This is a genomic window from Mycobacterium sp. E2699 (assembly GCF_001666745.1).
Lineage (GTDB): Bacteria > Actinomycetota > Actinomycetes > Mycobacteriales > Mycobacteriaceae > Mycobacterium.
In genome coordinates this window covers 1-55,851 of record NZ_LZJH01000099.1, presented here as the reverse complement: position 1 = coordinate 55,851, position 55,851 = coordinate 1, and the positions used below count along the sequence as shown (strand labels likewise).

Below are 55,851 nucleotides of genomic sequence, written 5' to 3'. Positions count from 1 at the left end.
GGCACCGGTCCGGGCTGTCGCACCTAAGGGGCGTCACCAGGGCCGAGCTGATGGACCACCTGCTGATGGAGCAGCGCCTTGCCGCCGCGCCCGTCGATCATCTGCGGGGCGTGCAGGCCTATCACGCGCTGACCTACGGATGGCTGCTGTCCGGTCTGGCCAGGGCGGTGACGGGCAAGGGCATGCGAGAGCTGATCCGCCAGGAGATCGCGCGCCCGCTCAACACCGACGGACTGCACCTCGGTCGCCCGCCGGAGGGCGCGCCCACCAAGGCGGCCCAGATCCTGTTGCCGCAGGGGCGTTTGCGGGCACCGGTGTTCAATTTCGTCGTGCCGAAGCTGGCCGGTCTGCCGTTCTCGGGCGCCCTGGGCGCGATGTACTTCCCCGGCGTCGTCTCCCTCATCAAGGGCCGGACGGAGTTCCTCGACGGCGAGGTGCCGGCGGCCAACGGTGTGGTGACCGGCCGCGGTTTGGCCAAGATGTATGCGGCCCTGGCCAACGGGGGCCGCATCGACGGCAAGAAGTACTTGTCCGAGGACTTGGTGCGCGGGCTGACGGGCCGGCCGCAGCGCAAGTGGCCCGACGCAAACATGGTGGTGCCCATGCCATTTCATCTGGGCTACCACGAGTCGCCGGTGCCCGGCCTGCTGAAGGGTTTTGGTCACGTGGGTCTGGGCGGAACCCTGGGCTGGGCCGACCCGGAATCCGGCAGCGCCTTCGGCTTCGTCCACAACCGGCTGCTGACGCCGTTGCTCTTCGACATGGGATCGTTCGCCGGACTGGCCGGCCCGCTGCGCAACGCGATCGAGGCCGCCCGCCATCAGGGCCCGCTCGAGGTGCCGCAGCTCGGCGCGGCCTACACCAGAACCGCGCGGCGGAAGGCCGCGACGGCGGTGGCGTCGGGAGGCGGCTAGCCCCTGGCGTAGCCGCGGGGCAGCGTCAGCGGGAGGTCGGCGTAGGTGACGATGCCCGGCGGCGCGGCGACGACGGCCGGGATCGCGTTGATGACGGGCATCGCCGTCATGATGTGCCCGAGCGCCATGAAGTCGGCGATGGTCTCGGCCTGGAAATACGGGGGAGGCAGGAAGCCGACCTTGGTGGTCACCGTCGGCTGCCCGTCGATCTGGATGACCCAGCCGTCCTGGTCGATCTTCCAATCCGGCTCGAGCGTCTGCCCCTTGCGCCACCGGACGTTGAGGTCGATCAGGGTCTTGCCGCCGACAATGCCCTGCCAGCTGATGTAGACGCCGGCGACGCAGCCCGCGGCAATCGTCCAGGACGCCATCTCGAGATCGGCTGTGGTCTGGGCGAATTCGGCCACACAGCGCACCTCGTCGAGCTCGACGCCGAGCGCGTCGGCCAGCAGCCGCACGGCCTCGCCGAAAATCGCCGTCCCCTTGCGGGCCATCTCCGGGAGCTCGGGGTGGTCGATCGGCTGGCCGAAGCCCACCGGCTTCTCGGTCGCGGGTGAGTCGTAGAAGGTGGTGTCGGCCGCTTCGATCACGCTGACCTTGTCGATCCTGTTGCACACCATCGCCGAGACGATGGCCAACAGCTCGGCGAAGCCGGGGCTGACGCCGGAACCGAAGATCGTCGACCCGCCCTTCTGACAGGCCTCGACGATTCGGTCGCGACCCTCGCCCAGGTTGGCCCCGGTGATGAAGGAGGCCGTCGTCACCACGTTGACGCCCGCCGACAGGATGCGGACCAACTCGTCCACGTCGATCCACATGGGGTTGTAGACGACGCAGTCCGGTTTCAGCGCGAGCAGCGCGTCGACGTCGTTGGTGGCGGCCACGCCGAGCGGCGCGATGCCGACCAGCTCGCCGGCGTCGCGGCCAACCTTGTCCTGCGACCAGGCATAACAGCCGACCAGTTCCAGTGCCGGGTTGTCGGCGATCGACTGGAGCGAGCTCGTTCCGACGTTGCCGGTGTTCCACTGGACGACCCGATAGTTGTTTGGCACTCGCTCAGCATAGGGAATGATGCCCGGTCGGGCGAGAAGCTCAGTAGTCGGATTCGGCGGCCAGGATCTCGGCCAGAAAGGCGTCGTTCGGGGGCCGGTCCAACCGGGCCCGCGCCCACCGGCGGACCCTGTCGCGGGTGTCGCGCGACTCCGTCGTGCCCGGCACCTCGGCGCCGACGATCAGCGACGTCGCCGACCAATCGTGGTCCCAGGCAGCCGATTCCGTCACCGGCCGCTGCTCGCTGTCGACCAGGGGCACGGTGGCGTCGCCGTCGGCGTCCAGGGCGCCGCTGCCGCTGATGGCGCCGGAACGCAGCTGTACCGCGATCCCGGTGGCCGGGCCGGGGCCGATGACGGCCGCCTGCACGAAGGCGACCACGCGGGCGCCGGCCACCTCGACGCTCCAGTCCACGGTGTTCTCGCCCGCGTCGAAGATCCCGGGCGGCACGGCACTCCAGCTGATGGACGCGACGCCTCGGGCGATTGGGGCCGCGTCCCGCGGGGCCGCTCCGGTGCCGGCGGCCAGCGCGTAGTCGTCGCGGCGTCCGCCCGGTCGGGCCGGCTCCCCGGTAAGCGCCAGCCCCGAATCATCCAGCGCCGCATACAGTTCCGGCCATCCGGGGCCGTCCACACCCACCTCGTCGGCCAGCCCGGTGCCTGCGCGCACCAGATCCAGGATCCGCGGGTCGCCACCCCGCGCGTGGGCGATCAGGGCGGCGGCGTGCGGTGCCAGCAGCTCGGCCACATCCGAATCCAGGGTGTCGTCGGTGAAGAAGCCCTGTGCGCCGGAGGTCAGCAGCGCGACCTCCACGTCGAGCACTGCGGGGTCGAGCGCGGCGATGCCGTCCCGGCGGCTGACGGGCCACCAGCGCCGCAGCCAATGGCCCACGGCCAGCCGCCGGAGCGGGGCGAGGGACCCGGGCACGATCTCGACGCCGGAGAGCTCGATGCCCTGCGGCCGATCGGCCGCGCCGTCGACCGCCGACACCAGCGCGACATGACCGGACTCGCCGAGGACGCGCCAAAGCCAGTCGGCGCGTGACAGGTCGGTGAAGGCGATGTGGGTGCCCGCGTCCCCGGGCGGATCGTCGACCATCCAGGACAGCACCGCGCCGCTGACTTCGAGCACCGCGGCGAGCGGCGACTCGGCGGGGGCGGTCCCCGTCGTCCACAGGCCGGAATCGGCGGCCAATCTCATCCGGCCACCTGCAATTCCAGCATCGCCTTGATCCGCTGCCGGTGATCCAGGCTCACCGACCGCGCGACCCCCGCCAGCAGGGACCGCACCTCGTCGACGTCGTCGCAGGGCTCCTGCCAGACGTCGCGCCCGTGCAGTCGCGCCCAGAGCCGGCTCAGGTAGGGCTGCGCGTAGCCGGCGAGGTCGTCCACCACCTGGCGCTGGCGGGGATGGATCGGGCCGCCCTCGGCGAGGTAGCGCCGCGCGTGCAGCACGTAGGCCTCCTTGCGCAGCCGGGCCTGGATCTGGGCCGCCAGCGCGTAGCGGCTGGAGACGGAAGGGTCGAGGGGAGCCAGCTCGACGGCCACCTCGATGCCGGCGACGAGCGTGGCCTGCTTGTCCTCCGACAGCAGTCCCCACGGCGCGGCCGCCCGGTCGACCTCCTCCTCGCAGAGCAGCGGGATGTCGGGCAGCGCGTCGCGGTCCAGGGCGCGCCGCAGCGTCGCGCGCACCCGGTCCACCACGCTGCGGTCCAGCGGGCGGTCACTGTCGGATTCGCCCGCGATCCGGGGCCGGCGTTGTGGCTCAGACGAACTCAGGCCGAGCTCGGCGATCGACCACGGTAGCTCGGCCCCGTCCAACCGGACCAGCGCCCCGAGGTTGTACGGGGTGGCGTCGGCGATGACGGCCGACCAGACGCGCTGGCGGGCCGACGCGGCGCGATGGCCGTGGGCGGGTCCGAGCACGGTGGCGAGCTCGGCCAGGAACGGGCCGGTGGCGGTGTGCGCGGCCCGCACGTCACCCCAGCTGCGGTCGAGCTGGTCGGCCAGCCTGCCGACGACATCGGGGCTCGCCACGTATTGGCGCAGCACCTCGATCGCGGTGCGGTCGCGGCCCTGGTGGATGTCGGTGAGCACGGTGGCCGCCGTCTCTCGATCCTGTGGTGCCGGTGGGCCTTTCGTCACCGCGAGCTCGAAGCAGACCGGGAAGTACAGTTCCTGGGCGTTACCGGTGCGGATCCGCTGCCTGCGTCGCTCGAGCTTGAGGGTGTCGAACCATGCTGCGGCGTAACGCAATTCGCGCGCGCTACCGACGATCAGATCGTGCATCGCGGCCGCGGTCTCCGGCGGGACGACCGGTGCCGAGTACTGCGGGTTCGATCGCAGGCGGAGCACCAGGGGGTCGATGATGCGTTTGACGGTCCGGCTCAAGGGGCCGCCGTCGTCGCTGCTGAGCACCTCGACGCCGGGGCCGATCGCGCGCCACGCCGCATCGATCACCGACCGGCGCGGGTGACCCACGGCGACGTCGGGCGCAACCTGCGAATCCGCGCTCATCAGGCCAGGATAGGGGCAATCGCAAAATATCGGCAGCCGAAAAGTTGGGTTCGGTAGCCGTCCGGCGGTTAGAGCCTGATGGGCATGAAAAAGCTACTCATGCTGCTGACGGGAACGGGCCGGCTCGCGTTCGTGCGGCGTCCCATGGCGGCGGGTCCCACCGTCGGCGTCGGCACCGTGCGCAAGGTGGGCGACGAGCGCCAGGTGTTCATCGAGGTGGTGGCGGTGTCCGGCGAGACGTTCATCGGGAGGCTGGCGCGCGGCGAGGGTGATCTCGACGTGTCGGTGCTGCGGCCCGGGCTGGTCGTGCTGGTGGCGTTCGATCCCGCTGCCCGCGAGGAACTTTCGTTGCCCGATGATGTTCTCGCCGTGCACGCGTCCTGGCTGGCGTCGGTCTGAGGCTAGCGCGCGCCGTCCACCGCGAACGTGGCCAGGGCGCCCCAATACAGCGGGCTGGCGGTGACGTCGCCGTCACGCCAGCGCCGCATCTGCGCGCGCTGCCAAAGGTTCACCGCACACCCCCCGTCCCCGCCGTCCTGCGCGCGGTCCACGGCGACAACGATATCGGCCATGGGGTCGGCCGATTCGTGCGCGGCGAACTGTCGATAGGCCGCGGAGGTGGGCAGCGACCACAAGGTGGCGGTCACCAATTCGGCGCCGCCGAGAATCATCGCCGCCACCAGGCCGGTCGCCTCGTCGAATTGATAGTCGCCGCCCGATCCGCACGCCAGCAGGGCGACCCGCGGCGGGATGGGCAGCTGCAGCGACATCAGGTCGGAGGCGGTCAGCGGGCGATGATCGCCGATCGCCTCGGCGTCTCCCGGGATCCCGGCGGTGCAGGCCAGGTGCAGGGCGGCCCGGTCGGCGCGGCCGTGCGCCGAGCTGGCGTGGCCGACGTACATGAGCCGGCTCGGGGCCTGCGCCAGCTGCTTGGCCAGCCAGACGCGGTCGGCGTCCTGCCGGCGGAACAGCTCGACGACGTCGCCGACCTCGGGCAGCACCGGGCGGCGCCCCATCAGCTCGCCGAAGTGCCGGGCCAACGGCGAGTGCGGGGAGGGCCGGCCGAGCACCGAGCCGAGCGCGGAGTCGGGTCGCTGCCCGGGCACCCGCGGGTCGAGGACCAGCAACGGTGGACCGTCGCGCCTGGCGTCCCAGCCGGCCGGCGTCCGCGGCGAGTGAACGATGTTGGGCGGCACCGCCATCAGCACGTCGACGAGCTCCATCAGGCGGTGACCGTCGGTATGGGCGCCGATATCGGCCAGCTGCCAAGGGATTCGGGCGGCCACCCGGCCGCTGCGGGTGATGGCGTCCTGGCGTGCGCGCACCAACTCTTCCTTGCTCGGTCCCGATTTCGGCACCGCCAGCAGCCCCCAGGGGATGCGTGCCAGCCGCGCGCTGGGCGAGACGAACAGCACCGCCCGCGGCGATGCCGCGCACTCCGCCAACAGCTCCCACCCCGCGGAGCCGATCAGCAGCACCCCGAGGATGTAGGCGACCGTGAGCTCGGCGTCCGGCGTGGCGAAGGGGCCGGCGGTGAGCGCCCGTTCGATGGCGTCGCGCCGGCTCTCGGCGCCGTGGGGCTCGGGCAGGGCGTCGGTGAGCTCTTGCAACGCGGCGAGCAGGATCGGATCTTCGATCACCCAATTGACGGTTCGTGACGGCTGTCCCACGATCCGCAGACTGCCGTAGGTGACGATCCCGACGTCGGCGAACCGGAGCACCAGCGTCAGCCGGTCCGCGTCGCTCATGGCCAGGTCGACCACGCCGGCTCGGCGGCGGTGACCTCGCGACCGTAGCGTTCGAAAGCCAATGCGCGATAACGGCTCATGATCGGCGGGCTGTCGGGCTGCATCTGTAGCGGCGGCAGCGGGCCGAGCCGCGTCAGCGAGCCGCCCGCACGCGCCGCGGGGGGTCCGGCCGCGGCCAGTGCCACGTCCGAGCCGGTGTCGATGACGACCGTCGCGGTGGCCGTCGCCGCCCATTCGCCGATCCTCGGTCGCTGCGCATCGGTGTCGAAAGTGCCTCGCGCGCTGTGGTATTCGACCAGCTCGCTAATCAGCTCGGTGTTTTCCCACTCCCACGCGACGGCGAAGGCGCCGGCCAAGATGGGGGCAGAAATGGTGGTGGCCCAGCGCGATCTCGCGTCGGCGTCGGCGATCGAATACCGCACCGAGTCGACCGCCAGCGCGGCCGGCACCTTGAGCTCCGCGGCCCGCTCGAGCTTGGCCATCCCGCGCCAGTATTCCGGTGTGCCGACCTCCCCGCGCAGGATGCCGAGCCCCTCGGCCTGCCGTGCCTCGGTTTCCTGCAGGGTCTCGTCGGGATCACCCGAACTGTCGAAACCCAAGTCGGCCAAGGCATCCGCGCGCCACACCGTGCCGAGCTGGCTGTCAAGCTGGGCGTACTGCAACCAGCTGCTGCGGGGAGAGGAGTCGAGCAGGTCCCGGGCCTGCGCGATCAGCTCGACCGCGTCGGCGAAGCGGCTCCAGAAGATAGCAATCCAGCTGCGCTGCAACAAGATCCGGTGCAGGTGTAACGGCTTCCCCAACTCCCGCCAGTGCCGCTCGGCCTGCTCCCAGCACTCGTCGGCGGCTTCCAGGGCGCCGGAGCCCAGCCGGGTGAGCCCCAGGTACAGCCAGCACCTGGCGGCGTCGTGCGGCCGGGCGTAGCGGGCGATGACGGGCTGGGCCTCGGACACCAGCTGCTCGGTGGTCGCGTGGTCGCCCACCAGCCAGCACGCCGCCGCACGCTCCAACTGCGTTCTGGCGCTTGCCAGTTCCCATCCGCGAGCCTGCGCCCTGGCGCCCGCGCGACGCAACCAGGGTTCGGCTTCGGCCAGCCGGCCCGTCTCCACGCAGAATCTGCCGTATGCGGTGCCCGCGGCGACCAGGAGGTGGTCGGCGAACTCGCTGCCGCCCCGGAGGCGGTCCACACCCTCGAACACCGCGTCCCACAACGGCACCGATCGCACATGCAGGTCATCGTCGCAGAGCGCCGACGCGCACAGCAGTTGGGCGTGGGCGCGCAGATACTCGAGTTCGTCGGCCAGGTCGGCGAAGTCCCCATCGGATTCCGCGTCGCTCAGTTCGCGCAGCGCCGAGGCGGCGCCCTCGTGGTCGCCGGCGGCCGCCGCCAGGCCCGTCTGAAGGAATTGCGCCCGTCGCGAGTACCGGCAGACCAGTTGCGCCACCTCGCCCTCGGACATGGTCACCCGCGCCGCGGCCTCCGGCATTGCGCCGGCGGCGATCCCCGAATAGATGGCCAGGCAGTCGCGGATGCGCCGGATCGACTCGCGCACGCCGTCATTCGCCCCGCGCACCAGGTAGATCTCCCCAAGCTGCGCAAAGACTTCCAGCATGAGATCGTCTCGATCTTCCCGCTCGATCCGCGGCACCAGTGACAGCAGCAGATCCCTGGCCCGCGTCTCGTCGGCGGCAAACGCCAACCGGCGGGCGTCCGCCAAGTCCTCGGGGATCGACACGGCTGCATCATAAGTCCGCCGTCGTCGGCGTGGCGAGGATCCGGAGCGGCGGACGCGTGAGTGAAGGCACGCCCGCCGCCCCGGAGTCCGATCGATCAACCGCAGGTCACCTTGATGTTGAAGTCCTTGGTGATCATCCCCGCCATCGGGTTCTTCATGTCGGCGCCCTGCGCCTGCCCGGTGATGGTGTAGGTCTTGCCGTCCACCGCCACGTTGGCCGAACCGACCTTGGCGCCCATCCCGTTGCTGACGGACAGGGCGCTGCCGTCGACGAAGAGGGCCAGCGACTCGACCTTCGGGGTGGGCTCGTCGGTCATCACCACAGCCAGCGCCTGCTGGGCGCCGCTGTTACCGCTGCCGATGTCGATCTTGCCGCCCGTCCGCACGCAGGTGACCGCGGACGGGTTCAGGCCGGCCAGGTCGGTGCCGCCCACCTTGACCTGGGCGTTGGTGCCGGTGGCGGCGACGCTGGGCGCCGTGCTCGGCCCCGTGCTTGACGGGGCGGCCGTGTGGCCGCCGCTCGAGCAGCCCACCAGCGCCACTGAAGCCGCAGCGACGCCGAGGGTTCCAATCGCTCCCGCGATAAGACGTTTCACTGGTTTTCCTTCCTTCATGCGCCGCCCCATTGGCGTCGCCATGGGCGCAAGTACAGATGCCCGGGCCCGCTACCGATCCCAATTTCGCCGCCCGCCCGGTAGGCTGCCTCGACACGGCCCGACGAAGGGAGATGCGCGATGGCGAGCGTGAAATGGCTGGAAAAGCCTGAGCCCCATGACTTCCCGGCGGCCGCCGACTACCTCGCGCTGCTGGCGGAGCCGGGCACCGCCAACGAGTTGTCGGAAAAGATGAAATCAGGTGTCGTCAGCCACAAGAAGGCCAAGGACATTCTGCGGGCCGCGCGGCTGAGCCTGTTGCCCGACGACAATCCGCACGTCGCCGCGGATCTCTCCAAGATCAAGAAGGGCCAGGCCTTGTCGCCCATCCTGCTGGTGCGCGGTGACTTCACGACGGGCGTCCCGCTGCAGATCGCCGACGGCTACCACCGGGTGTGCGCGAGCTACCACACCGACGAGAACACCGACATCCCGGTCGTCATCGTCTCGGCCGGCTGACGGAGGGGGTGTCGTCGTGATCGAGATCGAAGCGGTCGGCGGGGTCCGGGTGCTGACCCTGTCCTCCGGGCCCGTCAACGCCCTCGACGTCGAGTTGCTGAAGGAGCTGACCGACGCGCTGGGGGAACTGCAGCACTCGGGCGCGGGAGCGCTCGTCGTCACCGGCGCCGGCCGCGCCTTCAGCGCCGGGGTCGACCTCAACCGCGTGGTCGGCGGCGGTGCCGACTACACCGACCGGCTGATCCCGGCGCTGTCCGAGGCGTTCGAGGCGTTGTTCTGCTATCCCGGGCCGACGGTGGCCGCGATCAATGGCGCCGCCATCGCGGGCGGGTGCGTGCTGGCGTGCGCCTGCGACCGCAGGCTGATCAGCCCCGGCGCGCAGATCGGCGCCTCCGAGGTCCGCGTCGGGGTCGCGTTCCCCGTCGCCGCGCTCGAGGTGATGCGCTACGCGTGCGGCGACCGCGCCGACGACGTGTTGCTCGGCGGCCGCGTGTATCGGGACGACGAGGCAACCGCGAACGGGCTGGCCCACCGCGTCGTCGCCGACGATCTCGTCGGGGCGGCGGTGGCCGAGGCCGCCGACCGCGGTGGCATCCCGGCCGACGCCTATCGCCACACCAAAGTGCAGCTACGGGCCCCCGCGCTGGCACGGATGCGCGAGGGCGGCCTCATCGACAGCGAGGTCCGCCAGTTGTGGGGCGCCGACCAGACGCAGCGGCGCATCGCGGCCTATGTCGAGGGCATCAAGCGGCGTTGATCCAGGGCCGGGTCATTCGTCGAGCGCGACGCCGCCGCGGGTGCGCCGGCGCCGCATCCGGTGCGAGCCCTTGCCCGTGGGGCGGCGGTTCTGCAAGCCGGTCCGGGGCTCCTCGGCGGCTTCGGCTTCCTCGGTGGCCGGTTCGGGTTCCGTCTCGGCTTCCGCGGTGGTAGCGGGCTCTTGCTCGGGCTGCGATTCTTCGGCGACCTCTGCGGCCTCTTCGGGCTCTGCTGCCTCTGCGGCCTCTTCGGTGTCTTCGGGCTCTTCGGTCTCAGCGCCCTCGGACTCCTCGGCGACTTCGTCCGTGACCTCTTCGGTTTCGCCCTGCTTGCGGCGCAGGCCTCGCTTCTTGCGCTGCTTTTCCTTCTTCGGCTTGATCGGCTTCGGCGGGGGCGGCGGCAATTCGGCGATGAACGACAGATAAAAAGCGAACACGCCGAGCAGGCCGATCGCGGCGGCGGCGCCGTAAATCCCGAACAGCCACCGCCCGGCGGAGTCCAGGCTGAGCCAGATCTCGCTGATTGCGGCGCCGATGATCAGCACGCCGGCCAGCACGTGGGCCACGATCGACCACAGCCTGATGGTCAGCGCCAGCTGCGGCGTGCCCAGCTCGGGCTTGCGGGTCCGCAGCTGGGTGAAGACCACGGGCAGCGCGGCGAGGGCCACCAGCGCGCCCGTCACGATCCGCAGCGTCGTCCCGACCGAATGCGTGGTTTCACCCATCAGCTCAGGCCAGCGGGGCAACACGAAAAAGAAGTAGAGGACGCCGGCAGCGATCGAAAACGTCGCGTGCCACGGTATGGCGACCTTGCGCCCCATACGCCTCCTCGTGCTGCCGGTGAGCTTGTTGGCCGGTAAGCCAGCCTAAAGGCCGGTCAAACCGATTCCAAACAACCCCCGTGCGTTGTCGCACCCGAGCCGAGCGCGACCAATGGCGGAGGATGCGGGATTTGAACCCGCGAGGGCTGTTAACCCAACCCGCGTTCCAGGCGAGCGCCATAGGCCACTAGGCGAATCCTCCGTGGGCCATGGTAACCGAGCGTCCGGTCCGCTTTAATGGCCGCCGCCGATCGTTTCCGGCCAGGTACTAGACTCGCCGAAGGACCCCGCGCGGCGTCTATCCTGTGAACTCCCCCAGGGCCGGAAGGCAGCAAGGGTCAATGGGCTCTGTCGGGTGCGCGGGGTCCCCCAGGTTAAACGAGTGGCGACCCGCAGCGCCCGGTCCCCGCAAGCGGGGTGCCCCACCGCGCGCTCGCGATCGCCACGGTTCGGGGCCCACGGCATGTCCAACACCTGACCCCGAAGCCGCCGCCTCGACAGCGAAAGGGTCCATGGTGTCGCTGGATTCGCTCAGCCCGGACGAACTTGCCGCTGCACACGCGCGCAACCAGCAGGATTACGCGGAGCTGCAGGCCAAGAAGCTGGCCTTGGACCTGACCCGCGGCAAGCCCTCGCCCGAGCAGCTCGACCTGTCCAACCAGCTGCTGAGCCTGCCCGGGGACGATTTCCGCGATTCCGAGGGCACCGATACCCGCAACTACGGCGGCCTGCACGGCCTGCCCGAGCTGCGGGCCATCTTCGGGGACCTGCTCGGCATCCCGGTGCAGAACCTGATCGCCGGCAACAACTCGAGCCTGGAGCTGATGCACGACCTCGTGGCGTTCTCGCTGCTCTACGGCGGGGTCGACTCGCCGCGGCCCTGGAAGGACGAGCCGGCCGTCAAGTTCCTCTGCCCGGTACCCGGCTACGACCGGCACTTCGCCATCACCGAGACGATGGGCATCGAGATGATCGCCGTCCCGATGCAGCAGGACGGGCCGGACGTCGACCTGATCGAGGAGCTGGTCGCCGTCGACCCCGCCATCAAGGGCATGTGGGCGGTGCCCGTGTTCGGCAACCCCACCGGCATCACCTACTCCTGGGAGACGGTTCGCCGGCTCGTGCAGATGCGCACGGCCGCGCCCGACTTCCGGTTGTTCTGGGACAACGCGTACGCGGTGCACACCCTGACGCACGAGTTCATCCGCCAGGTCGACGTGCTCGGGCTGGCCGCCACGGCGGGCAACCCCAACCGGCCGTACGTCTTCGCGTCGACATCGAAGATCACCTTCGCCGGCGCCGGGGTCAGCTTCCTGGGCGGGTCGCTGGGCAACATCGCCTGGTATCTGCAGTACGCCGCGAAGAAGTCGATCGGCCCGGACAAGGTCAACCAGCTGCGGCACGCGCGCTTCTTCCGCGACGCCGACGGGGTGCGCCTGCAGATGCTGCGCCACCAGCAGATCCTGGCGCCGAAGTTCGCGCTGGCGCTCGAGATCCTGGACAACCGGCTGGGCGACTCCAAGATCGCCTCGTGGACCGAGCCCAAGGGCGGCTACTTCATCAGCCTCGACGTGTTGCCCGGAACGGCGCGGCGCACCGTCGCGCTGGCCAAGGACGCCGGCATCGCGGTGACCGAGGCGGGCGCGTCGTTCCCGTACCGCAAGGACCCGGGCGACAAGAACATCCGGATCGCGCCCACCTTCCCGTCGCTGCCCGACCTGCGCGACGCCGTCGACGGGCTGGCGACCTGCGCGCTGCTGGCTGCCTCGGAGTCGTTGCTGGCGTCCTCCCCGTCGACCTCCCCGTCGAGTGTGAGCTGACGGCTTTCTCTGTGCACTGACGGCGGAAATTCCGACGACATCCCGCCCTGGACGCACATTCAAAGCCGTGGCCGCACACGCGATGCCGCCGATACACACTCGACGCCGCCCGGGCTGTAGTCACCGGGCGACGGTAGCCTGCTGACCGTGGCCCTCTACCGCAAGTATCGACCGGCAACCTTCGCCGAGGTGGTGGGGCAGGAGCACGTCACCGAACCGCTGTCGATCGCCCTGGAGGCGGGCCGGATCAATCACGCCTACCTGTTTTCCGGGCCGCGCGGCTGCGGAAAGACGTCCTCGGCCCGCATCCTGGCCCGGTCGCTGAACTGCGCGCAGGGACCGACCGCCAACCCGTGCGGTGTGTGCGAGTCGTGTACGGCGCTGGCGCCCAACGCGCCGGGCAGCATCGACGTGGTGGAGCTCGACGCCGCCAGCCACGGCGGCGTCGACGACACCCGCGAGCTGCGGGACCGCGCGTTCTACGCCCCGGCGCAGTCGCGCTACCGGGTGTTCATCGTCGACGAGGCGCACATGGTGACGACCGCGGGGTTCAACGCGCTGCTCAAGATCGTCGAGGAGCCGCCCGAGCACCTCATCTTCATCTTCGCCACCACGGAACCGGAGAAGGTGCTGCCGACGATCCGGTCGCGCACCCATCACTACCCCTTCCGGCTGCTGCCGCCGAAGACCATGCGGGCATTGATCGGGCGGATCTGCGAACAGGAGGGCGTCGTCGTCGACGACGCGGTGTACCCGCTGGTGATCCGGGCCGGCGGCGGTTCGCCGCGGGACACGCTGTCGGTCCTGGATCAGCTGGTGGCCGGTGCCGAGGACAACCACTTGAGGTACCAGCGGGCATTGGGCCTGCTGGGCGTCACCGACGTCGCGCTGATCGACGACGCGGTGGACGCCCTCGCCGCGTCGGACGCCGCCGCGTTGTTCGGCGCGGTCGAATCGGTGATCGACGCCGGCCACGACCCGCGGCGCTTCGCCACCGATCTGCTGGAGCGGTTCCGCGATCTCATCGTGCTGCAAGCGGTTCCGGATGCCGCCAGCCGCGGCGTGGTCGACGCGCCCGAGGACGTCCTGGACCGGATGCGCGAGCAGGCGGCCCGCATCGGCCCGGCGACCCTGACCCGCTACGCCGAGGTCGTGCAGGCCGGGCTGGGGGAGATGCGCGGCGCGACGGCGCCGCGCCTGCTGCTCGAGGTGGTCTGCGCGCGGCTGCTGCTGCCCTCGGCCAGCGACGCCGAGTCGGCGCTGCTGCAGCGCGTCGAGCGGATCGAGACCCGGCTGGGTGTGTCGCTGCCCGCCTCCGAGGTTTCGGCGGCGCCAACCGCGCCGCCGAAACGGGCGGCCGTTTCCAAGCCCGTCGCCAAGGCCGAGGCGCCCACCGCCAAGACCGACCCGAATCCGACGCCCGCGCCCGAACCCGCTCCGCCGCCGCCAGAACCCGAATCAGGCTCTGCCCCAGGCGAACTCAACGCGGCGGCGCTGCGATCGATGTGGCCGACAGTGCGCGACAAGGTGCGCCAGCGCAGCCGCACCACCGAGGTGATGCTGGCGGGCGCCACGGTCCGGGCCGTGGAGGACGACACGCTGGTGCTGACCCACGCGTCGGCGCCGCTGGCCAAGCGGCTGTCCGAGCAGCGCAACGCCGACGTCATCGCCGAGGCGCTCAAAGACGCGCTGGGGGTGAGCTGGCGGGTGCGGTGCGAGGTGGATTCGGGAGCGCCCGCCGCGAGCGCCCCGGCGCCCGCCCGGCAGGAAGCGCCGGTCGACGAGCCGGCCGCCGCGGATTCCGCGCAGCGAGACGAAGAGGAAAGCATGCTCGCCGAGGCCGGCCGGAGTGAGCCGTCGGCGCCGCGGCGTGACCCCGAAGAGGCCGCACTCGAGCTGCTGCAGAACGAGCTGGGCGCGCGTCGGATTGACGGAGTCTAGGGCCGCCACCAGGGCCGCAGCGGCAGCTCGTCGTCGCCGCGGGCGGCGACGTTCGCCGCCAGCACGTGGTGCAGCTGAAGGTTGTTCTGCTCGAACGCCACCCGCGATGCCGCCATGTACAGGCCCCACACCTTGGCCGTCGCCAGGCCGACCTCGTCGACCGCCTCATCCCAGTGCTCTACGAGGTTGCGGCACCAGTCCCGCAGCGTCATCGCATAGTGGTGCCGGAAGTTCTCCTCGTGCAGCACCTCCAAACCCGCGTCCTGGACCTCGGTGACGATGCGGCCCGAGCCGGTGAGTTCCCCGTCCGGGAACACGTAGCGGTCGGTGAATCCGCCCGCGAAGGAGGTCGACTTGTTGTCGTGGCGGGTGATGCAGTGGTTGAGCAGCAGGCCGCCGGTGCGCAGCTTGGATTTCAGGAAGCCGAAGTAGGCGGGGTAATTCTTGACGCCGATGTGCTCGGTCAGGCCGATGGAGGAGACGGCGTCGAATCCCGCCTCGGCGACGTCGCGGTAGTCGGAGTGCCGCACCTCGGCCAGGTCGGCCAGACCTTCGGCTTCGATCGCGTTTTGCGCCCATTTCGCCTGCTCCGCCGACAGCGTGGCGCCGATCGCGCGCACACCGTGTCGCGCCGCGTAGCGGACCATGCCCCCCCAGCCGCAGCCGACGTCCAGCAGGCGGTCGCCCGGCCGCAGCCGCAGCTTTTCGAAGATCAGCCGGTACTTGTTGTCCTGGGCCTCCTCCAGCGTCGCGTCGGCGCCGGGATAGACCGCGCAGGTGTACGTCATCGACGGACCCAGCACCCATTCGTAGAACGTGTTGGACACGTCGTAGTGGTGGTGGATGGCCTCGGCGTCGCGGGTCTTGCTGTGCATGACGCCCGCCGCGACCCGCCGCCACCGCGGTGGCGCCTCCTCGGGCGGCGGCGCGACCGGCAGCAGATGCTCGACGCCCATGGAGCGGACGACGTTGGCGAGGGTCCGCGCCGAGGGCCGCTTGAAGTTGACCCGGTCGGTCAGCGTCTTGAGCAGCTGGTATGGGTCGCCGGGATGGACGCCGTAGGTCTGCAGGTCACCCGACACATAGGCGCGGGCCAGGCCGAGTTCGCCGGGGGCGGTGGCCAGGTAGGTGGCCCCGCGGGGCGAGCAGAGGTCCAGGCCCAGCTCCGCGTCCTCGCTGCCGGCGGTGCTGCCGTCGTAGGCGGTGAACTTGAGCGGATGCCGCCCCGTCGCGGCGAAAAGCTCCAGGATCTCCGCCATGCTGAGCTTCCCGGCGGTCGTGTGATGGGGTTCTCGGGTGGTCGTCATCGCCGTTGCACCGCCTTTGCGTACAGGTCCAAAAGACGCGAGTCGGGGTCGTAAGTTTTCTTGACCGTCTTGTAAGCCTCGCCGCCGTAGAGCTCGTCAAACTCCTCGCGGGTGTAATACGAATCCGAGTACAGCGACTTGTGGCCGTCCAGTTCGCTGACCTTCGCCTCGATGGCCCGGTTCGTCGCGCCCTCGGTGGGGCCGCCCGGCACCGAGGACCAGAACCCGATGTTGACGTAGGTGTGGTCGGGGCGCATCGGATACAGCGGCCAGCCTTCGCGATCGCGGAGACGTAGCGGGCACAACCAGATCGGCGTGATCGGCACGTCGGCCGCGAACCACTCCAAAAACTCGCAGGTCCGTTCGACCGGCACCTCGACGTCCTGCACCACCCGCTCGCGTGGCGGGCGGCCTTTACGCTTCTCGATGCGGTCGGCGATTCCGAAACGCTGGTCCAGCGCGACGAGCTTCCAGTAGAAGCTGCTGCGCCGATAGCGGCGGGGCCACCAGCGCCGCACCCGCGGGTTCTGGACGCCGAACGCGCGCGAGCACCAGAACCAGTCGGTGTCCCAACGCCAGAAGTAGTCGTGAATCGTCAGCCGGTCGTCCTTGGTGGCTTCCACCCCGGCCAGGTCATGCCGAATCGATTGGTAGTAAATGTTTTTCCCGGTGTAGTCGCTGACCGGTCCCGGCGTGGTGGTCCGCCGGCCCACACACAGATAGCTTTCGTCGGGGCTGAAGACCACGCCATCCAGATAATCCACCGGGGTACCGCCCTGGCCGCCGGTGTCGATGATGCGTTCCATCGCCGCGACCAGCTCGGGCAGCGACCGGAATCGGATGTGCCGCAGCGCCACAAAGGGGGCCACGGGCTCCAGCTCGATTCGTAGCCTGGTCGAATATCCCAGCGTGCCATAGGAATTCGGGAAGGCGCGGAACAGTTCCGGGTGCTGGCCGCGGGAGGCGGTGACCAATTCTCCGGCGCCGGTGAGGATGTCCAGTTCCAGTACCGACTCGTGGGGCAGGCCATTGCGAAACGACGCCGACTCGATGCCCAGGCCGCTGACCGCGCCGCCGAGGGTGATCGTCTTCAGCTGCGGAACCACCAGTGGCGAAAGGCCGTACGGCAGCGTCGCGGCCACCAGGTCCTCGTACGTGCACATGCCTGCGACGTCGGCGGTGCGGGTCTCGGGATCCACGGCGAGAACGCCGGTCAAACACGAGGTGTCCAGACCGCGCGCATCGCGTTTGGTGCGGGCGCGGAACAGGTTTGACGTGGGCTTGGCGAGCCGGACGGCGGACGTCGTCGGGATGGATCGATAACTCGCCATCAACCGGTCGACGCCCGCTGCATGAGCCGAGAGTGCAGATCCAGGGACAGGCACCACATATACCCTAGTCTTCGGAAACACCCCGTGCACCCGCGCGCGGCGGGATCACAAGACATCGCAATGTCATCGAACATCAAGAAGAGGAGTCGCGCCCGATGGGCCAGGTGAGCGCAGCCAGCACGATCTTGATCAACGCCGAGCCCGGGGCCACCCTCGCCGCGGTGTCGGACTACCAGAAGATGCGCCCGAAGATCCTGTCCCCCCAGTACAGCGATTACCAGGTGCTGCAGGGCGGCAAGGGCGCGGGTACGGTCGCCAAGTGGAGGCTGCAGGCCACCAAGTCACGCGTTCGCGATGTGCAGGTGAACGTCGACGTGGCGGGCCACACCGTCATCGAGAAGGACGCGAACTCGTCGATGATCACCAACTGGACGGTGGCCCCCGCCGGACCGGGATCCAGCGTCACGGTGAAGACCAGCTGGACCGGCGCCGGCGGCGTCAAGGGCTTCTTCGAAAAAACCTTTGCGCCCTTGGGGCTGAGGAGGATTCAGGGCGAGGTGCTGGCCAACCTGAAGAAAGAACTGGAAGGCTAGCGCCGTCAGCGCGCCTGGCTCTGGGTCGCCAGGAACCCCGCGACGCCGCGGACGAGCGCGTCGGCGTACTTCTGCCGGCCGTCGGCCGACTCCATCAGCGCCGAATCCACGGGGTTCTTCATGTTGCCGCACTCGACCAGGATCGACGGGTACTGCGCCAGGTTCAGGCCCGCGAGGTCCGAGCGCCCGTACAAGCCGTCCTGCCCGATGTAGTTGGCGGGCGGGATGCCGGACGCCTGCAGCTGATCGCGCATGATCCGGGCGTACTGCACCGAGGGACCGGCCTGCGCCTGGTTGAGCGGCGGCGCCGAGTAGTTCACGTGGAATCCCCGCCCGGACGGCGGGCCGCCGTCGGCGTGGATGCTCAGGATCGCGTTGGGCCGCAAGGAGTTGGCCGCCGCGGCGCGCGCATCGACGCACGGCCCCAGCCCGGTGTCGTCACCGCGCGACATGGCTGTGCGGACGCCCAGCGCGCTGAGCTCGGCGCGAACCCGCAGCGCGGTGTCCCAGGTGAACGTGTGCTCCATATAGCCGCTGTTGGTCGACGTCCCACTGGTCTGACAGTCCTTCGTGCCGCCGCGCCCGGTGGGCACCTGACGGTTGATCGACGCGTCGTTCGAGCCGTTGTGGCCCGGGTCGATGAAAACGACCATGCCGGCGATGTTGGACGGGGCGGCGGTCGCCGTCGGGATGATCGCCGCCGCGACGGCAACCAGCACAGCGACCAACACTCTGATACCGACACGCTTGCTCACTCGTAGGTCCACGGCGCAAAGGTAACGGCGCGCGGTCTACGCTGGGTGTTCCGAATCGCCCGGCACCCGCAGGCGAAACCAACTCGAGACCAAGATGCGAGGGGATTGTCATGCAACCCGGAGGCGACATGTCGCAGCTGCTCGCTCAGGCGCAGCAGATGCAGCAGAAGTTACTCGAGGCCCAGCACCAGCTCGCCAACGCAGAGATACACGGTGAGGCGGGTGGGGGCCTGGTCAAGGTCGTCGTCAAAGGCAGCGGCGAGGTGGTCGCGGTGGAGATCGACCCCAAGGTCGTCGACCCCGACGACATCGAGACCCTGCAGGACTTGATCGTGGGCGCCATGCGCCACGCTTCGGCGCAGGTCACCAAGATGGCGCAGGAACGGCTGGGCGCCCTGGCGGGCGGCATGGGCGCGCCGCCGGCCCAACCGGCGGCGCCGCCACCCACTCAGATGCCGGGGCTGTGACGCTGCACCGACATGTTTGAGGGACCCGTCCAGGATCTGATCGACGAGCTCGGCAAGCTGCCGGGCATCGGCCCCAAGAGCGCGCAGCGCATCGCGTTCCACCTGTTGTCGGTCGAACCGCCGGAGATCGACCGGCTGACCGCTGTATTGGGCAAGGTCCGCGAGGGCGTGCGGTTCTGCGCGGTGTGCGGCAACGTCTCCGACGACGAGCGCTGCCGCATCTGCGCCGACCCGCGCCGCGACGGCTCCCAGGTCTGTGTCGTCGAGGAGCCGAAGGACGTCCAGGCCGTCGAGCGCACCCGCGAATTCCGCGGCCGCTACCACGTGCTGGGCGGCGCGCTCGACCCGTTGTCCGGCGTGGGACCCGACCAGCTGCGCATCCGCGAGCTGCTGACCCGCATCGGCGAGCGCGTCGACGACGTCGACATCACCGAGGTGATCATCGCCACCGACCCCAACACGGAGGGCGAGGCGACGGCCACCTACCTCGTTCGGATGCTGCGCGACATCCCCGGCCTGACCGTGACCCGGATCGCGTCGGGGCTGCCGATGGGCGGCGACTTGGAGTTCGCCGACGAGCTGACGCTGGGCCGCGCGCTCACCGGCCGCCGCGCCATGGTCTGAGCCGTCAGTTGGTGACGACGGCGAAGTTGTCGCTGGTCTGCCACGCCGCTTCGAAGGTGGCAATGGAAACCTGTTCGTCGCGACCCGCCTTGATGCCGCTGTCGTTGAGGTGCACCACGTTGGCTGCGTTATCGATGCCGATGACGACGGCGAAGTGGTTTTCCTGGGTGCGGTCGCCCCGCGTGTTCCACAGGATCTTGTCGTTGAGCCCAACGATCACCTTGCGCCCCCCATCCAGATCGTGCGCGAGGGCGTCGAGGTTGGGGTGGACCGCGGTGGCGTGGATGCCGTAGTGCGCCAGCAGCACGGGCAGGTCGGAGTTCTTGGTGTTGCTCCCGGGCCGGTAGATCGGTCCGGGATGGCTGACGCTCGGGATATTGGCGGCCGCGGCGGTGATCTCGTCCTCGGTGGGTTCGCGGCCGGTGACCTGGCCGACCACGTCGGCCACCGCCATCTCCGCGCAGTCGCGGTCCTGTTGCTGGTAGCGCCAGTAGGGCGCCGCGGCGGCCGGGTTGCCGTGCATCCCGTCCTGGGCCGCGTCGGCCCTGGCGGCGAGCGCAACCATCGAGCCGGTGGCCGCGCTCAAGACCGCCGCGAGCCCGACGGCGCCGGCGGCCTTGGCGACGATGGTCCTGGTGTTGATCATGGGGGTCCTTTTCTCGGGGGGTGCGTCGAGAAAAGGGTCGGTGAAGCCGCTGGACGAATCCTTGAAGGAACCTTGAAGCGCCGCTAGTTGGGCCGTCGCGAGATATAACCCATTGCGACGACACGCTGGGCGGCCTCAGCGGGCCGCCAGTCGCTCGCGGCGCAGCAGGTCCACCTCGGGCAGCTGCAGCGGCGCGAGTTCGCCCACTACTTTGCCGAGCAGCAGGTCGGCCAGCTCCGGGTTGCGGGCCAGGCAGGGCCCGTGCATGTAGGTCGCGACGACGCTGCCCTGCACGGCGCCGTCGTGGCCGTCGCCGGCGCGGTTTCCGGCGCCCTTGACCACCGTGCCCAACGGGGACGCGGCCGGTCCCAGGACGGTGCCGCCGCGGTGGTTCTCGAAGCCGGTGAGCCGTTGGGTCAGCCCGGTCAGCAGCGGCTTGCTGACCAACTCGCCGATGGTGCGCGTGTCCTGCGGCGACGTCGTCGCGTCCAGCATGCCCACACCGTCGACCCGTTCGCCCGAGGAGGTCGCATACCAGTGGCCCAGCACCTGGACGGCCGCGCAGATCGCCAGCACCGGCGCGCCCCGCTCGGCCGCGCGCTGCAGGCCCGGGTAGCGAAGAAGGTGCCGGGTGGCCAGCCGCTGCGCGTAGTCCTCCGCCCCGCCCAGCGTGTACAGGTCCAGCGAGTCGGGCACCGGGTCGGCCAGCGTGATCTCGACGATCTCCGCGGCGATGCCCCGCAGGCGCAGGCGTTGGCGCAGCACCAGGGCGTTGCCGCCGTCGCCGTAGGTGCCCATCACGTCGGGCAACACCAGGCCGATCCGCACGGTGGAGTCAGCCATGGCGCGCCAACGCTCGCTGCAGCTGTAGGAAGGCGGTGTAGTTGGCGACGACCTCCACCCGCCCGGGCGGGCATGACGCGATGGCCGCCACGGTGTCGTGCACCAGCGTGTGCTCGACGCCCGCGTAGCCGAGGCGCACCGCCAGGTCGGTGCCGCGCTCGCCGGCCGCGACGACTCGGGTCTCTTCGAAGTGCTCGAAGCGCACATCCCACAGCCACGACAGGTCCTCGCCGTCGGGCACCTGCCCGTTGACCGCGATGACCACCCCGGCCGCGTGCTTGTCGACCATCGACAGCGCCTCCTGCCAGCCGGCGGGGTTCTTGGCCAGCAGGATCCGCGCCTCGTGGTCGCCGACGCGGACGCTGCGGTAGCGCCCGGCGACCTCGTCGACCGTGGCGACCGCCGCGACGGCCCGCGCGGGGGCCGCGCCCAGCGCGACGGCGGCGGCCACGGCCTGGGCCGCGTTGCCCCGGTTCACCGCGCCGGGCAGCGCCAGCCGCATCGGCAGGGCCAGGCCGTCGGGCCCGTACAGCGTCTCGTCGTCGAACCACCACTGCGGGCTGGGTCGCTTGAAGTCGGCGCCGGTGGAATACCAGTGCCCCCGGTCGCGGACGATGACCTCGCCGCTGCGCGGGCAGCTGACCGAGTCGTTCGCCCAGGCGCCGCCCGCGGCCACCCACACCACGTGGGGGCTGTCGTAGGCCGCCGACGTCATCAGGACGTCGTCGCAATTGGCGACGACGACGGCGTTCGGGTGCCGCGCCAGCCCGGCCCGCAGCGTGCGTTCGATCACGTTGATCTCACCCACCCGGTCCAGCTGGTCGCGCGACAGGTTGAGCAGCACGATGACAGTGGGCTCGACGGCGTCGGCAACGTGCGGCACGTGCATCTCGTCGACCTCCAGCGCCGCCAGCCCGGCTGTGCGGTCGGCGGCCAGCGCGGCCACCAGGCCGGCGTCCATGTTGGCGCCCTCGGCGTTGGTGGCCACCGGACCCAGGGTCCCGAGCGCGGCGGCCGTCATCCTCGTGGTCGTCGACTTGCCGTTGGTGCCCGTGACGATGACGGTGCGCCGCCCGGCCCCGAGCTGTCGCAGCACCGAGCGGTCCAGCGTCATCGCGACCAGGCCGCCGATCATCGCCCCGGCCCCGCGCCCGGTCACCCGCGACGCCCACCGCGCGCTCGCTCCCGCGGCGAGGGCCAGGCGTGCACGGGTGGTGATCACGCGCGTGAGTTTATTCGGGCGATCGCGAGCGCGGCGTTGTGCGCCGGGCGCTGCGGGTCGCCCGCGTGGATTTCGGGCGATCGCGAGCGCGGCGTTGTGCGCCGGGCGCTGCGGGTCGCCCGCGTGGATTTCGGGCGACACGACTCGTAGCGAACCGGCGATGTCGGTCGCGCGTGCCATGCTCAGCTCATGAACCGGGTGTCCTGGGGGCGGCCGGCCAGCGAGCCGGGCGGGGGCTGGGCCGTCATCGACGTCGAGACCTCGGGCTTTCGGCCGGGTCAGGCGCGGATCATCAGCGTCGCCGCGCTCGGGCTGGACGCCGACGGGCGGGTGGAGCAGTCCGTGGTCAGCCTGCTCAATCCCGGGGTGGACCCCGGTCCCACCCACGTGCACGGCCTGACCACCGCGATGCTCGAGGACCAGCCGCAGTTCGCCGACATCGTCGGTGACCTGGTCGAGGTGCTGCGCGGCCGCACGCTGGTGGCGCACAACGTCGCTTTCGACTACGCGTTCCTGGCCGCGGAGGCCGAGCTCGCCCAGGCCGAGCTGCCCGTCGACAACGTCATGTGCACGGTCGAGTTGGCGCGCCGACTGGACCTCGGGGTCGAAAACCTGCGGCTCGAGACGCTCGCGGCCCATTGGGGCGTGGTGCAGGAGCGGCCACACGACGCCTTCGACGACGCGCTGGTGCTGACCGGTGTCCTGGAGTCGGCGCTGGAGCGGGCGCGCGAACGCGACATCTGGCTGCCCGTGCACCCGGTGACCCGGCGGCAATGGCCGAACGGCCGGGTGACCCACGACGAGCTGCGCCCGTTGAAGGTGCTGGCCTCGCGGATGCCGTGCCCCTACCTCAACCCGGGGCCCTTCGTGCGGGGCAGGCCGCTGGTCCAGGGCATGCGGGTGGCGCTGGCCGCCGAGGTGAGGCGCACCCACGAGGAGCTCGTCGAGCGGATCCTGCACGCCGGGCTCGCCTACCGCGACGTCGTGGACGGGGAAACCTCGCTGGTGGTCTGCAACGACGCCGCCCCCGAGCAGGGCAAGGGCTATCACGCCCGACAGCTGGGGGTGCCGGTGGTGTCCGACGCGCAGTTCATGGACTGCGTCGGCACGGTCGCCGGCGGCACCAGCATGGAGGAATTCACCGACGTCACCATGCTCGACCAGCAGCTCGCGTTGTTCTGATCGCTTCCGCCCGGATCGATCGAGCAAGCAGCAGCAAGCACAGCTGATTACCTCCTTAAGGGTGTAGTGCTACCCGCCGAAGGGTGGTCGACTGGTTTTGGTCAAGGGGCAAGAGCCAGAACCGTTTTCGATCCCGTGGGCACGGCATCAAGTTGTTTGGCTTCAGGTGGCCCCGGTTATTCGACTTGAGTACGAAAGGAGCCCGAAATGCCCGTCTGGCAATGGATCGTCATCGCGGTCGTCGCAGTCATCCTGGTGGCCGCGTTGATCGTTGCGGCAAGCGTCGCGAGTCGCCGGAAGAAGAATGAGCGACTGAAGCGGCACTACGGCCCCGAATACGAGCGTCTGGTGTTCGAAAGGGGGAACGAGAAGGCGGCTCAGGAAGAATTGGCCGCCCGGGAACGTCGGCGAGACAAACTCGACATCGTGCCGTTGCCGCCGGCCGCCCGCTCGGATTTCGCGGCACGCTGGCAGCAGGTGCAGACGGGGTTCGTCGACAACCCGGCCACCGCCGTCGGCGTCGCCGATCGGCTCGTCACCGAGGTGATGCGTCAGCGGGGCTACCCCGTCGACGACTTCGATCAGCGGGCTGCCGACATCTCGGTCGACCACCCGCAGATCGTCGACAACTATCGCGCCGCGCACGGCATTCATCTGTCGCAGCAGCGCGGTGATATCAGCACCGAACAGCAGCGGAGGGCGTTCGTCCACTACCGGGCGCTCTTCGAGAGGTTGCTCGAGACCAACACAGATCACCACGCGTCACAGGAGGCAAGGAAATGACCACACACGACAACCCGCGATTCGCCCCCTCGAACCCGGAAGCGGAGGCCCCTCAGTGGGCGACCCCACCGGTCGGCCAGACCGGGCGGGCGGCGACGGCACCGGTGGGCCCGGGAGCAGAGATGGCTGCGCCTCCGGTCGGCCAGTATGCGACCGACGCACCGACCGCTTTTGGTCAACAGCCTTCCGGGGCGACGCCACCAGCGGGCGGGACTGAGCAGAATGCCGGCCATCTGGCCGGGGACGGCGAACGGTCCTCTTCGGACGCCCTTTTCGCCGAGGACGAGCTCGCGGACATGCGCGGGCGGTGGGCAGCCGTGCAAGCGGCCTTCGTCGACGATCCCAAGGAGTGCGTGCACAAGGCTGACGCGCTGGTGTCCGATCTGGTCGACCGGCTCACGAGCGGGTTCGCCCACGCGCGCTCGAGTCTCGAAGAGCAATGGGCCCGCGGCGAGGAATCGTCTACCGAGACCCTCCGCGTCGCACTGATGCGCTACCGCGAGTTCTTCGAACGGTTGCTCTCCGTCTGATCAGCTGCGCGACGCTCGGTTGACCGCCGACACGACGGCCCGCAGCGACGCGGTGGTGATCGACGGCGCGATGCCGACGCCCCACACCGTTCGACCCGCGACCGACGCCTCGACGTAGGCCGCCGCCTGCGCGTCGTCGCCCGCGCTCATCGCGTGCTCGGAGTAATCCAGCACCGCCACGTCGAAGCCGACGGTCCCCAACGCATGGACGAAGGCGGCGAGCGGGCCGTTGCCGGTGCCACTGATCTCGGTCTCCACGCCGTCGATCTTGACGGTGGCGGCGATGCTGGTCATGCCGCCGTCTTCGTCGGAGGCGTCGACCCGCTGCCTGATCCGCTCCAGCGGTCGCACCGGGGCCAGGTACTCCTCGGAGAACGCGTCCCACATCTCCTTTGGCGACACCTCGCCGCCCTCGCCGTCGGCGATCTTCTGGATCACCTGGGAGAACTCGATCTGCAGCCGCCGCGGGAGGGCCAGCCCGTGATCCGATTTCATGATGTAGGCCACCCCGCCCTTGCCGGATTGCGAGTTGACCCGGATCACCGCCTCGTAGGTGCGTCCGACGTCCTTGGGGTCGATCGGCAGGTAGGGCACCTGCCAGAGCATGTCCTCGACGTCGGTGTCGGCCTCGTCGGCGTCGATCTTCATCTGGTCGAGACCCTTGTTGATGGCGTCCTGGTGACTGCCGGAGAACGCGGTGTAGACCAGGTCGCCGCCGTAGGGGTGACGCTCGTGCACCGGCAGCTGGTTGCAGTACTCCACGGTGCGGCGGATCTCGTCGATGTTGGAGAAGTCGATCTGGGGGTCCACCCCGCGGGAGAACAGGTTGAGCCCCAGCGTCACCAGGCACACGTTGCCGGTGCGCTCCCCGTTGCCGAACAGGCAACCCTCGATCCGGTCGGCTCCGGCCTGGTAGCCCAATTCGGCTGCGGCGACGGCGGTTCCGCGGTCGTTGTGCGGATGCAGGCTCAGGATCACCGACTCCCGGCTGGCCAGGTTGCGGCTCATCCACTCGATCGAGTCGGCGTAGACGTTGGGGGTGGCCATCTCCACGGTGGCGGGCAGGTTGAAGATGATCGGGTTGTCCGGCGTCGGCGCGATAATCTCGCCGACGGCGTCGCACACCTGCTTGGCGTACTCGAGTTCGGTCCCCGTGTAGGACTCCGGGGAGTACTCGAACCGCCACTGCGTGCCGGGATGCTTGGCCGCCTCCTCGACGCACTTGCGCGCGCCGTCGGTCGCGATGGCCTGGACGGCGGCCCGGTCGGCGCGGAACACCACGCGACGCTGCAGGATCGACGTCGAGTTGTAGAAGTGCACGATCGCCCGCGGCGCGCCGTCACACGCCTCGAAGGTGCGCTCGATCAGCTCCGGCCGGCACTGGGTCAGTACCTGGATCGTGACGTCGTCGGGGATGGCGCCGTCGGTGATGATGGCGCGGACGAAGTCGAAGTCGGTCTGGCTGGCCGACGGGAATCCAACCTCGATCTCCTTGTAGCCCATCCGCACCAGCAGGTCGAACATGCGGCGCTTGCGGGCCGGGCTCATCGGGTCGATCAGCGCCTGGTTGCCGTCGCGCAGATCCACCGCGCACCACAGCGGGGCGCGCGTGATGACCCGGTCGGGCCAGGTGCGGTCGGCCACCCGGATGGGCTCGACCTCTTCGGCGAAGGGGCGGTACCGGTTGATCGGCATCGACGACCCGCGTTGCGGATTCCAGGAGGGTTGGGCCGGCCCGGGCGGGCCGGCGGGTTTGACGATGGTGCGTGCCGACTTATAGGCGTCGGGCGAATCAGGATTGGTCACGGTAGTTGCTCCGGGGTATCAGAAGGAACCTCAGACCGGCGCATCGCGAACACCCGCGACGGGAAGCCGGTCTGGATCAGACCCCGTCGCGGCGTCCGAGGAGGAGCACCCGCTGCACGGTGTGCACTCTACCGCGATCCGCGTCGGGACCAAAACGCGCGGTGCACGCCGCCGAACGTGTGGCTCATGGACGAAATCGGCGAGGTTTTCGTACCTGGGACCCACGTTCGGCGGGGGGAAATCAAGATGCGCCGGCACGTATTCTGTTGTGGACTCGAAGCCAGATCTCCGAAGACAGGAACGAACAACAGTGGCGCTCGTCGTGCAGAAGTACGGCGGATCATCCGTGGCGGATGCCGACCGGATCCGCCGCGTCGCCGAGCGCATCGTCGCGACCAAGAAGCAGGGCAATGACGTCGTCGTGGTGGTTTCGGCCATGGGCGACACCACCGACGACCTGTTGGACCTGGCCCAACAGGTCTGCCCGGCCCCCCCGCCGCGCGAACTCGACATGCTGCTGACCGCCGGTGAGCGCATCTCCAACGCGCTGGTGGCCATGGCGATCGAATCGCTCGGCGCGCAGGCGCGCTCGTTCACCGGTTCGCAGGCCGGCGTGATCACCACCGGCACCCACGGCAACGCCAAGATCATCGAAGTGACGCCGGGACGCCTGCGCGACGCGCTCGACGAGGGGCGCATCGTGTTGGTCGCCGGGTTCCAAGGGGTCAGCCAGGACACCCGCGACGTCACCACGCTCGGCCGCGGCGGATCGGACACCACCGCCGTCGCGCTGGCCGCGGCGCTCGGCGCCGACGTCTGCGAGATCTACACCGACGTCGACGGCATCTTCAGCGCCGACCCCAGGATCGTGCACAACGCCCGCAGGCTGGACACGGTGACCTTCGAGGAGATGCTCGAGATGGCGGCCTGCGGCGCCAAGGTGCTGATGCTGCGCTGCGTCGAATACGCTCGCCGCTACAACATCCCGGTGCACGTCCGGTCGTCGTACTCGGACAAGCCGGGCACCATCGTCAAGGGATCGATCAAGGACATCGCCATGGAAGACCCCATCCTGACCGGAGTCGCGCACGACCGCAGCGAGGCCAAGGTGACCATCGTCGGGATCCCCGACATCCCGGGGTATGCGGCGAGGGTGTTCCGGGCCGTCGCCGACGCCGACGTGAACATCGACATGGTGCTGCAGAACGTCTCCAAGGTCGAGGACGGCAAGACCGACATCACCTTCACGTGCTCACGCGACAGCGGCCCCACCGCGGTGGAGAAGCTCGACGCGCTGCGCGACGAGATCGGGTTCACCCAGCTGCTCTACGACGACCACATCGGCAAGGTGTCGCTGATCGGGGCGGGCATGCGCAGCCACCCCGGGGTCACCGCGACCTTCTGTGAGGCGCTGGCCACCGTGGGCGTCAACATCGAGCTGATCTCCACCTCCGAGATCCGCATCTCGGTGCTGTGCCGCGACACCGAACTGGACAAGGCCGTCGTGGCGTTGCATGAGGCGTTCGGGCTCGGCGGCGAGGAGTCGGCGACGGTGTATGCGGGGACGGGTAGATAGATGGTTGCCATTGGGGTAGTCGGGGCCACCGGCCAGGTGGGCCAGGTGATGCGGGCGCTGCTCGACGAACGGGACTTTCCGGCCACGACGGTGCGGTTCTTCGCCTCCGCGCGCTCCCAGGGGCGCAAGCTGACCTTCCGCGGCCAGGAGATCGAGGTCGAAGACGCCGCGACGGCGGACCCGACGGGGCTGGACATCGCGGTGTTCTCGGCCGGCAAGACGATGTCGCTGGTGCAGGCCCCGCGGTTCGCGGCCGCCGGGGTCACCGTGATCGACAACTCCTCGGCGTGGCGCAAGGACCCCGACGTGCCGCTGGTGGTGTCGGAGGTGAACTTCGAACGGGACGCGCACCGGAGGCCGAAGGGCATCATCGCCAACCCGAACTGCACCACCATGGCCGCCATGCCGGTGCTCAAGGTGCTGCACGACGAGGCGCAGCTGGAGCGCCTGGTGGTCTCCAGCTATCAGGCGGTGTCCGGCAGCGGGCTCGCCGGCGTCGAGGAACTCGCCACCCAGGCGCGCGCTGTCATCGACGGCGCCGAGCAGCTGGTGTACGACGGTGGCGCGTGCGAGTTCCCGGCACCCAAGACGTATGTGGCGCCGATCGCGTTCAACGTGCTGCCGCTGGCCGGATCGCTGGTGGACGACGGTTCCGGCGAGACCGACGAGGACCAGAAGCTGCGCTTCGAGAGCCGCAAGATCCTGGGCATCCCCGACCTGTTGGTCAGCGGCACCTGCGTGCGGGTGCCGGTGTTCACCGGGCACTCGCTGTCGATCAACGCCGAATTCGCGCGGCCGTTGTCACCCGAGCGGGCCCGCGAGCTGCTCGACGGCGCACCGGGGGTCAAGGTGGTCGACGTGCCGACCCCGCTGGCCGCCGCCGGCGTCGACGAGTCGCTGGTCGGTCGCATCCGGCGCGACCCCGGGGTACCCGACGGGCGCGGTCTCGCGCTGTTCGTCTCGGGGGACAACCTGCGCAAGGGGGCGGCGCTCAACACCATTCAGATCGCCGAGCTGCTGGCCGCCCAGTTGTGAGACCGCGGGTGAGTTCCGCGACTCGGTGCTCGCTGATCGCGCTGACTTTACTTGCCCCGCAATGCTTTTGGGTCGCGCATGCCGATCCTCCCGCGCCTGCTCCCGAGCCGATCTTGCAGCCGCTGGCGCCGGGTCAGGTGCTGCGGATCGGGCCGACCGCGGGCACCGGAACCCCGACGCGCGACTACGGCGTCGGCGCGACCGACCTGTGCGAGTTCGTCGAGTTTCCCGCCGAGCTGCTGCAGGTGTGCGGTGACAGCTTCGCCGGCCAGGGCGTCGGGTTCGGCGGCTGGTACTCCCCGGTCGCGCTGCACGTCGACACCGCGTCGGTCGACGACCCCGCCGGGGTGCGTTACACCGGGGTCACGGGGATCAACAAGCCGTTGTTGGCCGACCCCACGCCGCCCGGCGATTCCCAACTGCCCGCCGGGGTGGTGCAGATCAACCGGCGCAACTACCTGATGGTGACCACCACGAAAAACCTTGAGCCGCAAAGCTCTCGGCTCGTGACCCCCGAGCCGGCGCACGGCAGCTGGCAGACGGTCGCGGGGTCCCGGCGCGACGGTTCCTATCAGGGCGGCTCGCAATCGCAGATCAGCGGGTACTACGACCCGATTCCCGCCCCCGATTCGCCGAGCGGCTGGGTGTACATCGTGGCCAACAGTTTCACCCGGCGCGCTCCGATGTTGCTGTACCGCGCCACGCCGCAAACGTTCACCGACCGGTCCCGGTGGCAGGGCTACGCCCCGGGGCCCGGCGGCGGCTGGGGCAAGGCGCCGACGCCCCTGTGGCCGGATCAGGTGGGTGAGATGTCCATCAGGCAGATCGACGGCAAGGCCGTGCTGTCGTACTTCAACGCCAGCACCGGCAACATGGAGGTCCGGGTCGCCAACGACCCGACGGCGCTGGGCACCGCGCCCGTGACCACTGTGGTGCAGCACGACGAGTGGCCCGAGCCCGCCGAAAGCCTGCCGCCGCCCTACGACAACCGGCTCGCACAGCCATACGGCGGGTACATCTCGCCCGGCTCCACCCTCGACGAGCTGCGGATCTTCGTCAGCCAGTGGAACAACATCGATCCACGCGCCCGCGCGCCCTACCGGGTGATCCAGTTTGCGGTCAACCCGTTCAAGCCTGAGTAGCCCGCCCACACTGTTTCGGCAGGTGACGGCGTTTTCAGCTCATAGCTGCTACTTAATCAACGCATAGCCACAGCTTGTGTTGACGCCCGCATCATGAGTCTCATGAGTGAAACATCTGACACCCCCACTGAGCGGACTCACACCGCAACTGCACCGGCGCCTGCGGCGGCAACCGCAGCTGCGCTCTACCGCACCCCCCGCGTCTTCATCGCCGCGGCATGGGTCGCCATCGTCGCCGGCGTCGTGTTCATCGTCTCGGTGATCTTCTTCACCGGCATGGCGCTCGGGCATCACGGCGGCGGCATGCACCACCACAAGCACCACGCGGCCTTCATGCACCCGCACCGCTTCGGCGGCCCGGGCGGTCCCGGCGGGCCCGGCGGCCCGGGCGGTGGCCCCGCGGCGGTCCAGGGCGGTGGGCCCGCCTCGGCAACCCCGGGTGCGCCCGGACCCAGCCAGATTCCGTCGTCGGTCGCGCCGTCTCGCACGCCGTAACCGCGGCGGGCCGCTGAACCCTCCACTGATAGCCCGGCGCTCGCACGAGCGCCGGGCTACACAATTCACAGCAACTTTTATCGACGCACCTGTTATCGCGGCTCGCGACGGGGGCATATTCAAGGCATGACCCAAACACCCGAACCGCCAAGGCAACCGACTTCCGTCGCGGCGGGGCCACCCGCTGCTCCGGCGTACGAGCGGGTCAAACCTCCCAGGCTCTACGTGGCCGCCGCGTGGGTGGTGATCGTCGCCGGGATAGTTTTCATTCTCTCGACCATTTTCTTCGCCGGCGCCATGATCGTGGGGTTCGACCACCACTGCTACCACAAACACCATCACGGGATGATGTACGGCCCCGGCGGTCCCGGCGGCCCGGGCGGCCCGGGCGGCGGAGCGTGGCAGTTCGGCGCCGGTGGCCCCGGGACGGTCGTCGGGCCGTGGGGTCCGCCGCCGGGCTTCGGCCCGGGCGGGCCGGGCGGCCCGATCGGTCCGCCGCCCCCGGGCCCGGGTGGTCCGGGTGGGCCGAGCCAGGCTCCGACACCCAGCCCGCCCGCGCCGGCGCCGAACACCCCGGGCAATCCGCGCCCGTAGGCCTGCCCGGCTTTCCGTGCGGCGGCCAAAGTTGTTGGGCCGCTTCGATTTAACCAGGAGGCAGCAAAGATGACGGAACGCTACACGACCACCGACGCCGGCACCCCCGCGCCCAGCGACGACCAATCGTTGACGATCGGCCCCGACGGTCCGATCCTGCTGCAGGATCACTACCTGATCGAGCAGATGGCGATGTTCAACCGGGAACGCATCCCGGAGCGCCAACCGCACGCCAAGGGCGGGGGCGCGTTCGGGCACTTCGAGGTGACCAACGACGTCAGCAGGTTCACCAGGGCCGCGGTGTTCCAGCCGGGCACCAGAACCGAGACGCTGATCAGGTTTTCCACCGTCGCCGGCGAGCGCGGCAGCCCGGACACGTGGCGGGACCCGCGTGGCTTCGCGTTGAAGTTCTACACCACCGAGGGCAACTTCGACATGGTCGGCAACAACACGCCGGTCTTCTTCATGCGCGACCCGCTGAAGTTCCAGCACTTCATCCGGTCCCAAAAGCGCATGCAGGCAACGAATTTGCGTGACAACAACATGCAGTGGGACTTCTGGACGCTGTCGCCGGAGTCGGCGCACCAGGTCACCTGGCTGATGGGCGATCGCGGGATCCCCAAGAGCTGGCGCCACATGAACGGCTACAGCAGCCACACCTACAGCTGGATCAACGCCGCCGGCGAGATCTTCTGGGTGAAGTATCACTTCATCACCGATCAGGGCGTCGACTTCCTGACCCAGGAGGAGGCCGACCACCTGGCCGGTGAGGACGGCGACTACCACCAGCGGGACCTCTACGAGGCGATCGAGCGCGGCGATCACCCGAGTTGGACGCTGAAGATGCAGATCATGCCGTACGAGGAGGCCCGCAACTACCGGTTCAACCCGTTCGACCTGACCAAGGTGTGGCCGCACGGAGACTATCCGCTGATCGACGTCGGGAAGCTGACCCTGGACCGCAACGTCACCGACTACCACACCGAAATAGAGCAGGCGGCCTTCGAGCCCAACAACCTGGTGCCCGGCACCGGGTTGAGCCCGGACAAGATGCTGCAGGCCCGCGGCTTCTCCTACTCCGACGCGCACCGCGCCCGGCTGGGCACCAACTACCGGCAGATCCCGGTCAACTCGCCCAAAGTCGAGGTCAACAGCTACTCCAAGGACGGCGCGATGCGGGTGAAGAACGTCTCCGATCCGGTGTATGCGCCCAATTCCTACGGCGGTCCGCAGGCGGACCCCGCGCGCGCCGCCGAGGTGCGCTGGCACGCCGACGGCGACATGGTCCGCGCCGCGTACACGCTGCATCCCGAGGACGACGACTGGGGCCAGGCCGGCACCATGGTCCGCGAGGTGCTCGACGACGCGGCCCGGGAACGGTTGGCGCACAACATCATCGGGCATGTGTCCAAGGGAGTCAAAGAGCCCGTGCTGTCGCGGGTGTTCGAGTACTGGCGCAATGTCGATCCCGATCTCGGCAAGAAGGTCGAGGAGGGTTTGCGGGCTCAATAATCCGGCGTTCGCTATCGCGCACCCGCCCCTGGCATGATCGAAACCCATGACCATGCGGATCTGGGCCGCGGTGGTGACCGTCGGGGTGGCGGCCGGAACGGCGTCGGGCGTACCCGCGGCGGCCGCTCACCCGTCGGAGCCGGGGGTGGTCAATTACGCCGTCCTTGCCAAGGGGTCCGTCGGCAACATCGTCGGCGGCCCGATGGGCTGGGAGTCGACGTTCACCCAGCCCGTGCAGGGCTATTCGGTCGACGTCCCGGTGTGCAACAACTGGGCCGACATCGGGCTGCCCGAGGTGTTCGACGACCCGGACCTGGCGTCGTTCAACGGGGCGACCACCCAGACGTCGGCCACCGACCAGACCCACTTCGTCAAACAGGCCGTCGGGGTGTTCGCCACCAACGAGGCGGCGGCCCGGGCCTTCCATCGGGTGGTGGACCGGACCGTCGGCTGCTCGGGACAGACCACGGCGATGCATCTGGACAACGGGACCACGCAGGTGTGGTCGTTCGACGGCGGTCCGGCGACGGGTACCGACGCGAACTGGACCAAGCAGGAAGCCGGCACCGACCGGCGGTGCTTCGATCAAACCAGGCTGCGCGAAAACGTGTTGCTGCAGGCCAAGGTCTGCCAGTCTGGCAACGCGGGCCCCGCGGTCAACGTCCTGGCCGGGGCTATGCAGAACGCGCTGGGCCAGTAGCGTGGACCCGCGTACTCGGGTAGGCCGTGACTGGGGAGTCCGGCGGGACGGGAATATGTCGGTGCGATCTGCTAGATGAAGTAGTGGCGATATTTCTCCGCTCGTTGCGCAATCAGCGGTCCGCGTTGTCACCCCGGGCCTCGAAGGGATCGTGATATGACGTCCGCCGCCGTCAGCGCCGCCCAAGCCGAGATGGTCGACGCTGCCGCCGCCGCGAAATACATCGCCGAGGGGTGCCTGATCGATGCGCCGCTGCGGCGTATCGGCCTGGAGCTGGAAGGGCATTGTCACGACCTCGCCGACCCGCATCGTCGGCCGGGCTGGGACGAGATCAGCGACGTGCTCGAGCAGCTGCCCGCCCTGCCGGGCGACAGCGTCGTCACGGTGGAACCCGGCGGCGCCGTCGAGCTGTCCGGCCCGCCCGCCGACGGGGTGGTGGCCGCCACCGCCGCGATGAATCGGGACCAGGCGGTGCTCCGGTCGGCCTTGGCCGACGCCGGGCTGGGTCTCGTCTTCCTCGGGGCCGACCCGCTGCGGCCGCCGAAGCGCATCAACCCGGGACCGCGCTACCGCGCCATGGAGCAGTTCTTCGGCGCCAGCCGATCCGGGGAGGCGGGCTCGGCGATGATGACGTCCACCGCGTCGATTCAGGTCAACGTCGACGCCGGGCCGCGGGAAGGCTGGGCCGCGCGGGTCCGGCTGGCGCACGCCCTGGGCCCCACGATGATCGCGATCTCCGCCAATTCCCCGATGCTGGGCGGCGAGTTCACCGGCTGGGTTTCGACCCGGCAGCGGGTTTGGGGCGACATGGACTCCGCGCGCTGCGGACCGATCCTGGGCGCCAGCGGCGACGACCCGGGCACCGACTGGGCGCGCTACGCGCTCAAGGCCCCGGTGATGCTCGTGCACGACCCCGAAGCGGTGGCCGTCACGCGGTGGGTGCCCTTCGCGGACTGGGTGGACGGCCGGGTGCTGCTCGGCGGCCGGCGCCCGACGATCGCCGACCTGGAATACCACCTGACCACGCTGTTCCCGCCCGTGCGCCCCAGGCAGTGGCTGGAGATCCGCTACCTCGACAGCGTCCCGGACGCGTTGTGGCCCGCGGTGGTGTTCACGCTGGTGACGCTTCTCGACGACCCGGTCGCCGCCGACCTCGCGGCCGAGGCCGTCGAGCCGGTGGCCACCGCCTGGGACACCGCCGCCCGGGCCGGCCTGCGCGACCGGCGGCTCTGCGAGGCCGCCAACAAGTGCGTCGCGGTGGCGGCCGAGCGGGCGCCGGCGGAGCTGACCGAGTCGATGCAGCTCCTGCTCAACGGCGTCGAGCAGGGCCGATGTCCGGCCGACGACTTTTCCGACCGGGTCATCGAGCATGGCATCGCGCCGGTGGTGGCGCGGATGGCGCAAGGGGGCGTGTGAGGTCCCGGGAAAGGCTTGCCGACGACTTGGCGCGTGCGCGTGCGCGGACGCTGAGGCTGGTCGATTTCGACGACGACGAGCTGTGGCGGCAGTACGACCCGTTGATGAGCCCGCTGGTGTGGGACCTGGCGCACATCGGTCAACAGGAGGAGTTTTGGCTGCTGCGCGGCGGCGATCCGGCCCGGCCGGGCATGCTGCCGCCGGCGGTCGAAGGGCTCTACGACGCGTTCGAACACTCCCGGGCCAGCCGCGTCGAGCTTCCGCTGCTGTCCCCGGAGCGGGCACGCTCCTATTGCCGCACCGTGCGGTCCGCGGCGCTGGACGCGTTGGACGCACTGCCCGACGACCCCGCCGGTGAGCAGGCCGCCTTCGCCTTCGGGCTGGTGGCCAGCCACGAAAACCAGCACGACGAAACCATGTTGCAGGCGCTGAACCTGCGCACCGGCGCGCCGCTGCTGCACGACGCTTCCCCCCTGCCCGCGGGCCGGCCGGGGGTGGCCGGAACCTCGGTGCTGGTGCCCGGCGGGCCGTTCGTTCTCGGCGTCGACGCCGCGAGCGAACCGTATTCGCTCGACAACGAACGCCCCGCCCACGTCGTGGACGTGCCCGCGTTCCAGATCGGGCGGGTGCCCGTCACCAACGGCGAATGGTCGCAGTTCATCGGCGACGGCGGCTACGACCAGCCGCGGTGGTGGTCCGAGCGAGGCTGGCGGCACCGCCAGAGCGCCGGCCTGACCGCGCCGCAGTTCTGGAGCTCCGACGGGCGCACCCGCACCCGGTTCGGCTACATCGAGGACATCCCCGCCGACGAGCCGGTGCAGCATGTCACCTACTTCGAGGCCGAGGCGTACGCGGCCTGGGCCGGCGCCCGACTGCCCACCGAGGTGGAGTGGGAGAAGGCGTGCGCCTGGGACCCCGCGACGAACACCCGGCGGCGCTATCCATGGGGCGGGCAGGAGCCGTCGGACGCCCTGGCCAACCTGGGTGGCACCGCGCTGCGGCCCGCACCCGTCGGCGCCTATCCGGCCGGCGCATCCGCCTATGGCGCCGAGCAGATGCTGGGCGACGTGTGGGAATGGACCGCCTCGCCGCTGCGGCCCTGGCCGGGTTTCGTCCCGATGATCTACGAGCGTTACTCCCAGCCGTTCTTCGACGGCGACTACCGGGTGCTGCGCGGCGGCTCGTGGGCGGTGGAGGCGGGCATCCTGCGGCCCAGCTTCCGCAACTGGGACCACCCGATCCGGCGCCAGATCTTCTCCGGGGTCCGCTTGGCCTGGGATGTGGGCGACTGATGTGCCGTCACCTGGGCTGGCTCGGCGCCGACGTGAGCGTCGCCTCGCTGGTGCTGGACCCGCCCTTCGGGTTGCGGGTGCAGTCGTACGCCCCGCGCCGCCAGAAGCACGGACTGATGAACGCCGACGGTTGGGGCGTCGGGTTTTTCGATCACGACGTGCCCCGGCGGTGGCGCAGCCCGGCGCCGCTGTGGGGCGACGCGTCGTTCGATTCGATCGCCCCGGCGCTGCGCAGTCACTGCGTGGTGGCCGCGGTGCGCTCGGCGACCGTCGGGATGCCGATCGAGGCGAGTGCCACCGCCCCGTTCACCGACGGTCGGTGGCTGTTGTCGCACAACGGAATCGTCGACCGCGCGGTGCTGGCGCCCACGTCGTCAGCCGAATCATCTTGCGACAGTGCGCTACTCGCGGCCACCATCTTCGAGCGCGGGCTTGACGCGTTGGGCGACACCATCGCCGGAATCGGGGCCGCCGACCCGCTCGCGCGGCTCAACGTGCTGGCCGCCGACGGCTCCCGGCTGCTGGCGACCGTCTGGGGAGACACCATGTCCATCCTGCGCCGCGACGACGGCGTGGTGCTGGCCAGCGAACCGTACGACGATGCGCCCGACTGGGACGACCTGCCCGACCGGCACCTGGTCGAGGTCACCTCGGCGGGGGTCACGCTGGTCCCCCTCAATTTGAAAGGCTCTCTATGACGCTGACGCTGTCCAACCACCTGGCCGCCGATTCCGCGTACCGCGCATTGCGCCGCGACGTGCTCGACGGCCTGCAGCAGACGCCGAAGACCTTGCCGCCCAAGTGGTTCTACGACTCGGTGGGCAGCGACCTGTTCGACCAGATCACCCGGCTGCCCGAGTACTACCCGACCCGCGCCGAGGCCGAGATCCTGCGCGACCGATCGGGCGACGTCGCGGCGGCCAGCGGCGCGGACACCCTCGTCGAGTTGGGCGCCGGCACGTCGGAGAAGACGCGGCAGCTGCTGGACGCGCTGCGTGATCGCGGCGCGCTGCGCGGATTCGTGCCGTTCGATGTCGACGAAAGCGTGCTGTCCGCCACCGCGACGGCCATCCAGCGCGAATACCCGGGCATCGAAATCAACGCCGTCTGTGGGGATTTCGAGGAACACCTGAACGAGATACCCGACGGTGGCCGGCGGTTGTTCGTGTTCTTGGGATCGACGATCGGCAATCTCACGCCCGGGCCGCGCGCTGAGTTCCTGGCCACGCTGGCCGACGTGATGCGGCCCGGGGACAGCCTGCTGCTGGGCACCGACCTGGTCAAGGACACCGAGCGGCTGGTGCGCGCCTACGACGACGACGCCGGGGTCACGGCACGGTTCAACCGCAACGTGCTCGCGGTGATCAACCGGCAACTCGACGCCGATTTCGACGTCGACGCCTACCACCACGTGGTGCGCTGGAACGCCGACGAGGAGCGCATCGAAATGTGGCTGCGGGCCGGCCGGCGCCAGCGGGTGCGGGTCGGCGCGGTGGACCTGACCGTCGATTTCGCCGACGGGGAGGAGATGCTCACCGAGGTGTCGTGCAAGTTCCGTCCGGACGGGGTGAGCGCCGAGTTGGCCGGGGCCGGGCTGCGTCGCATCCGGTGGTGGACCGACGGTGCGGGCGACTTCGGGCTGTCGTTGGCGGTTAAGTGACCCAAGATTCGCTGGCCGACCGGTGGCGGGCGGCCCGCCCGCCGGCGGCCGGGTTGCACTTGGACAGCGCGGCCTGCTCCCGCCAGGGCTTCGCGGCGCTCGACGCCGCAGCCAGGCACGCGCTGCACGAGGCCGAAGTCGGAGGCTACGTCGCGGCCGAGGCGGCCGCCCCGGTGCTGGACGCCGGACGCGCGGCCGTGGCGACGCTGTGCGGCCTGCCCGATGCCGAAGTCGTGTTCACCACCGGTTCGCTGCACGCGCTGGATCTGCTGCTGGGCGGCTGGCCGGCCGACCGGCGCACGCTGGCCTGCCTGCCCGGCGAGTACGGCCCCAACCTGGCCGTGATGGCCGCCCACGGGTTCCAGGTGCGCACATTGCCGACCCTGGACGACGGCAGGCTGGCGCTCGACGACGCGGCGCTCCAACTGGAAGAGGACCCACCGGATTTGGTGCACCTCACGCCGTTGGGCAGCCACCGGGGCGTGGTGCAACCCCTTGCCATGGTGGCCACGCTCTGCCGTCAGCTAGGCGTGCCGCTGGTCGTGGATGCCGCACAGGCGTTGGGGCACATCGACTGCGCCGTCGGCGCTGATGTCATGTATTCGTCGTCCCGCAAATGGATCGCCGGACCGCGCGGCGTCGGCGCCATGGCCGTGCGACCCGAGCTGATGGATCGGCTGACGCCGCGGCTGCCGGCACCGCAGTGGGCCTCGGAACTGTCGGTGGCACAGCAGTTCGGCTTCGGGGAGGCCAATGTCGCTGCGCGGGTAGGCTTTTCGGTCGCCGTCGGCGAGCACCTCGCGTGCGGGCCGGAATCGATCCGTGCCCGGCTGGCCGAGCTCGGCCGCATCGCACGCACCGTGCTCACCGATGTCGACGGCTGGGCGGTGGTCGAGGAGGCCGAAGAGCCCAGCGCCATCACGACGCTGGCACCCGTCGACGGGGCCGATCCCGGCGCGGTGCGCGCGTGGCTGCTCGCGGAGCGATGCATCCTGACCACCTATGCGGGGGTGGCGAGGGCGCCGCACGAGCTCTCCGCTCCGGTGCTGCGGATCTCGCCCCACGTCGATACCACGGCCGATGACATGGAGACCTTCGCCGAGGCGCTGATCGCGGCCACCGCGGCGACCGGCACTTAGCCCCGGCCGCTTTTCATCGGCTTTGTCCAGGGAACGAAACGGACATCCTGAAAACGATCATTTTCCTTGAGTCGAGTATGGAAACGGCGTATTTTCAACGCTATTGGTAAGCGGCCGAGGCTGATTCAGGCCTCGGCAGCATGCATTGTCCTCCGCTGGATGACTAACTGTTGCGAGGGGGGTGCGACATTAACTTCTTTGTCGCCACCGCAGACCACCGCGTCGTTGGCGAATAGCTCAGCACGAACCGGTGCTCGGCTTGGTGAGCACATGTCTAATTTCGGGTGACCGCCGGTCACCCTCCTAGTGGACCCAGGAGGTCAACATGTCGTTTGTGGTTGCAACGCCGGATCTGGTCCAGGGTGCGGCTGAGGATTTGGCGGGTGTGCGTTCGTCGCTGGCCGAGGCCGCGGCCGCCGCGGCGGGCCCGACGACGGGAATAGCGGCAGCGGCTCAGGACGAGGTATCGGTCGCGATCTCTGCGATATTCGGCAAGTGGGGCCAGGAATTTCAAGCTCTCACCGCGCAAGCGCAGGCGTTCCACCAGCAGTTCGTGTCCTTGATGAACGCGGGCGCGGGCGCCTACGTGGCCGCCGAGGCGACCAACGCCGCACAGGTCGCCGAGCAGGTGGCCGGCGGCGGGCAGGCGGCCGCCGCGGCCGCAGCCACCCAGGACTTCAATCTGCTCGACGGCATTCTCGACATCAAGACCGGGCCGCTGGGTACCTTGATCACGATCGGCACGCCCAGGTTCGCAATACCGCCCGTCAGCGTTCCTGGAATAAACCTCTCGGCTTTCGGCCTGCCCCCGATATCCATTCCGTCGATAAACATTCCGCCTTTCACGACGCCTCCCATCGGTGTGGGTGCATTCAGCCTGCCGCAGATAACCACTTCCGCCATAGCTGTGCCGCCGATAACCCTGCCGGCGATAACGGTGCCTGGCTTCAGTCTGCCCGCGATCCAAGTTCCCGGCATTGGCCTGCCTGCGGTCACCGTTCCGCAAATCAATTTCCCGCAGATACAATTCCCCGATTTGTTTGTCGGCGGGAACAATCAAACAATCGTCACGGTGAATTCCGGAGTCCTCGGTCTCGTCAGTGTCAACCTGCAGTCGTTCGACATAGTGTCGTCGCTCGGCCTGAATACGCCAGGGTTCATCAAGGGATTCACCATCCCCTCCATTGGCCTCGGCGCATTCACCATCCCCCCGATCGGCCTTTCCGGGTTCACGATTCCGGCCATCGGCCTTTCGGGTTTCACCATCCCGCCCGTCACCATCCCGCCCATCAATTTGAGCGCCTTCACCCTGCCGCCGATCAGCGAGCCCGGATTCACCACGCCGCCGTTGACCATCCCGACCGTCGGCATCGGCGGCTTCAGCCTGCCCAACATCTTCATCCCCAGCATCACCATCGAATCCGTGCCGCTCGCCCAGTTCGCGATCCCGCCACTGTGACCGGCTAGTTCAGCACGCTGGGCGGGGGCGCCGCCGGGTAACGGCTACCCGACGCCCGAAGGTTTCAGCCGGCCTTGTGCGCCGTGAGCAGATAGGCCGGCAGCTTCATCCGGCCCTTCTCGTCGTGGTCGTGTGGCGGGAATTCGAAAGGGGCGCCCGGGATCTGGGGAATGTTCGCGTGGATGTAAGCGGGCCGGATCTCGTCGATCGCCCAGTACTTGCTCACTGCGGCGCCCAACTCCTCCTCGTCGACCTCGTTGGGCTTCGGCTCCATCTCGGCTGGGAAGGCGCCCTTGGCGAACACCAGCACGAAATAGCCGGCCCCCGGCGCCGCCGCCCGGTGGATCGAGCTCAGGTAGCCGTCGCGGCCCTCCACGGGCAGCGAGTGGAAAAGTGTGCTGTCAACGATCGTATTGAACCGGTCGTCATACCCGGTGAATGAGGTGATGTCGGCCTGCACGAAGCTGGCGGTGGTCAGGCCGCGTTCTTGTGCCGCCCGAGTGGCCGCCGCCACGGCGGTCGGGGTGAGGTCGATGCCGACCACGGTGTAGCCCTGCGCCGCCAGCGCCAGCGACAGCTCGGCGAACCCGCATCCGGCGTCCAGCACGTCGCTGCGAAACTTGCCGGCCGCGATCAGCGCCGCCAATTCCGGTTGCGGCTCACCGATGTTCCACGGTGGCGGGCCTTCGAATTCCCCCTCTTCGCGGTAGGCACCGTCCCAGTCCATGATGTCGGACGACATGGTTCCCCCTAGCGTTCCTCTAGATCCCAGGTGTGCACCGGCTCGTTGGCGTGCATGTGCTCGCAATACCGTCGCAGCATCTCGGCCAGGGCCGCGGGCCGGCTCATACCGCCGTCCTCCAGCCTACGCACGGTGGACACCTGCCAGGTCGCCCCGTTGCGGCCGGCGCGGGCGCGGCCCTCGATCACGCCGAGGAAGCGGTCGCGCACCTCGGCGTCCACGCCCCAGCGGCGCAACCCGTCGTCGGCGATCGGCAGCAGCGTGTCGAGGACCAGTTCGCGGGCCGTCACCTTGCCCACCCCGGGCCAGAGCAACTCCGCGTCGATGCCGTTGCGGGCCGCCTCGAGGAAATTCGCCCGTGCCACATGGAAACCCATCCTGGTCCACAGCGGGTTCTCGTCTTCGGCCAGGCCGCGCAGCACCCCGTAGTAGAAGGCGGCATTGCCGAGCATGTCGACGACCGTCGGCCCGGCCGGCAGCACCCGGTTCTCCAGCCGCAGGTGCGGGCTCCCGTCGACCACGTCGTACACCGGCCGGTTCCACCGGTACACGGTGCCGTTGTGCAGGCGCAATTCGGCGAGACGCGGGGTGCGCCCGGCGGCGAGCTCGGCGACGGGGTCTTCGTCCGACACCTCGGGCAGCAGGGACGGGAAGTACTCGACGTTCTCGTGGTACAGGTCGAGCACGGAGGTGATCCATCGCTCACCGAACCACACGCGGGGTCGCACGCCCTGCGCCTTCAATTCCTCCGGCCGGGTGTCGGTGGACTGCGAGAACAATTCGATGCGGGTCTCCGACCACAGCTGATGGCCGAAGAAATAGGGGGAGTTGGCCGCCATGGCCAGCTGCGCTCCGGCCAGCACCTGAGCCGCGTTCCAGCTGGCCGCGAATTCCTCAGGAGCCAGCTGCAAGTGCAATTGCATGCTGGTGCAAGCGGATTCGGGCGCAATGGTCGCGGCGCGCCAGCTCAGCGGCTCCGGACCGGAGATGTTGATCGGGATGTCCTCGCCGCGGGCGGAAAAGATCGAATCGTTGAGCGCGGCGTACCGCATCGACTCGCTCATCCAGTTGTCGCTGAGATGCTCCGGCATCAGTGTGGGCAGGATGCCGATCATCACGATGTGGGCGCCTCCGGAGTTGGCCTTGAGCTCGGCGTCGTTGAGGCTGGCCCGCACCTCGGCCTCCAGTTCCAAGCCGGTGTGTCCGGGCAAAGGCCGCGGCGGCACGTTGAATTCGATGTTGTAGGCGCCCAATTCGGTCTGGTACGCCGGATCCGCGATGGCGTCCAGCACGACACGATTCGACATCGCCGGCTGGTAGTCGGCGTCGACGAGATTGCACTCGATTTCCATGCCGGTGAGCGGCCGGTCCGCGTCGAAGCGCGATTGCGCGAGCATCGTCTCGAAGACGTTCAGGCACAACCGCACCTTGCGCCGGTATTCCTCGCGCTGTGCGCGGTCGTACGTGGTGCGCTTGACCTCTTCGCCCACACCGCCGATGGAACAGGTTTACCGGCCCTAACGCAAGGCCGACAGGCTGACCTGTGCGGACGGTCGCCGGTCGGGTAGACCATCATGGACGTGGACGTGTCGCTTGGGTGGAGGAGAGCTAGTTGGCCGGGTCCGCTGAATTCGTAGCCGCCATCGATCAGGGCACCACGAGCACCCGGTGCATGATCTTCGATCACGACGGCGCCGAAGTGGCCCGCCATCAACTCGAGCACGAGCAGCTCATGCCCCGCGCCGGCTGGGTCGAGCACGACCCGGTGGAGATCTGGGAGCGGACGTCGTCGGTGCTGATGTCGGTGTTGAACCGGGCCAACCTGTCTTCTAAGGACCTTTCGGCCCTGGGAATTACGAATCAGCGGGAGACGACGCTGGTGTGGAACCGGCGCACCGGACGGCCGTATTACAACGCGATCGTCTGGCAGGACACCCGCACCGACCGGATCGCGTCGGCGCTGGAGCGAGACGGCCGCGGCGAGGTGATCCGGCGGAAGGCAGGGCTGCCGCCGGCCACTTATTTCTCGGGCGGCAAGCTGCAATGGATCCTGGAAAACGTCGACGGGGTCCGCGAGGCCGCCGAATCCGGCGACGCCCTGTTCGGCACCGCCGACACGTGGGTGCTGTGGAATCTGACCGGAGGTCCGCGGGGCGGCGTGCACGTCACCGACGTCACCAACGCCAGCCGCACGATGCTGATGAACCTCGAGACGCTGGACTGGGACGACGAGCTGTTGTCGTTCTTCTCCATCCCACGCGCGATGCTGCCGGCGATCGCGCCGTCGTCGCCGCTGCAGCCCTACGGCGTCACGCTGGAGACCGGACCTGTGGGCGGCGAGGTGGCGATCACCGGTGTCCTGGGCGACCAGCATGCGGCGATGGTCGGTCAGGTGTGCCTGGCCGAGGGGGAGGCTAAAAACACCTACGGCACGGGAAATTTCCTGCTGCTCGACACCGGTGAGACGATCGTGCGGTCGAACAACGGTCTGTTGACCACAGTCTGCTACCAGTTCGGTGACGCCAAACCCGTTTACGCGCTCGAGGGTTCGATCGCGGTCACCGGTTCGGCGGTGCAGTGGCTGCGCGATCAGCTGGGCATCATCAGCGGTGCCGCACAGAGCGAATCGCTGGCTCGCCAGGTTCCCGACAACGGCGGGGTGTATTTCGTGCCGGCGTTTTCCGGGCTGTTCGCCCCCTACTGGCGATCGGATGCCCGCGGCGCGATCGTGGGGCTGTCGCGGTTCAACAGCAACGCGCATGTCGCTCGCGCGACGCTGGAGGCGATCTGCTACCAGAGCCGCGACGTGGTGGATGCGATGAAGGCCGATTCCGGTGTGGCCCTTGAGGTTTTGAAGGTCGACGGCGGCGTCACGGGCAACGATTTGTGCATGCAGATCCAGGCGGACGTGCTGGGCGTGGACGTGGTGCGGCCGGTGGTCGCCGAGACCACCGCGCTCGGCGCCGCGTACGCGGCGGGGCTGGCGGTCGGGTTCTGGGCGGATCCGTCCGACCTGCGGGCCAACTGGCAGGAGGACAAGCGCTGGACCCCGACGTGGGATGACGACCAGCGCACCGCGGGGTATGCGGGGTGGCGAAAGGCCGTGCAGCGAACCCTGGACTGGGTCGACGTGAGCTAGCTGTTGGCCGCGAGCGTGCGCGTCTGCGCGGCGACACGCCGTGTGTGCCGTCATTCCGCGCACGCTCGCGGCCGATAGAGGTCAGTCCTCGCCCAGGATGCCGTAGACCTCGCGGCGGGCATTGTTGAGGATCTCGACGATGCGCTGCTGCTGCTCGGCGGTGGCGGTGTGCGCGGATTGCGCGACCGCGCCGAACAACTGGCCGATCGCCGCTCGCAGGTTGACCTGGCCGGGGTCGGCGCCCTCGGCGATCTCCTCCCACGGTGGGGTCTCGATCTTCTCGGCCGCCGCGCGGCCCTCGTCGGTCAGCGTGAAAAGCTTTTTGCTGCCGTCGGTTTCGCTTGCGGTGATGAGGCCTTCGTCGTCCAGCAACTGCAGCGTCGGGTACACCGACCCGGGGCTGGGCCGCCAGATGCCGTTGCTGCGCTCGGCGAGCTGCTGGATCATTTCGTAGCCGTGCATCGGCCGCTCGGTCAGCAGCGCCAGGATGGCCGCTCGCACGTCACCGCGGCGTCCGCGACCGCGGCCGCCACGACGCCACCCGCCGCGCCGGCCGCCCGGGCCGAAGCCGAACCCGGGGCCGAAACCCGGCCCGAAGCCCGGGCCGAATCCCGGGCCGAAGCCGGGGCCGAACTGGTCGCCGGCGTGGTCGCGGAGGTGTTCACGGAATTCCCGGCGGGCCTGACGCCGGGCGTCGTGCAGGGCGCGCCGGTCCACCGGGCCGGGGGCGAAACCGAATCCGAAACCGGGCCGGCCGGCGAATGGTCCCTCGGGGGGAGTGAAGGGGTTGGTCATTGTTTGTGGTCCTTACGTAGTGGGGAAACGCACCGGTCGTGCGCTTACGGATTATCACGATATATCGTAAACTAACGCGATGCAACAGGATATTCCGACTCCGCGAAAATCGCCGGTTACCGCGGGCTGACCTGCCCAAACGGCGATCTAGCCGGGCGCAACGGCGCGGTTTGCATCCGCAGAACCGCGGGTAGGAACTGTGGGATGGACGCAAACAACAACCTGACCGTCGGCGCAGGAGCCCGGAGCGGGGCCGATCCCGCGCGGGGCGACGCCGGCCGCGGCCGCAACGCGTGGCCCTGGGTCAACTGGGCGCTGGCGCTCGCGACGGTGCCCGCCGCGGCCATCGTCATGCTGTTCGCGCTCGGCGCGGTGATGAGCACCGACGGATGCAGCGACCACAATTGCCCCAACCTGGGTCGCGGCGGCATCGATTTCGGCGTCGCGTTCTACGGCGCACCCGTGGTGGCTTTCGTCGTTCTTGTTGTCTCGTTCTTCACCGCAAAGCGTCGCGGCGGCATCGCGGTTCCGCTGGTCGGCTGGGCGCTGTTGGTCCTCGACGTCGCCCTGATGGCGGCGGCCGTCTCTGGCTAGGCCGGCTTCGCCGCGCTACGGCTCAGACCGGCGGCGAAAAGCCGCCGGTCGCCGGTCCCGCCTGCGGGCGCGCCGCCTCCGGCTGGTGTGGCGGCGCGGGCGCCGGTGGCGCGGTCGGCCAAGGGGGCGGACCCGGCGCCGGCCAGGGTCCGGCGGGAGGCATTGCCGGGCGGAGCCGCGCCAGCTCACGGCGATGTCGCTCGGCGAGCACGGCGGCGAGCACCAGCTCCGGCGGGGCGCCGGGAGGCGGTGGCGGAGCGATCCGCGAAACGACGTCACCCGCGACTCGGTACGCCATCTGTTGACGTAGATGGCGGTCGAGTTGCGGTGCGCGGGAAAGGAATTGGCGCGCAACCTCCGCCCGGCCGGCGTCCAGGCCGGACAACTGCAGCGAGGAAGCCCACCACGCCAGCGGTGGCGGCATCACCGGCGGTGGATCGGATCGCGGCCCGCGTTCGCTGATCACCACCGTGCCGGCGAAGATGTCGCCGATGCGCTTTGCCTTCGGCGACAAGATGCTGCAGATGACGGCGGGACTCCCCGCGAGCATCCAGATCTCGACCACCGAGGCCAGCGCGCGAAACAGCGCCTGCCGGAAGCGTTCCGGGCCTCCGTCGTCGGACACCACTCGCAGGCCCATCACCATCTTGCCGACCGAGCGCCCCCGCGAGGCGGTTTCGAACACCAACGGATACCCGACGATCACCAGCACCGTGAAGATGAGCAGGATGGCGGCGCTCAGCGCGCTGTCGAACTGGGTGAGGGTGGCCGCCCACAACATCAGGCCGAGCAGATAACCGACAAAGATCACCGCGATGTCGATCAGTGCGCCCACCGCCCGCACCGGCAACTGGGCGATCTGCACATCGAGCACCACGGCGTCCCCGGTCACCACCTCCGACATAACACCGAACGGTACAGGCCGATTAGGCTGCGCAGGGTGGACGTCGACGCATTCGTGCTGACCCATCGCGGAACGTGGGACCGGCTCGACCAATTGGTCAAGAGGCGGCGGTCCCTGAGCGGTGCCGAGGTCGACGAACTCGTCGAGCTCTACCAGCGGGTGTCCACGCACCTCTCGATGCTGCGGTCGGCGTCGTCGGACTCGCTGCTGATCGGCCGGCTCTCCAGCCTGGTCGCGCGCGCCCGCTCCGCGGTGACCGGCGCGCACGCGCCGCTGAGCAGCACGTTCGCCCGGTTTTGGACGGTCTCGTTTCCGGTGGTCGCGTACCGCACGTGGCGGTGGTGGGCCGGCACGGCGGTGGCCTTCTTCGCCGTCGTGGTGGTCATCGCAATCTGGGTGGCCGTCAATCCGGAGGTGCAGTCCGCCCTCGGAACACCAAGCGACATAGACGAATTGGTCAATCACGATGTGGCGTCGTATTACAGCGAACACCCCGCCGCGGCGTTCGCATTGCAGGTGTGGACCAACAACTCCTGGGTATCGGCGCAATGCATCGCGATGTCGGTCGTGTTGGGGCTGCCGATCCCGCTCATCCTGTTCAACAACGCCGCCAACCTGGGGCTGATCGCGGGGCTGATGTTCCAGGCCGGCAAGGGCGGCATCCTGTTGGGGCTGTTGGCCCCGCACGGACTGCTGGAGCTGACGGCGGTATTCCTGGCGGGGGCAACGGGGATGCGGTTGGGCTGGTCGGTGATTTCGCCCGGGGACCGGCCGCGCGGGCAGGTGCTCGCCGAACGGGGCCGCGGCGTGGTCTCGGTCGCCGTCGGCCTGGCGGTGGTGTTGCTGGTCTCGGGGTTGATCGAAGCGTTGGTGACGCCGTCCCCGTTGCCGACGTTCGTGCGGGTGGGCGTCGGCGTCATCGCCGAGGCGGCATTCCTGTCGTACATCGTGTATTTCGGTCGCCGGGCGGCCCGGGCCGGTGAGACCGGCGACGTGGAAGACGCGCCCGACGTCGTGCCGACCGGGTAGCCAACCCAACCGAAAGCTAAAGCCGGCCGGTGGCTTTCATCGCCAGGTAGTGGTCGGCAAGGGTGGGCGCGATCTCGGTGGGCGGGGCGTCGACGACGTCCACCCCGCCGTGGCGCAGCCGCGTCGCGATCGCGCGCCGATCGTTGCGGGAGCGTTCGGCGGCCGCCGCGTCGTAGACGGCCGCCGCGTCCGCGCGCCCCGCCGCCATCTGGTCGACGCGCGGATCGCCGACGGCGGCGATCATCACGTGATGTTTGGCCGACAGCCGGGGCAGCACCGGCACCAGGCCCTCGTCCAGGGCGGTCGCGTTGAGGTCGGTCAGCAGCACCACCAGCGAACGGCGCCTGGTGCGCCGCAGAACGGCGGCAACCATTGCCCGCCAATCGGGTTCGAGCAGCGCCGGCTGCAGCGGGGCCATGGCATCGACCAGTTGGGCGAGCAGTTCGGTGCGCGACGCGCCGAACACACCGGCGCGGCTCACCCGGTCGTGGGCGAGGAAGTCGACGTGATCACCGGCCCGCGACGCGAGCGCCGCCAGCAGCAGCGCGGCGTCCATCGCCCAGTCCAGCCGGGGCCAGCCGGCCGGGTCGGTGGCCGTCGGGTCGACCCCGACGCGGCCCGCCGCCGTGCGCCCGGTGTCGAGCACGATGACCACGCGCCGGTCGCGTTCCGGCCGCCAGGTGCGAACGACGACGTCTGCGCGCCGCGCGGTCGCTCGCCAGTCGATCGAGCGCACGTCGTCGCCGACGACATACTCGCGCAGGGAATCGAATTCGGTTCCCTGACCGCGTATCAGGGTGGGCAAGAGGCCGTCGATCTCCCGCAGTTTGGCCAGCCGCGACGGCAGGTGCTTGCGCGACAAGAACGGCGGCAGCACCCGCACCTGCCCGGGCACCGACTGCGAACCCTGCCGTCCGGCCAGGCCCAGCGGCCCGATCGATCGGGCGGTGACCCGGGCCGCGCGCTGATCGCCGCGGCGAACCGGTCGCAGCCGGGTCTGCACGCGCCGGTGTTCCCCGGCGGGGACGTTGAGGGAATGACTGCGCGGTTCGGCCCGCGCGCTGGGCGGCCAGGCGTCGCGCACCTGCCCGCGGAACCGGCGGCGACCGTCGTTGTGAATCACCAGGTCGACGTCCACCTGCTGGGCGAGGCGGGCCGAGCAGTCCGGCGAACGGACGTAGCGCAGCCCGCGGGTGCTGGCCGCCAGCGCCGCGTCGACGACGACCACCGTCGCCAGGGCCGCGAGCAGAATCACGAAAGCCCTTGCGGGCCAGGGTGATGCCGCGATGGGCAGGACGCAGATCAGCGCCACCAACCCGGTACGTCCGGTCACGATCATCTAGCGCGGCACCGGAACCGACGCCAGAATCCCGTCGAGCACGCCGTCGGGCGTGGCCCCTTCGAGCTCGGCCTCCGGGCGCAGCATCACCCGATGCCGCAGCGTCGGGCGGGCCATGGCCTTGACGTCGTCGGGGGTGACGTAGCTGCGGCCGGACAGCCACGCCCAGGAGCGGGCGGTGCCCAGCAGCGCCGTCGCCCCGCGCGGTGACACCCCCAGCTGCAGCGCCGGGGACGAGCGCGTGGCCCCGACGATGTCGACGATGTAGCCCAGCACCTCGTCGGCGACCAGGACCTGTTGCACGGCGTGCCGCCCGGCGGCCAGCTCGGACGGCCCGGCCACCGGCTTGATCGCCGACAGGTCGCGGGGATCGAAGCCGTGCGCGTGCCGGGCCAGGATGGCGATCTCCGCGTCGCGCGCGGGCAGCGTTACGTTCAGCTTGAGCAAAAAGCGATCCAATTGGGCTTCGGGCAGCTGATAGGTGCCCTCGTATTCGATCGGGTTCTGCGTCGCGGCGACGATGAACGGGTCGGGCAGCGGCTTCGCCTCGCCTTCCACGCTGACCTGGCGCTCTTCCATCGCCTCGAGCAGCGCGGCCTGCGTCTTGGGCGGGGTGCGGTTGATCTCGTCGGCCAGCAGCAGGTTGGTGAACACCGGGCCGCGGCGGAATTCGAATGCGGCGGTGCGGGTGTCGTAGACCAGCGAACCCGTCACGTCGCCGGGCATCAGGTCGGGTGTGAACTGCACCCGCTTGAACTCCAGTTGCAGGGCGGCCGCAAGCGACCGCACCAGCAGCGTCTTCGCCACTCCCGGAACACCTTCCAGCAGCACGTGGCCCCGGCAGAGCAGCGCGATCACCAAGCCGCTGACTACGCCCTCCTGCCCGACGACGGCCTTGGCCAGCTCGGTTCGCAACGCCAGCAGCGCCTCGCGCGCCGAATCGGCTTCGGTCCCGGAACGATGCGGCCCCGAAGGGGGGGTACTCCCCTGCGGTGCGGGGACCCCACCCGCTTGCGGGGGAGAGCCGGACGACTCAGGATCAGGCGTCTGGGCGGGAGATGGTTGCGTCACGTGTGTGTGACCTGCCTTTCGATGTCGTCGAGCACACGGGCAAGGTGTAACAGGTCGTGGTCGGTGGCCGGCGGCGGCCCGAACAGGTGGTAGGAGACGAATCCCGCGTCGGCGCCGCAGCGTTGGGCCACGGTGGTCACCACCACCGGCGCGGGCGCACCCGGGCCCAGGCCCAGGCGGGGCAGCAGCCGCTGCACGGTGGCGGTGCGCAAAGCCGCGGCGGCGCGATCCCGTGCCCGCCGGGACCGGTAGAGCCGGGCGCGGCCCTCGACGGTCTCCGACGCGCGGACCACCACGGGCAATTCCTCGGCCACCAGCGGGCCGGGCCGCCGGCCCTTCCACAATGCGACCAGCAGCACGACCAGGCACAGCTGCCAGACGATCCAAATGACGTTCTCCGGGATCAAGTCGAAAACTGATGAGGGCGACGCTGTTTCGCCCTCAACGCGGTGGGGTGCGTACCAGATGAGGCGGGGCCGGTCGCCCGCGAGGTTCATCGCCAGGGCGGCGTTGCCGGACTGCAACAGGCTCCCGTTGGTCATGAAGTCGGTGTTGCCGACCGCCGTGACGGTCCGCCCGTTCTCGCGATACCGGATCAGCACCCCGTCGTAGCAGCTGGTCATCGTCCGCGCATCGGTGGCCTTATAGGTGTCGCTCGGCCCGAACCGAACCGATCCGGCGCGATTCGCCTCGCGCAGAGTGCAATTCGGGTTGCTGTCAAAGGAGATGCTGCCCACCGCCATTCGCACCCCCGGCATCAGCGCTTCGCGGGTTCGCGCCGTCGGTTCCACCAGCAGCAGATCACCGGGGACCTTCGCCAGCCGGTCCAGCAGCGCGGGGTCGGTGAGGAACTGGCTCTGCGCCACCAGGATTTGCGTGCCGGGCCGGGCCGCTTGCTCGACGTCGCCGACGGTGCCGGCGACCACCACCTCGACCCCGCCGTCGCGCAGCAGCGTCACCAGCGCGTGCGCCCCGTCGGGGGAGGTCGATTCCGCATCCATCCGGGCCCCGGGCCGCGGTGCGCTGAGGTAGGCGCCCACGCCGGCGATGACCGCCAGCACCACAATGGTGAGAAGCACCCCGGCCCACGGCCGCCACCGCCGCGCCGCCGACCCGGTCCCGGCTGCCCGAGGGGTCCCGATGCTTGCCGTCACCGGACCTGGGCCCATGCTTCGGTCGCCGCGGGCTGCCCCGCCGTCGCGGGGGCGGCCGGCCCGCGTGACCGCAGGTGGTCGTCGAGGGCCGCGATCATCCGGTAAGCGGCCTCGGTGCCGGGCCGCTCACCGTAGGTCACGTCATTGAAAGCCGTTGCGGCCTCGGATAATTCGCTCGACAGGTGGGGGAGCGCGGCGCCGGCGTCCCGGGCCAGTTCGTTGGCGGTGCGGCCCAGGGCCGGTTCCAGGACGCCGCTCTCCTCGAGCTGACGCGCGACGGCGCGCAGCCGGTGCCGAATCGCGGCCGACCAGTTGCCCTCTGCCGCAAAGCTTTCGGCGGTGGCGCGATGCTGGGCGGCGGTGAGCTGGGCGGCCTCGAACAACCGGTAGTCGCCGCCGCGGTTGGTCCGCATGGTGCGTCGTGCGACGTGGATGGCGACCACCACCGCGACGGCCAACAGGACCAGGAGCACGGTGGTGGTGAACCATCCGCCCGGTATCTTCGCGGTCTTCTCGAGGAGCCGGTACAGCTGCTCGTTGACCCACTCGGCGAATTGGCGGGCCGCGGAGTCCTTGGAATAGATCGGCTTGTTAAGTTCGATCTGCGCGGCCTGATGGGCGGCATCGCGGTCGATGTCGATCGAAGGCACGGTTCGTGGGTCCCTAAACCGGCCGGGTCAGCCAGAGGTTGTCGGTGGACTCGGCCGTGGGAGGCCCGCCGGCGGCCCCGCTCTGCAGCACCAGGTCGAACGCCTCGGCCCGCATGCGGCGGTCGGTGTAGAGCAGCACGATGACACCGGCGTTGAACGGCGCGGTGATGATTTGGCCGATCGCCGAACCCACGGACGCGATCGCGGTGCTCAGCAGGAACGCGCCGGTGGACGGGGTCATGGTCGCCACCAGGATCTCGCCGCCGATGCTGAACGGTGCCGCGACGGCGTTGCCGATGAAGGACGCCACGATGAAGGTCAGCGTCCGGATCCCCAGCACCCGCCAGAAGCCGTTGCGGACCAGCGCGAACGATCTGGCGATCGCCTCGAAGACGGGCAGCCTTTCGAGGACGATCAGTACGGGCGCGAACAACACCACGGTGTAGAGGTAGACCAGCAAAGCGATCGTCACGAGCACCATCGGCAGGCCCAACAGCACCGCCGGCCCCGGGCCGCCGGCCACGGCCAACAGCGCGATCACCACCGCCACCAGCCCGAAAAGCGCCGCCACCACGGCGGCTTCGAGCAGCGCCAGCCCGAGCAGCGGCAACAGCCGGCCCCGGATCTTGGCCCAGGTCTCGCCGATGGTGATCGGGGAGCCGAACACCGCGCGCCCCACGATGACGGTCAGCATGCCGGACAGCAGCATGCCGCCCAGCCAGGTGACCAGCATCCCGGCGGCCATCGACGCCATCCAGGCGCCCACGATCCCGCCGCTCAGCTCGTTCGAGCGCGCGATCGTGATCCGGCCGTACGCGGCCAACGGGCCGAACGTGGCGACCAGCGAGATCAGCTGCATGACCACGACCACCATCGCGGTCAGCCCCAGCGTCGCCTTGGGGTTGGCGCGGACGTAGCCGACCGCGCCGTTGAAGATGTCGCTGAGCGTCAGGGGGCGCAGCGGGATGATTCCGGGTTTGATCGCGCCGGGAGCGAATTGCGGCGGACTGTATGGCGGCGCGTACCCCGGCGCCGGACCGTATCCGTATGCCGGGCCGTATCCCGGTGCCGGCCCGTATCCCGGTGGTGGACCGTAGCCGTATGTCGGGCCGTAGCCGGGTGGCGGGCCGTAGCCGGGTGGTGGACCGTAGCCCGGTGGCGGGCCGTAGCCGGGCGGCGCGTACGCCCCGGGCGGGGGAACAACCGGATAACCAGGCGGCGACGCGTTCACCGTGGGCGGCGGCCTTTGAAACCAGGCCTGAAATCTGCCCTGCGGCCGGGCGCGTCGTTGGTCATGGGCTCCATCCTGTCGGCGGTCCGGGCATTTCACAATCTTGACCGACGCGCCGGCGCGTAGGGTCCCAGGCATGGCGGAACTCAAATCCCGGCTGCGGACCGACCTGACCCAGGCGATGAAGGCGCAGGACAAGTTGCGAACGGCAACCCTGCGCATGCTGCTGGCCGCGATCCAGACCGAGGAGGTCTCCGGCAAGCAGGCCCGCGAGCTCTCCGACGACGAAGTCCTCAAGGTGCTGGCCAGGGAATCGCGGAAGCGCGGCGAGGCGGCCGAGATCTACACCCAAAACGGTCGCGGTGAGCTTGCGGCGAACGAGCACGCCGAGGCGCGGATCATCGACGAGTACCTGCCCACGCCGCTCACCGAGGCCGAGCTCGCCGACGTCGCCGACACCGCGATCGCACAGGTCGCCGAGGAGATCGGCGAGCGGCCGGGGATGAAGCAGATGGGACTGGTGATGAAGGCGGCCACCGCGATCGCGGCCGGAAAGGCCGACGGCGCGCGGTTGTCGGCGGCGGTCAGGGAGCGGCTGTAGCGCGGCCCGCTGGCCGAGTGATCAGACGACCGTGCGGTTGCCGTCGCCCCCGCGCCGCGTCACCCGTCGCGCGTCGAGCTGCTCGAGCAACGGCACGGCGACCCGCCGGGTAGTGCCCAGCGCGCGGCGCGCCTCGCTCACGGTGAACGGCTGCACCAGCTGAGCGAGGATCCCGGCGGCGCGATCGAACGCGTCGGGCCCGAGCACGATGCCGTCGGCGACCCGGGTCAGCCGCCCGGCTCGGACCGCCGCGGCCAGCTCGCGCGGGCCGAGCTTGAGGTCGGCCAGTTCGTCGGCCTCGGGTGCGCGGAAGGGCTCGGCGGCCAGCCACTCCTCGATCGCGCGCACTGCCTTGTCGACGCGGGGCGGGAGGCCGGCGCCCGGCGCGCGGACCAACCCGTCGGCCACCTGTAGCCCGGTGCCGTCGAGCAGCGGCGCCACGAGTTCCGCGGCGGGCAGCCCGGCGCGCTGGCGCAGCGCCTCCAGCGGCATCCCCGCCGCGACGTCGTGCTCGTCGGCCCAGCGCCGCACCGCCGCGGTCGCGAAGTCGCGGCGCGCGGCCCACCACTGCGGGTCCACCACCCAGTCACCCACCCGAAGCCCGGCAAGCGGTAGGCCCATGGCGCGCAGTTCGACCGCCCGCGCGCAGTCGGGCGGACGGGCGCGGCCGGTGGCCAGTTCCGTCGCGCGGTCGCGGGCCGCGCCCCGGCGGCGCAGCCCCGGCGGGCGGACGTCGAGCACTTCGATGCCCGCCGCGATCCGGTGCTCCCCGGGATCGCGCAGCAACCCGACGTCCGAAACCCGCAGCGGCAGTGGCCTCGCCAGCCGCAGCCGGGCCGCACCCGCTCCCAGTCGACGGACCTGCACCGGAACGGCGGCGGATCCGATGTGCAGGACGAGCTGGCGGTGCAAAGCGTCCGCCGACCGCAGGGCGACGTCGATCTCCGCGGTGTCCAGCCAGACGCCCGGCGCCCGAACGGTATCGCCGCGGGCGACGTCGTGGCGGTCCACGCCGCGCAGGTTGAGCGCGACCCGGGCCACCGCGCCGACGGCGGGCTGGTCGCGGCCCAGTGACTGCAGCGCGCGGACGGTGACGCGCCGACCGGCGAGCTCCAGTTCGTCGCCCACCCGGACCGTGCCCGCGGCCAGCGTGCCGGTCACGACCGTGCCGGAACCCCGGACGGTGAAACAACGGTCGACCCACAGCCGGACGTCGGCGCCGGGATCCGGGGGCGGGAGCCGGTCGGTCAGCGCCAGCAATTCGGCGCGCACCCCGACCAGGTCGGTGCCGGGCACGACGGGGGCCCCGGCCAGCGAGGTGGCGGCCAGGCGCTCGGACACCTGAGCGACGGCCGGGCCCGGGTCGGCGAGGTCGGCCTTGCTGATGACGACGAGCCCATGGCGCACCCCGAGGGCGTCCAGCGCGGCGAGATGCTCCTCCGACTGTGGCATCCAACCCTCGGTGGCCGCGACGACGAACACGACCGCCGGAACCGGCCCCAATCCGGCCAGCATGTTGGCCACGAACCGCTCGTGGCCCGGTACGTCGACGAATGCCAGCTGCCGGCCGGCGAGCTCGGTCCAGGCGAAGCCGAGGTCGATGGTCAGGCCGCGGCGCTGCTCCTCGGCCAGCCGGTCCGGCCACATGCCGGTGAGCCGGTGCAGCAGGGTCGACTTGCCGTGGTCGACGTGCCCGGCGGTGGCTAGGACGAACATGCCAGCACCGCCGCCGCCAGCAGCGCGTCGTCCTCCGGCGCCACGGTGCGCAGGTCCAGCAGGCACCGGCCGGACTCGATGCGCCCGACGACCGGCGGGGTGCCGGCGCGCAGCGCCGCGGCGTAGGACTCGGGCAGGCTGACGGCCGCGCTGGGCAGCTCGACGCCCGGCGCCCCGCCGCCGCCCACGGCCGCAACGCATTCCACCGCCACCGCCCCGGGCAACTGGGCGGCAAGAGATTCGGCGCGGGCCCGCAGCCGTGCCGCGTCCGCGGCCAGCGCCTGCTGCACGGGCGGCGGCGGCCCGGTGAGGGTCGCCTCCAGCGCGGCCAGGGTCAGTTTGTCCACGCGCAGGGCGCGCGCCGACG

The 55,851-nt window shown here is 69.9% G+C and carries 53 protein-coding genes, 1 tRNA gene, 1 other RNA gene and 1 pseudogene (1 of these 56 only partly in view); 30 read left to right on the top strand and 26 right to left on the bottom strand.

Annotated elements, in window-relative coordinates:
* Positions 1 to 914, top strand: partial view of a serine hydrolase domain-containing protein gene (locus tag A5696_RS17895; protein ID WP_067881848.1) — the 3' portion only. Its footprint begins 391 nt before the window's first position; only the last 914 of its 1,305 coding nucleotides appear in the window; the start codon falls outside the window, past its left edge; it ends in the stop codon at positions 912 to 914.
* Here A5696_RS17895 and A5696_RS17890 read toward each other — a convergent pair.
* Genes A5696_RS17890 through A5696_RS17880 form a run of 3 tightly spaced genes read right to left on the bottom strand, consistent with a single transcriptional unit; the run spans position 911 to position 4,480 of the window.
* Positions 911 to 1,966, bottom strand: coding sequence for a dihydrodipicolinate reductase (locus tag A5696_RS17890; RefSeq protein ID WP_067881845.1), 1,056 nt, complete (start codon positions 1,964 to 1,966; stop codon positions 911 to 913). The genes A5696_RS17895 and A5696_RS17890 overlap by 4 nt on opposite strands.
* A 40-nt stretch (positions 1,967 to 2,006) precedes the next feature.
* A complete protein-coding gene (locus tag A5696_RS17885; RefSeq protein ID WP_067881842.1) occupies positions 2,007 to 3,164 on the bottom strand; it encodes a hypothetical protein in 1,158 nt (385 codons plus the stop codon).
* The gene (locus A5696_RS17880) at positions 3,161 to 4,480 is read right to left on the bottom strand and encodes a hypothetical protein (protein ID WP_067881839.1); all 1,320 of its coding nucleotides are present in this window, start codon (positions 4,478 to 4,480) and stop codon (positions 3,161 to 3,163) included. The genes A5696_RS17885 and A5696_RS17880 overlap by 4 nt, the downstream gene beginning before the upstream one ends.
* A gap of 99 nt (positions 4,481 to 4,579) precedes the next feature.
* Between A5696_RS17880 and A5696_RS17875 the strand changes: the two genes are divergently transcribed.
* A complete protein-coding gene (locus tag A5696_RS17875; RefSeq protein ID WP_067882010.1) occupies positions 4,580 to 4,879 on the top strand; it encodes a hypothetical protein in 300 nt (99 codons plus the stop codon).
* Positions 4,880 to 4,881: 2 nt separating this feature from the next.
* Here A5696_RS17875 and A5696_RS17870 read toward each other — a convergent pair whose 3' ends face one another.
* From A5696_RS17870 to A5696_RS17860, 3 genes are all read right to left on the bottom strand, one after another.
* Positions 4,882 to 6,228 (bottom strand): CHAT domain-containing protein, encoded by a 1,347-nt coding sequence (locus A5696_RS17870; RefSeq protein ID WP_067882007.1) that lies wholly within the window; start codon positions 6,226 to 6,228, stop codon positions 4,882 to 4,884.
* Positions 6,225 to 7,961 (bottom strand): hypothetical protein, encoded by a 1,737-nt coding sequence (locus A5696_RS17865; protein ID WP_067881836.1) that lies wholly within the window; start codon positions 7,959 to 7,961, stop codon positions 6,225 to 6,227. The genes A5696_RS17870 and A5696_RS17865 overlap by 4 nt, the downstream gene beginning before the upstream one ends.
* Positions 7,962 to 8,056: 95 nt before the next feature.
* Positions 8,057 to 8,557, bottom strand: a complete 501-nt coding sequence (locus A5696_RS17860; protein ID WP_067881833.1) for a lipoprotein LpqH — start codon at positions 8,555 to 8,557, stop codon at positions 8,057 to 8,059.
* 138 nt (positions 8,558 to 8,695) lie between these two features.
* On the opposite strand from A5696_RS17860, the gene A5696_RS17855 reads away from it, so the two are divergent.
* Together A5696_RS17855 and A5696_RS17850 are read left to right on the top strand one after the other, a co-directional pair.
* Positions 8,696 to 9,073, top strand: coding sequence for a hypothetical protein (locus tag A5696_RS17855; protein WP_067881831.1), 378 nt, complete (start codon positions 8,696 to 8,698; stop codon positions 9,071 to 9,073).
* 16 nt (positions 9,074 to 9,089) lie between these two features.
* Positions 9,090 to 9,830, top strand: a complete 741-nt coding sequence (locus tag A5696_RS17850) for an enoyl-CoA hydratase/isomerase family protein (protein WP_067881828.1) — start codon at positions 9,090 to 9,092, stop codon at positions 9,828 to 9,830.
* 12 nt (positions 9,831 to 9,842) lie between these two features.
* On the opposite strand, the gene A5696_RS17845 is transcribed toward A5696_RS17850, so the two are convergent.
* The gene (locus A5696_RS17845) at positions 9,843 to 10,649 is read right to left on the bottom strand and encodes a hypothetical protein (protein ID WP_067881825.1); all 807 of its coding nucleotides are present in this window, start codon (positions 10,647 to 10,649) and stop codon (positions 9,843 to 9,845) included.
* Positions 10,650 to 10,762: 113 nt separating this feature from the next.
* Positions 10,763 to 10,851, bottom strand: a tRNA-Ser gene (locus tag A5696_RS17840).
* Between the two features lie 76 nt (positions 10,852 to 10,927).
* Between A5696_RS17840 and ffs the strand changes: the two genes are divergently transcribed.
* From ffs to A5696_RS17825, 3 genes are all read left to right on the top strand, one after another.
* Positions 10,928 to 11,024, top strand: an RNA gene (gene ffs / locus A5696_RS17835) — signal recognition particle sRNA small type.
* A 140-nt stretch (positions 11,025 to 11,164) separates the two neighbouring features.
* Positions 11,165 to 12,469, top strand: coding sequence for an aminotransferase class I/II-fold pyridoxal phosphate-dependent enzyme (locus tag A5696_RS17830; RefSeq protein WP_156738466.1), 1,305 nt, complete (start codon positions 11,165 to 11,167; stop codon positions 12,467 to 12,469).
* 147 nt (positions 12,470 to 12,616) lie between these two features.
* Positions 12,617 to 14,410 carry a DNA polymerase III subunits gamma/tau gene (locus A5696_RS17825; RefSeq protein ID WP_067881820.1) on the top strand — a complete coding sequence of 598 codons (1,794 nt, stop codon included), beginning with the start codon at positions 12,617 to 12,619 and terminating at the stop codon, positions 14,408 to 14,410.
* On the opposite strand, the gene A5696_RS17820 is transcribed toward A5696_RS17825, so the two are convergent.
* Positions 14,407 to 15,717, bottom strand: a complete 1,311-nt coding sequence (locus A5696_RS17820; RefSeq protein WP_197517010.1) for a class I SAM-dependent methyltransferase — start codon at positions 15,715 to 15,717, stop codon at positions 14,407 to 14,409. The two genes, A5696_RS17825 and A5696_RS17820, sit on opposite strands and share 4 nt — an antisense overlap.
* Positions 15,714 to 17,048 carry an FAD-binding oxidoreductase gene (locus A5696_RS17815; protein WP_197517009.1) on the bottom strand — a complete coding sequence of 445 codons (1,335 nt, stop codon included), beginning with the start codon at positions 17,046 to 17,048 and terminating at the stop codon, positions 15,714 to 15,716. Before A5696_RS17815 ends, A5696_RS17820 begins: the two co-directional genes overlap by 4 nt.
* 155 nt (positions 17,049 to 17,203) lie before the next feature.
* Here A5696_RS17815 and A5696_RS17810 point away from each other — a divergent pair, with 155 nt between their 5' ends.
* Complete coding sequence (locus A5696_RS17810) at positions 17,204 to 17,641, top strand: SRPBCC family protein (protein WP_067881815.1); 438 nt, start codon at positions 17,204 to 17,206, stop codon at positions 17,639 to 17,641.
* Positions 17,642 to 17,646: 5 nt separating this feature from the next.
* On the opposite strand, the gene A5696_RS17805 is transcribed toward A5696_RS17810, so the two are convergent.
* Positions 17,647 to 18,408, bottom strand: coding sequence for an Rv3717 family N-acetylmuramoyl-L-alanine amidase (locus A5696_RS17805; RefSeq protein ID WP_082956217.1), 762 nt, complete (start codon positions 18,406 to 18,408; stop codon positions 17,647 to 17,649).
* 98 nt (positions 18,409 to 18,506) lie between these two features.
* Here A5696_RS17805 and A5696_RS17800 point away from each other — a divergent pair, with 98 nt between their 5' ends.
* Positions 18,507 to 18,863 carry a YbaB/EbfC family nucleoid-associated protein gene (locus A5696_RS17800; protein WP_067881809.1) on the top strand — a complete coding sequence of 119 codons (357 nt, stop codon included), beginning with the start codon at positions 18,507 to 18,509 and terminating at the stop codon, positions 18,861 to 18,863.
* A gap of 12 nt (positions 18,864 to 18,875) precedes the next feature.
* Positions 18,876 to 19,487 (top strand): recombination mediator RecR, encoded by a 612-nt coding sequence (gene recR, locus A5696_RS17795; protein ID WP_067881807.1) that lies wholly within the window; start codon positions 18,876 to 18,878, stop codon positions 19,485 to 19,487.
* A 4-nt stretch (positions 19,488 to 19,491) separates the two neighbouring features.
* Here recR and A5696_RS17790 read toward each other — a convergent pair whose 3' ends face one another.
* The 3 genes from A5696_RS17790 to A5696_RS17780 all read right to left on the bottom strand — a co-directional run bounded on the left by A5696_RS17790 (position 19,492) and on the right by A5696_RS17780 (position 22,198).
* Entirely contained in the window at positions 19,492 to 20,133 is a 642-nt protein-coding gene (locus A5696_RS17790; RefSeq protein ID WP_067881804.1) for a C39 family peptidase, read from the bottom strand.
* Between the two features lie 135 nt (positions 20,134 to 20,268).
* Positions 20,269 to 20,976 (bottom strand): type 1 glutamine amidotransferase, encoded by a 708-nt coding sequence (locus A5696_RS17785; RefSeq protein WP_067881801.1) that lies wholly within the window; start codon positions 20,974 to 20,976, stop codon positions 20,269 to 20,271.
* The gene (locus A5696_RS17780; protein ID WP_067881798.1) at positions 20,969 to 22,198 is read right to left on the bottom strand and encodes a Mur ligase family protein; all 1,230 of its coding nucleotides are present in this window, start codon (positions 22,196 to 22,198) and stop codon (positions 20,969 to 20,971) included. Before A5696_RS17780 ends, A5696_RS17785 begins: the two co-directional genes overlap by 8 nt.
* A 189-nt stretch (positions 22,199 to 22,387) precedes the next feature.
* Here A5696_RS17780 and A5696_RS17775 point away from each other — a divergent pair, with 189 nt between their 5' ends.
* The 3 genes from A5696_RS17775 to A5696_RS28435 all read left to right on the top strand — a co-directional run bounded on the left by A5696_RS17775 (position 22,388) and on the right by A5696_RS28435 (position 24,693).
* Complete coding sequence (locus A5696_RS17775; RefSeq protein WP_067881795.1) at positions 22,388 to 23,380, top strand: DEDDh family exonuclease; 993 nt, start codon at positions 22,388 to 22,390, stop codon at positions 23,378 to 23,380.
* A 207-nt stretch (positions 23,381 to 23,587) separates the two neighbouring features.
* Entirely contained in the window at positions 23,588 to 24,163 is a 576-nt protein-coding gene (locus A5696_RS17770) for a hypothetical protein (RefSeq protein ID WP_067881791.1), read from the top strand.
* Positions 24,160 to 24,693 (top strand): hypothetical protein, encoded by a 534-nt coding sequence (locus A5696_RS28435; protein ID WP_231964368.1) that lies wholly within the window; start codon positions 24,160 to 24,162, stop codon positions 24,691 to 24,693. Before A5696_RS17770 ends, A5696_RS28435 begins: the two co-directional genes overlap by 4 nt.
* Here A5696_RS28435 and leuA read toward each other — a convergent pair whose 3' ends face one another.
* Positions 24,694 to 26,499, bottom strand: a complete 1,806-nt coding sequence (leuA, locus tag A5696_RS17760; protein WP_067881788.1) for a 2-isopropylmalate synthase — start codon at positions 26,497 to 26,499, stop codon at positions 24,694 to 24,696.
* Positions 26,500 to 26,809: 310 nt separating this feature from the next.
* Between leuA and A5696_RS17755 the strand changes: the two genes are divergently transcribed.
* From A5696_RS17755 to A5696_RS28925, 13 genes are all read left to right on the top strand, one after another.
* Positions 26,810 to 28,075, top strand: coding sequence for an aspartate kinase (locus A5696_RS17755; RefSeq protein WP_067881785.1), 1,266 nt, complete (start codon positions 26,810 to 26,812; stop codon positions 28,073 to 28,075).
* Positions 28,076 to 29,110, top strand: a complete 1,035-nt coding sequence (locus A5696_RS17750; protein ID WP_067881782.1) for an aspartate-semialdehyde dehydrogenase — start codon at positions 28,076 to 28,078, stop codon at positions 29,108 to 29,110.
* Complete coding sequence (locus A5696_RS17745; protein ID WP_156738465.1) at positions 29,107 to 30,252, top strand: DUF4185 domain-containing protein; 1,146 nt, start codon at positions 29,107 to 29,109, stop codon at positions 30,250 to 30,252. Before A5696_RS17750 ends, A5696_RS17745 begins: the two co-directional genes overlap by 4 nt.
* A 93-nt stretch (positions 30,253 to 30,345) precedes the next feature.
* Positions 30,346 to 30,747: a hypothetical protein gene (locus A5696_RS17740; RefSeq protein WP_156738464.1), complete on the top strand. Its 402-nt coding sequence runs from the start codon at positions 30,346 to 30,348 to the stop codon at positions 30,745 to 30,747.
* A 126-nt stretch (positions 30,748 to 30,873) separates the two neighbouring features.
* Entirely contained in the window at positions 30,874 to 31,341 is a 468-nt protein-coding gene (locus tag A5696_RS17735) for a hypothetical protein (protein ID WP_067881773.1), read from the top strand.
* 69 nt (positions 31,342 to 31,410) lie between these two features.
* Positions 31,411 to 32,853, top strand: a complete 1,443-nt coding sequence (locus tag A5696_RS17730) for a catalase (RefSeq protein ID WP_067881770.1) — start codon at positions 31,411 to 31,413, stop codon at positions 32,851 to 32,853.
* A gap of 52 nt (positions 32,854 to 32,905) precedes the next feature.
* Positions 32,906 to 33,553 (top strand): sensor domain-containing protein, encoded by a 648-nt coding sequence (locus A5696_RS17725; protein ID WP_156738472.1) that lies wholly within the window; start codon positions 32,906 to 32,908, stop codon positions 33,551 to 33,553.
* Positions 33,554 to 33,709: 156 nt separating this feature from the next.
* On the top strand, positions 33,710 to 34,969 hold the full coding sequence (gene egtA / locus A5696_RS17720; protein ID WP_067881764.1) for an ergothioneine biosynthesis glutamate--cysteine ligase EgtA: 1,260 nt from the start codon (positions 33,710 to 33,712) through the stop codon (positions 34,967 to 34,969).
* On the top strand, positions 34,966 to 36,261 hold the full coding sequence (gene egtB / locus A5696_RS17715; RefSeq protein ID WP_067881761.1) for an ergothioneine biosynthesis protein EgtB: 1,296 nt from the start codon (positions 34,966 to 34,968) through the stop codon (positions 36,259 to 36,261). The genes egtA and egtB overlap by 4 nt, the downstream gene beginning before the upstream one ends.
* The gene (gene egtC, locus A5696_RS17710; protein WP_067881758.1) at positions 36,261 to 36,959 is read left to right on the top strand and encodes an ergothioneine biosynthesis protein EgtC; all 699 of its coding nucleotides are present in this window, start codon (positions 36,261 to 36,263) and stop codon (positions 36,957 to 36,959) included. The genes egtB and egtC overlap by 1 nt, the downstream gene beginning before the upstream one ends.
* Entirely contained in the window at positions 36,956 to 37,921 is a 966-nt protein-coding gene (gene egtD, locus A5696_RS17705) for an L-histidine N(alpha)-methyltransferase (protein ID WP_067881754.1), read from the top strand. Before egtC ends, egtD begins: the two co-directional genes overlap by 4 nt.
* Positions 37,918 to 39,060 (top strand): ergothioneine biosynthesis PLP-dependent enzyme EgtE, encoded by a 1,143-nt coding sequence (egtE, locus tag A5696_RS17700; RefSeq protein WP_067881751.1) that lies wholly within the window; start codon positions 37,918 to 37,920, stop codon positions 39,058 to 39,060. Before egtD ends, egtE begins: the two co-directional genes overlap by 4 nt.
* Positions 39,061 to 39,385: 325 nt before the next feature.
* On the top strand, positions 39,386 to 40,519 hold the full coding sequence (locus A5696_RS28925) for a PE family protein (protein ID WP_067881748.1): 1,134 nt from the start codon (positions 39,386 to 39,388) through the stop codon (positions 40,517 to 40,519).
* Between the two features lie 64 nt (positions 40,520 to 40,583).
* Here A5696_RS28925 and A5696_RS17690 read toward each other — a convergent pair whose 3' ends face one another.
* Entirely contained in the window at positions 40,584 to 41,261 is a 678-nt protein-coding gene (locus A5696_RS17690; RefSeq protein ID WP_067881745.1) for a class I SAM-dependent methyltransferase, read from the bottom strand.
* An 8-nt stretch (positions 41,262 to 41,269) separates the two neighbouring features.
* Positions 41,270 to 42,751, bottom strand: coding sequence for a glutamate-cysteine ligase family protein (locus A5696_RS17685; protein ID WP_067881742.1), 1,482 nt, complete (start codon positions 42,749 to 42,751; stop codon positions 41,270 to 41,272).
* 122 nt (positions 42,752 to 42,873) lie between these two features.
* Between A5696_RS17685 and glpK the strand changes: the two genes are divergently transcribed.
* Positions 42,874 to 44,400: a glycerol kinase GlpK gene (gene glpK, locus A5696_RS17680; RefSeq protein ID WP_067881739.1), complete on the top strand. Its 1,527-nt coding sequence runs from the start codon at positions 42,874 to 42,876 to the stop codon at positions 44,398 to 44,400.
* An 81-nt stretch (positions 44,401 to 44,481) separates the two neighbouring features.
* On the opposite strand, the gene A5696_RS17675 is transcribed toward glpK, so the two are convergent.
* The gene (locus A5696_RS17675) at positions 44,482 to 45,195 is read right to left on the bottom strand and encodes a PadR family transcriptional regulator (RefSeq protein WP_067881735.1); all 714 of its coding nucleotides are present in this window, start codon (positions 45,193 to 45,195) and stop codon (positions 44,482 to 44,484) included.
* A gap of 204 nt (positions 45,196 to 45,399) precedes the next feature.
* Between A5696_RS17675 and A5696_RS17670 the strand changes: the two genes are divergently transcribed.
* Complete coding sequence (locus A5696_RS17670; RefSeq protein ID WP_067881732.1) at positions 45,400 to 45,789, top strand: hypothetical protein; 390 nt, start codon at positions 45,400 to 45,402, stop codon at positions 45,787 to 45,789.
* Positions 45,790 to 45,811: 22 nt separating this feature from the next.
* Here the strand turns inward: A5696_RS17670 and A5696_RS17665 are convergent, their stop codons facing one another.
* On the bottom strand, positions 45,812 to 46,693 hold the full coding sequence (locus A5696_RS17665; RefSeq protein ID WP_067881730.1) for an RDD family protein: 882 nt from the start codon (positions 46,691 to 46,693) through the stop codon (positions 45,812 to 45,814).
* A gap of 36 nt (positions 46,694 to 46,729) precedes the next feature.
* On the opposite strand from A5696_RS17665, the gene A5696_RS17660 reads away from it, so the two are divergent.
* The gene (locus A5696_RS17660) at positions 46,730 to 47,722 is read left to right on the top strand and encodes a stage II sporulation protein M (protein ID WP_067881721.1); all 993 of its coding nucleotides are present in this window, start codon (positions 46,730 to 46,732) and stop codon (positions 47,720 to 47,722) included.
* Between the two features lie 16 nt (positions 47,723 to 47,738).
* Here A5696_RS17660 and A5696_RS17655 read toward each other — a convergent pair whose 3' ends face one another.
* The 5 genes from A5696_RS17655 to A5696_RS17635 are packed head-to-tail and all read right to left on the bottom strand — an operon-like array spanning position 47,739 to position 53,305.
* A complete protein-coding gene (locus A5696_RS17655) occupies positions 47,739 to 49,061 on the bottom strand; it encodes a DUF58 domain-containing protein (RefSeq protein WP_067881718.1) in 1,323 nt (440 codons plus the stop codon).
* The gene (locus A5696_RS17650) at positions 49,062 to 50,132 is read right to left on the bottom strand and encodes a MoxR family ATPase (protein WP_156738463.1); all 1,071 of its coding nucleotides are present in this window, start codon (positions 50,130 to 50,132) and stop codon (positions 49,062 to 49,064) included.
* Positions 50,129 to 51,301 (bottom strand): DUF4350 domain-containing protein, encoded by a 1,173-nt coding sequence (locus A5696_RS17645; protein ID WP_067881715.1) that lies wholly within the window; start codon positions 51,299 to 51,301, stop codon positions 50,129 to 50,131. Before A5696_RS17645 ends, A5696_RS17650 begins: the two co-directional genes overlap by 4 nt.
* Positions 51,283 to 51,936 (bottom strand): DUF4129 domain-containing protein, encoded by a 654-nt coding sequence (locus A5696_RS17640; RefSeq protein ID WP_067881712.1) that lies wholly within the window; start codon positions 51,934 to 51,936, stop codon positions 51,283 to 51,285. The genes A5696_RS17645 and A5696_RS17640 overlap by 19 nt, the downstream gene beginning before the upstream one ends.
* A 13-nt stretch (positions 51,937 to 51,949) precedes the next feature.
* Positions 51,950 to 53,305: a hypothetical protein gene (locus A5696_RS17635; protein ID WP_197517008.1), complete on the bottom strand. Its 1,356-nt coding sequence runs from the start codon at positions 53,303 to 53,305 to the stop codon at positions 51,950 to 51,952.
* Here A5696_RS17635 and A5696_RS17630 point away from each other — a divergent pair.
* On the top strand, positions 53,304 to 53,768 hold the full coding sequence (locus A5696_RS17630) for a GatB/YqeY domain-containing protein (RefSeq protein ID WP_067881707.1): 465 nt from the start codon (positions 53,304 to 53,306) through the stop codon (positions 53,766 to 53,768). The genes A5696_RS17635 and A5696_RS17630 overlap by 2 nt on opposite strands.
* A gap of 21 nt (positions 53,769 to 53,789) precedes the next feature.
* Here the strand turns inward: A5696_RS17630 and A5696_RS17625 are convergent, their stop codons facing one another.
* Positions 53,790 to 55,484 carry a selenocysteine-specific translation elongation factor gene (locus A5696_RS17625; RefSeq protein WP_067881704.1) on the bottom strand — a complete coding sequence of 565 codons (1,695 nt, stop codon included), beginning with the start codon at positions 55,482 to 55,484 and terminating at the stop codon, positions 53,790 to 53,792.
* Positions 55,472 to 55,851, bottom strand: a pseudogene (locus A5696_RS17620) (L-seryl-tRNA(Sec) selenium transferase); the annotation flags it as partial. The pseudogene A5696_RS17620 and the gene A5696_RS17625, both read right to left, overlap by 13 nt.

Coding starts and splice junctions, on each gene's coding strand:
- A5696_RS17645 (WP_067881715.1), bottom strand. CDS start 51,301: ATGGGCCCAGGTCCGGTGACGGCAAGCATCGGGACCCCTCGGGCAGCC.
- recR (WP_067881807.1), top strand. CDS start 18,876: ATGTTTGAGGGACCCGTCCAGGATCTGATCGACGAGCTCGGCAAGCTG.
- A5696_RS17775 (WP_067881795.1), top strand. CDS start 22,388: ATGAACCGGGTGTCCTGGGGGCGGCCGGCCAGCGAGCCGGGCGGGGGC.
- A5696_RS28925 (WP_067881748.1), top strand. CDS start 39,386: ATGTCGTTTGTGGTTGCAACGCCGGATCTGGTCCAGGGTGCGGCTGAG.
- egtD (WP_067881754.1), top strand. CDS start 36,956: ATGACGCTGACGCTGTCCAACCACCTGGCCGCCGATTCCGCGTACCGC.
- A5696_RS17725 (WP_156738472.1), top strand. CDS start 32,906: ATGCGGATCTGGGCCGCGGTGGTGACCGTCGGGGTGGCGGCCGGAACG.
- A5696_RS17880 (WP_067881839.1), bottom strand. CDS start 4,480: ATGAGCGCGGATTCGCAGGTTGCGCCCGACGTCGCCGTGGGTCACCCG.
- A5696_RS17785 (WP_067881801.1), bottom strand. CDS start 20,976: ATGGCTGACTCCACCGTGCGGATCGGCCTGGTGTTGCCCGACGTGATG.
- A5696_RS17870 (WP_067882007.1), bottom strand. CDS start 6,228: ATGAGCGACGCGGACCGGCTGACGCTGGTGCTCCGGTTCGCCGACGTC.
- A5696_RS17845 (WP_067881825.1), bottom strand. CDS start 10,649: ATGGGGCGCAAGGTCGCCATACCGTGGCACGCGACGTTTTCGATCGCT.
- A5696_RS17800 (WP_067881809.1), top strand. CDS start 18,507: ATGCAACCCGGAGGCGACATGTCGCAGCTGCTCGCTCAGGCGCAGCAG.
- A5696_RS17665 (WP_067881730.1), bottom strand. CDS start 46,693: ATGTCGGAGGTGGTGACCGGGGACGCCGTGGTGCTCGATGTGCAGATC.
- A5696_RS17635 (WP_197517008.1), bottom strand. CDS start 53,305: ATGCCTGGGACCCTACGCGCCGGCGCGTCGGTCAAGATTGTGAAATGC.
- A5696_RS17625 (WP_067881704.1), bottom strand. CDS start 55,484: ATGTTCGTCCTAGCCACCGCCGGGCACGTCGACCACGGCAAGTCGACC.
- A5696_RS17740 (WP_156738464.1), top strand. CDS start 30,346: ATGAGTCTCATGAGTGAAACATCTGACACCCCCACTGAGCGGACTCAC.
- A5696_RS17770 (WP_067881791.1), top strand. CDS start 23,588: ATGCCCGTCTGGCAATGGATCGTCATCGCGGTCGTCGCAGTCATCCTG.
- A5696_RS17875 (WP_067882010.1), top strand. CDS start 4,580: ATGCTGCTGACGGGAACGGGCCGGCTCGCGTTCGTGCGGCGTCCCATG.
- A5696_RS17655 (WP_067881718.1), bottom strand. CDS start 49,061: ATGATCGTGACCGGACGTACCGGGTTGGTGGCGCTGATCTGCGTCCTG.
- egtA (WP_067881764.1), top strand. CDS start 33,710: ATGACGTCCGCCGCCGTCAGCGCCGCCCAAGCCGAGATGGTCGACGCT.
- A5696_RS17730 (WP_067881770.1), top strand. CDS start 31,411: ATGACGGAACGCTACACGACCACCGACGCCGGCACCCCCGCGCCCAGC.
- A5696_RS17855 (WP_067881831.1), top strand. CDS start 8,696: ATGGCGAGCGTGAAATGGCTGGAAAAGCCTGAGCCCCATGACTTCCCG.
- A5696_RS17885 (WP_067881842.1), bottom strand. CDS start 3,164: ATGAGATTGGCCGCCGATTCCGGCCTGTGGACGACGGGGACCGCCCCC.
- A5696_RS17735 (WP_067881773.1), top strand. CDS start 30,874: ATGACCCAAACACCCGAACCGCCAAGGCAACCGACTTCCGTCGCGGCG.
- A5696_RS17675 (WP_067881735.1), bottom strand. CDS start 45,195: ATGACCAACCCCTTCACTCCCCCCGAGGGACCATTCGCCGGCCGGCCC.
- A5696_RS17790 (WP_067881804.1), bottom strand. CDS start 20,133: ATGATCAACACCAGGACCATCGTCGCCAAGGCCGCCGGCGCCGTCGGG.
- A5696_RS17750 (WP_067881782.1), top strand. CDS start 28,076: ATGGTTGCCATTGGGGTAGTCGGGGCCACCGGCCAGGTGGGCCAGGTG.
- A5696_RS17630 (WP_067881707.1), top strand. CDS start 53,304: ATGGCGGAACTCAAATCCCGGCTGCGGACCGACCTGACCCAGGCGATG.
- A5696_RS17815 (WP_197517009.1), bottom strand. CDS start 17,048: ATGGCGAGTTATCGATCCATCCCGACGACGTCCGCCGTCCGGCTCGCC.
- egtC (WP_067881758.1), top strand. CDS start 36,261: ATGTGCCGTCACCTGGGCTGGCTCGGCGCCGACGTGAGCGTCGCCTCG.
- A5696_RS17810 (WP_067881815.1), top strand. CDS start 17,204: ATGGGCCAGGTGAGCGCAGCCAGCACGATCTTGATCAACGCCGAGCCC.
- A5696_RS17670 (WP_067881732.1), top strand. CDS start 45,400: ATGGACGCAAACAACAACCTGACCGTCGGCGCAGGAGCCCGGAGCGGG.
- A5696_RS17820 (WP_197517010.1), bottom strand. CDS start 15,717: ATGACGACCACCCGAGAACCCCATCACACGACCGCCGGGAAGCTCAGC.
- A5696_RS17690 (WP_067881745.1), bottom strand. CDS start 41,261: ATGTCGTCCGACATCATGGACTGGGACGGTGCCTACCGCGAAGAGGGG.
- A5696_RS28435 (WP_231964368.1), top strand. CDS start 24,160: ATGACCACACACGACAACCCGCGATTCGCCCCCTCGAACCCGGAAGCG.